Source organism: Candidatus Woesearchaeota archaeon (assembly GCA_021735165.1).
GTDB lineage: Archaea > Nanobdellota > Nanobdellia > Woesearchaeales > 21-14-0-10-32-9 > JAIPET01.
Window position 1 is genome coordinate 1 of the sequence record JAIPHP010000007.1, and the last position, 57671, is coordinate 57671.

Genomic DNA, 57671 nt, shown 5'->3' on the forward strand with positions numbered 1-57671 from the left:
AACGTACTAGTCCTGTAAGTTGGTATACTGTAAACGAAGTAGAAACTGGAGATACTGAGAATGGGGATGTACTTAACGCTGCAATTCTTGTTGCTTGTGCAGGAAAATTTGGTGAGGCGCCAGGAGGTGAATTATCGACATCAACTATACGTGCTTTGGAATTCAACTATGACATTGGACCTACTTATTGCGGTAGCGAACCTGATGGAACTCTTTGTGATGATGCTACTAATGGTATCTGTTATGCTGGCGAGTGTGTAGCCTGTGATGAACCTGTAACCTGTAACGATCCAAGCATATGGTATGGTGATTGCCAAAGATTTGCATATTCTGCTTGCATAACAGGTGGCGGATCTGAAGTTATATATACTCTTGAGTGTGACCGTGGTCCAATAACCGGGGACTCTTGCAATCTTCCTTCTGGCATGCCCGGAATTTGTGTTGGATTTGAGGGTTATTACGGTGGTTCTTGTATTGAACAAGTAAAAGCCGCAGATGCTTTTGGCATGTTTTATATTTCAGAAAATGCTTTTTTTAATGGATTAGATACTAATTCTCCGACGTCTGTACAAAATCAATTTGGGAGTGTTAAGGTAAAAGAGCAAAGTAGGGATATGCTAAAAAGTATTACAACACCTAATAACAATCATTATCGTGCGGAATATTCTGTCGATAATTGGAAAACAAGTAGTGTTGATTCTATGATTGGAGAATCCCCCTTTCCGAGTTTTTATCAAGACACAAATTATGGAGGGGGCATTAAAGTCGATGAATTGTGGAAATGTAATAGTTTTAATGATTGCACTGTAAATAGGTTTGACTATAAAGGAGGCGTGGGTAGACTCGAAAATACTACGTCAGGAACTTTAAGTTTGGTTCCTCTTAAACCTAGAGGATACGAAAGTAGTGAGGACCCTGAAAGAGACTTAAGAAGAAACAGTCATAAATCTACAGATTACGTTTCAGGAGGAGTTCTTTACAATAAAGTCACCACAACATTTGGCGCACATAAATATATAGGTGAATACCCTGATATGTTGCCTGGCAAAATTGTTAATTATTACACTACAGTTGACACTAATGAAAACAATCTTCCTGGAATTGTTGAAGGAAACTTGTTAAATGATTTTGTTGGTGTCGGTTTAAATGCAAATTTAGCTTGTGAATGGGGCTCTGAACTATATATGGATGAAAGGTGTAAAGATTTAATTAGAAAAAGATATGATATTGGTGAGACAATAGAATTATTAACTGCAGCATTAACTAAGTTCCCTGAGTGTAACGAAAATGCTGATTTAACAAGTTCATCAACTCATTCTTCATTTCATGCATGCAGAGTAGAATTTAAAGATATACCTAATAATAAACCAGGTAAATCGTGGTTGATTTTTCCTACGGACGATCATCCTGATGGTTTTATTCCTCCATTACTTTCTTTAGATCCTTTTAAGCCTAAAATTGTTTCTGAAAATGCCGATCAGACAGTCAAATTAGTGTATGACTTTGATAGAAACGATGAAGATTTAATGCAACAATTTTTAGAATCTAGCAGAGCAATTCAAGGAGGGGATAAAAGATGGACTAGAGGTCTTAACTTTAGACAAGAAATTATAACACCTGAACATAATAAGACAGTTGTTGCATATCCTATTGTAAACGAATTAATAAATTGGACTTTTGGAAATGTAATTTTAAATAGTGATCCGCAGACACCATCAAATGAGGCTCTGATATTTCCCAACCGAGATTTAAATACTATTTCAGCAGGTAGGATATTAACCAAATCTATAACTCTTTCTGTTTATCCTAATATTTCAGAATCGGAAAGCTATGAAGTAAAAAAAATTTACGAAGATTATAATGAACTTGATCCTGTACCCCAAACAACAAAAACAATTCTTAAAAATTTAGATGGAGATGTTCAAATTTTAAAAAAAATGTATCATCTTACAGACGACGAAACAAATCCTCTTTATAGTATTTTTAGTTATGATAATTTGCATCTGACAGGCAAGGTTTCAGGAACGGAAAAGTACTACGGTAATTCTTTGATATCTAAAACAATTATGAATTATAAAGCAATAAAACCTGATTTTTATAAATTAGCAAATACAACAGAAAAATTAAATGATGGTTTTTATACAGAAGCAAACATGTATTACGATAACAACGGAAATGTTATTAGAATAGAAAGATCCAGTGGATTTTCAGATTATTTTGCATATGATTCACGTGGAAGAAAAATCAAAGAATGGGACTCTGAAATTGGATCTCAATCAAATCCTAAGATTGAATATTTTTATAACGATAGAGGAATTTTATTTAAAGAAGTTTATTTAGAAGGTCATGTTGTTGAATATGACTATGATGCTTTCGGAAGAAAAATAAATGAAACACTAACATATCCAACGTATTCTTCAAATTATCCATGGAAAACTATAAATGTAGAGTATTCATACGAAAAACTTGATACTGCCAAAGTTTTTTTGAAGAAAAAAACGTTTGTAAACGTCGATGGACAAAATAAGGGAGTACAAATAGACTTTTTTGACAGTGTTGGTAATGTAATCCAATCTCAAACCAAAATAAAAGACGACACATATTTGATTAAAGCATATGATTTTGACATGTTTGGCAATATTGTAAAGTCATATTATCCTTTTAGATTAGAGTCTAGTGGAAATTTTGTGCCTAAGAATGATTACGAGTCACAACCTTGGCAAGTTAAGAATCATTATGAAAATAGTATTGCTCCCAGATTAACTTCTATTGAGTATCCTGATGGTGGAACTTTGACTTATGATTATAAAGCAGAGAATGGTTTGCCCGTTATTTTAGTTACAGATCAGAACGGTAATGCCAAGAAATTAATCTTTGATACTATGGGCAATGTTCTTAAGTTATATGAAGGAGAATCTTTTGAAATAATTACTGAGTTTATATATGATTCAGAAGGCAGACTCACCAAGATTATTGATCCACTTGGTAGAGATTTTATTTCAAATAAATATGATGATTATGGATTAATAGAAACAGTTGGTTTAAATTCGGAAGTCAGTGAGAATTATTACGACTCAGAAAAAAGATTATTGTCTAAAATTGATTCACAAATCAATGTTACTTATAGTTATGATGCTAGAGATAGAATTTCGTCTGTTTTATATGATTACACGAGTTAAAAATGGTTAGGAAAATTAAAAATTCAATATTTGCATTTTTGTTTTTGTTAGTTTTAGTTATGAATGCTTTTTCAGTTGCTGCGGTTATTCAGGAAAGAAACATTTTTGATATTAATTGTGACGAAGATTTTTTCCCTAATACTTATTTAGGAAAGATTTGTAAGAGTTATTTTGAAGCAGGAGATAATATATTTGAATTTTACCCTGATGGTAAAACTGCAAGGATAATTACTACGGATTATTTTTTTAATATGATTACTAATCCTGGTTTTGAAGTTACTGATGGCAATGCTGCACATTTTTGGAGTCCGTATAATGATGTTTCTTCTTTTGAGATTAGTTCTTCAGAAGCTTTGTCTGGAGAGTATTCGTTGAAGTTTGCAAGGTCATCTCCTTCGTCTTCTTATGCAGGTATTGAAACTATGCCGATGTATCTTGATGCTGGTCAAGAATATGTTTTGAAAGCTTTTTTTAAGGGTTCTGTTTCTGGAAATGCTAGATTCTCTTTGCATTGTGTTGCAGGCGGTAATAATTTTGCTTATTCAGTTGTAGAGGAAAACAGAGTTATGTCTGGAGATTTGAATTCTTGGACTGAGAAAAGTTTAGTTTTTATTCCTGACGCAGATGCAGAATATTGTAAGCCCTTGGTTTATTTTAATCCTGATAGTAGTGGAGAATTATATGTTGATAATGTTAGGTTGGGATGGAATAATCTTTCCCACATTAATATGAAGAACACTTTTGTTGTTGATTTTACTTATGATATTAATGGTTTATTAACCAGGGTCGTTGATCCTAATTCTAATGTTATTTCTTATACTTCTGATTCCTTGTTTCAAGTGTCGGATTTGTCTGTTAATAATTTTATTTTGAATTCTAATTTCGACGAATATATCGATAGTGCCAAAGCAATGTATTGGTATTTAGAAGGTGCTGCTTCTATTGATAGATCTTCTGATCCTTTTGTTGTTATGCCTGTTGATTCTGCAATTTCTCAGTTTGATATTCCTGTACGTTCTGGAACATACTATGATTTGAGTTTAAATGCGAAGGGTAATTTACTTTTAGAACTTGAATGGCAGGACTTTTATCGTAATAGATTAAGTGCTGATTATGAAAATTTAATTTCCGCAAATCTTCAGGATTACTCATTTGAAATTTCGCCGCCTAAAGGAGCTAGATTTTTGAAGATTAGCTTGTTTGCTAATGATGTTAGTGATGTGTATTTTGTCAGTATGTTAAAAAAAGATGGTTTAAATTATAGTTTAAGTGCAGAGTATACAGATAATGGTAAGATAAAGAGTATTGATTACGGATTGGTTTATTCTGAGTTTGAGTATAATATTAATAATTTATTGTCAAAGTCTATAACGAAGAAAAAAGCAGATTTATCTGTTTTGTTTGATGAACGTTATGATTATGATTCAACAGGGAATCTTATTGGAATAAATGCTCCTGATATTGGCTCTGCTACGTTTAGTTACGATTATTTACATAGACTTAAAGATGTTAATAAAAATGGTTTGTTTTTTCCAAATCTCACCGATTTTTTCTCTTTTGAGTATGACTATATGGGAAACATACTTTCTAATAAAGGTCAAGATTATCAATATTATGAGGGAACTGACAGATTAAAAGATGACGGTTTGTATACTTATGAATATAATTCTAAAGGTCAAATAACTAGAAAAATATCTAAAGCAACTGGTTTTTCTGTTGATTATTATTATAATGAAAAAGGGTTATTTGATAAGGTCGTAAATAAGATAGAAGACACTTCTGTTGATTATTATTATTCAGGTTCTTTTATGCAGAGAAAAATTGTTAATTATCCTGATTATTCTGAAATTACTATTTACATTTATTATAATGGAGATTTGCTTTATTCATATAAAGATGAATTTAGTTATGATGCTACTGGATCTTGCACAATAAACAACTGGAATCCTTCTGGCAGGCATTTTGTGATTAAGGGTTCTTCGGGAAGTGTTGTTGGTATTGCAGATGATAGAGGTAATATGAAGCTCGCAGGTAGTATAACTGAAAGTGGCGATGCTTCTTCTTCTAGTGGTAGATCTTTTAAAATTAAGGGTGATTCAGGAGTTGTTGCTGCGTTTGATGCTTCTGGAAATCTTATCTTAAATGGCGTGTTGAATTATTATCAGGATGTGGTCAGTCCTACTTCTGGAAGAGATTTTGTTATTAAGGGTTCTGATGGTCCTGTTCTTATGATTACGTCTAATGGAGATTTATTTGCTAAAGGCTGTGTTAGTGGTGGAGAAGTTATTTAGAAATTAGCTGTTTTTTTACATTATTTTTTCAGTAAGTTTTTTCGTTTATTTTTTTATTAGGTTTAGTCCTTGAAGTGCTATTGCTGAAAATACCAACATTATGCTTAAAGCTATTATCGGTTCAAAGAGGAATAACATTATTATCAGGAGTGCTGCAGTTGAGAATCTTCCTAAATTCAGGTATACTTCTCTGAAGTATATGTGTTCTGCTTTTTTTTCTTTTTTTGCTTTATTGTAATATAAATTATGAAAGGGTATTACAAAGAATGGTCCTGAGAATCCTCCAAAGCTTTGTATTGCGAATGCTGCACCTATTGTTTTTACAAATATTCTTGCAACTAATGATGCGCCGTGCATTATTGTTCCAAAAAGAAGCAATTTGAATCTGTTCTTTTCAGTAAGATGAAAACTCACAAAGTACATTACTGCTGCGTGCAAGAAGTTTGATGCCATGTATAGCCCGCCCATTTTGGGAAGACTTGTGAATAGGAAGAAAAGCATTATTGGCCAGAAGAATGATGTTGCAGGATTATATAGCCCTTCTGCAAAGTAAGGAAGAACATAATCTTTTAGACGTTTTGTTGTGAGTTTTTGAATTTTGAATTCGAATGGTTCGTGATCGTCTTTTGAGAATATCATTGGAATGAATGCAATTATTAATAATGTTGCTACTGTTGCAAATACTAAGGGATATGAAAATTGAGCTATTGTTACTGCACCTATTAAGGGCGCTGCTATTCCTGCCATAACTGAGAAGACTTGTGTAAGTCCTAATTGCTTTGCACCTTTCTTTTTGCTTGAGAACTTTGTGAATTCTATGTGGTATGACATCCAATATATTGAACTGTTCAAGGCTTGTAGTGTTGCTATTATGAGTATTGTGAATAGAGTTCCTAAAATGATTTGAATTTGCAGAAGATAATTTAAGGATATGATAAATAAGAGCGATATTGGAAGACTTACCCAAAATGCTTTTTTTATGCCTGTTTTTGCTGCTAGTTTCATACCTATGTATGAAGAGGGTATCAATAAGAGATAAAAACTAGCTATATACCAGCCTACTTCAAATATTGAGAATCCTTGTTGCAAAAAATATATTGGGATGAATATCGACACTAATGAAAATGCAAAATTACGTACTGTGTGCATTATGTATAGATCTGTAATGTTTTTCTGGAATAATCGATGTAAATAATGGTTCATTTGATGCATATTTCTGGTTTTATCAAAAATATTTATAAATAATGCGGTTTATCTGTATCTTCATGGCAAGAGTAAAAACGTTAAAATTGAAGTTCGGATTTTATTGTGTTAGTTGTATTTCTATTAATCTTACTAATAATAATTGTTAATTCTTTGGGTAATTTTAAATAAATTGCTCTGATAGAACGTTTATATCAAAACTTTTTTAATTATCAAAGAAAAAACTAAAATAAACAAAAGGTGATTATTAATGGAAGAAAAAAAATCAGAATTTGTATCGATTAAAGAATCAATGGAGAAAGGCGAAGGAAAAGTCAGTGTTCGTGGCTGGGTTTATCGTGAGCGAGGAAGTAAAAAGCTTAAGTTCATAGTGCTCAGAGATAGCTCGGACATTATTCAATGCGTTATTGAAAAGGATAAGTTTGATGAAGAAAAGTTCGAGGCAGTTTCAAAAGTTCAGGTAGAAGCGTCCATGGAAATTCATGGAACTATAAAGAAGGATGATAGAGCTCCATCTGGTTATGAGATTGCTGTTGAAGACTTTAAGATAGTTGGTGAAAGCGATACTTTTCCAATAACTAAGGATCAGAGTCCTGAATTCTTGGCTGACAAGAGGCATCTTTGGCTTAGGAGTAGGAAGATGGTTGCTATTATGAAGATAAGGAGCACTTATGTTCAGGCTAGGGAAAAATTCTTTGAAAAAGAGGGTTTTTGGAGGTTTGATCCTCCTATTTTGCAACCAATGCAAAGCGAAGGAGGAAGCACAGTTTTTCCGGTTAAGTTTTATGATAAGGAAACTTATCTTGCACAGACGTGGCAACTTTACGGAGAAGCTGCAATTTTTGCTTTGGAAAAGGTCTATGACACTGCGCCTACGTTTAGAGCTGAAAAATCTAAGACTTCAAGACATTTATCTGAGTTTTGGATGGTGGAAATGGAAGCTGCTTGGATGAAGCTACCTGAAGTAACTGAGTTTGCTAAGAAGGAACTTAAGTATTGTATAAAAGCAGTTCTTGACAAGCATGAAGAAGAGCTTAAAATTCTTGAGCAGGATCCTAAAGAGCTCCGCGCTATAGTTGGTAAGGAATGGCCTACAATTAAATACAGACAAGCTCTTAAGATTTTGAAAGAAAAAGCAGGCATGGAAGTTCCTTTTGGAAAAGATTTGAGGACAATTGAGGAAGAGAAACTTATGGAATATTTTGATACGCCTATTGTTGTGACGCATTACCCTGTTGTTGCTATGGGTTTTTATAAGCCAAGGGATCCAGAGTTCCCTGATGAGGCGCTTTGCTTTGATATGCTTGCGCCAAAAGGTTTTGGTGAAATTGTTGGCGGAAGTCAGAGAAGTCTTGACATAGAGGACATGTCTGAGAGATTAAAAGAAGATGGCGAGGAAGATCTTTCTGCTTACGAGTTTTATTTTGACTTAAGAAAGTATGGTAGTGTTCCTCATTCAGGCTACGGCGTGGGTCTTGAAAGGGTTATAAGATGGATTTGTGGTCTTGACTCAATTAAGGATGCTATTCCGTTCCCAAGAACAATGCTAAGATGGACTCCTTAATTATTTTTATTTTATTTTTTTATTAGTTTTCTTAATTTCTTGTCGTTTGTCCAGATGGGGATTTTTAGTTTTAATGCAAGTGCAAAGTATTGCCAGTCGTCTTTGTCAAGGGTGATGTTTCTTGCTTTGGAAAAATAAGGAAATAATTCATATTCGTTTATTATTGTTATTTTGTTTATAATAAAATTTGTTATATGTTCTATGTCTTTTTCATTTAAATTTGTTTTCTCTTTTAGGATGTGTTTATATTTTTTAATTTCTTTTAGAATATAGTCTGGTGCTAATAATTCATTTTCTTTTTCAAGAATTAGTTCTCTAGTTTTGCTATTTTTTATTAGTGCTGCCAGTAGTATGTTTGCGTCTATTATTAATTTCATCAATTAATTGCTTATTTGCACTTCTATTTATTTGTCGCCCTATTTGTATCGCATCTTTTTCGGTAAGTTTTGATTTTTTTACGATGTTTTCTATTTTTTCGAGATCTTTCATCATTTCTACTCGTTCTAATTGTTTTTTTATTGCTTCTCTTGCTATTTCGCTCCAGTTCATGAATTTATTTTCGTCCATTCTTTTCTTTAATTCTTCTGGTACTGATAATGTTATTGTTGGCATTTTTATCACTTATATTTAATACACATAATTCTGTGTAAATATTTAATTTATTTAAATTTTGTGGATTTTTTTAGTTTCTCTGTTTCAGCAAATTATTTATATTAGTTATATTTATATATAATTAAAATATAATTTAATTTTCCGGATTTTTAGCGGAAATGTATTTTAAGGTGATGGCATTGGTAAAAGTAAAAATACGAAAGTGGGGAAGTTCGTTGGGAGTAATAATACCTAAAGAAATTGTAGAAAAAAAGAACTTAGAATGCGGGGATGAGATAGATGTGGAGCTTGTTAAGCCCTGTGATTTGAGAAAAGTTTTTGGTACTCACAAATTCAAGAGAAGTGCTCAGGAAATTAAGGATGAGATGAAGAAAGGATGGGAGAAATAACTTATTTTTTAGATACTTATGCGTTCATAGGTTTACTTGAAGGAAAAAAAGCTTATGATAAATTCAAGGGTGTAGTTTCAGTCATTACGACAAAAATGAATCTTTTGGAGCTTTATTATTATCTTATAAGAACTGGTAATTCAAAGAAAGCAGATTTTTATTTTGATTTCTTTTCTTCATATTGTATTGATGTTTCTGATAGTGTTTTTAAAGAAGCTGCAAAATTTAAGTTTAAGAATAAATCAAAGAATATTTCTTATGTTGATGCTATAGGTTATGTTCTTGCAAGGTCTAAAGGATTGATGTTTGTTACTGGAGATAAAGAGTTTAAAGATTTAGATGGAGTGAATTTTTTAAGGTAATTTTTTGTTCTGTTCGATTAGTTTTTTGCTTCCTAGTAAAAGTATTGTAAATATTATTATTGCAATTCCTGATAATGTCTTTATTATTTTGAAATCAAGCAAGCCATATTTTATTAAGTAAATTAACAGTATTGTTGTTCCGAATATTGTCAGCTTCATTTCTTTGTGCTTTATTTTTATTTTTTGTTTTATCTTGTTTTTTGACCAAAATGGCAGCATTATTGTTCCTATTATTATTCCTATAACTATTGTTACTATTGTAAATACTATATCCTTGAAGAATGAGTAAGATAGTATTAGCATCAGCACAGTTATTAGAATTAATCCAATTATTGTTTTTTTTATTTTTTCTTGTTGCATATTTTATCCTCATTTATTTTTATTGAGATTCTAGTGTTTGATCTATGTCTTTTTGTATTCTTTTTTCGTAGTCGCTTTGTTTTTCTGCTTCATTTTTTTCTTGGCTTAATACTTGTATTAGTGTTTTTGTTAGTTTTTCTTCGTCTTGAAAATCATTTTCTGTTTGGTTTAGATGCTCTTTTATTAATTTGTTCTCTATTTGTTCTTGATGGTGTTCTTCTATTTTTATTTCTTTGAATTCTTGTGTTTTTAATTTATTTGTATTTTTCATTACAAAGTATGCGCCTTTTTGGTATAGTTCTTGTATTATTTCTTTCATTTCGATTTGATCTGTTGTTCCTGTGCTTAATTGTCCTTCTATTCTTAGGAGTATTATTTTATTTTGCACATCTTGGTTTTTTAGTGAATTTTTTATTTTTGTTGTTGCTTGTTCTGGATTTTCGTTTTCTATCAATACTTTTTCTATTATTGTTTCTTTTATTTTGAGTGTTTTTCTTTCTAGCTTTCCTTCGTCGTATATGTAAAATCCTCCTGTGTTTAATTTTTCGAGTTCTGAGAAGTTTGCTGGAAAGGTAGGACCTGGATAGATAACGTTTTGATATCTGGGTTTAGAGTTTTGATTGTCTGTGTTTTGTGCTTCAGTTTTTTTTGTTAGATTTTGTTCATTGTATTCTGCTACTATATGCACATGTCCTCCTGCGTAGTAATCAAATCCTTTTGGTAAGAAGCTTATAGGATTTGATTCCATTTCTTGTAGTTCTTTTGGTTTTAATTCGTCTATTGATGTATGAAACATGAATATTTTGAATCCGTTTTCTTGCTCTAGATTTGTTGTATCTAATGCTTCGTAGTATTTTCTTTCCAGCATGCCTCTTCTTCCTATCAATCCTGTTATTTTTGCTCCTGTTTTAGGATCTTCTGTGAATTGTAGTTGTAGTTTTCCTTGTTCATTTATTTTGCCTTTTGTTACATTTATTCCTAGTTTTGCTTCTTCTATTATGTCAAGCATTGTTTTTCCTGATGGTGAGTAGTCATGGCTTCCTGCGATGTAGTAAACGGGTATGTTTTTTTCTTTTAGTTCTTGTAATTTTTTTATTGCTAATTTTATTTGGTCTATTCCAGGTATTGCTGTGTTAAATAAGTCTCCTGCTATTAATAAGAAATCTACTTTTTCTTGTATTGATATATCTATTGCTTTGATAAATGATTCTTCAGCTAGTATTTTCATTTTAGGATCTCTCCAAGAGCCTATGTGCACGTCTGCTATGTGTGAGAATTTCATGTGTTAAGAAATACGTTGTAGTTTATATTTGTTTAGTTTGTTTTAGGTAAATTTTATGGTAATGTTATTTTCTAATTGGTATGTGTTTTTTGTTTTGTTTGTTGGTATTGCTTTTTTTGTTTTTGTTATGTATTCGTATATTTGTAGCGTGGTTTCTAGTTGTTCTTCTAGGTTTTCTTTTTGTTTTTGGTTGTGTATCATAGTTATTTTGTTTTCGTGTATTTTTTCTATTATTGTTTCGTAGTTAGGGTTTCCTGGTGCATAGTCATATATTAGAGGATTTGAAACGAATTCTTTTTGTTTTGTTGTTAGTTTTTCGTAGTCGTGTTGTTTTCCATATCTTTTTATTAGTTCTTCTGTTTTTTTTATTATCATGTTTTGTGTGGAATTGTCTTTAATATTTATATCTTTGCGTAGATATCAAGCATCTTTGCTAAATATTTTATTTTTTTGTTGTTGTCGTAATGGCTTAGTATGCTAGAACCTAGTTTTGAAACGTTTTTTTTGTTTATTTGGTTTATATCTGTTTTTTCAAAGAATTTTACTATTTCAAATGCTGCTCTTATGTTTTTTGAGTTTTTTATGTTTAGTTTTTTTCTTATTCCTTGTAACCATAGTTCTTCTTTTAGTACTTCGTCCATCCATTTTATTGGTCTGTTGTCGTTTAATTTTTTGGGGTTTATTTTTTCGAATCGAAATCCTTGTCCTGGTTTTATTTGGTATTCGTAGAAGTGTAGTTGTTGTTTTTTATAGTATGGTTTTAGTTGATCATATATTTGTTTTTTTATCATTGGTGCTAAGAAGTATATTTGTCCGTTTTTGGGTTCCATGAAATTTATGTATTTTGTTAGTTGTCCTATTGCGTAGCTTGTGTTGTAGTTTAATGCTTTTAGTTCTATTCCTATAGGCGTTGTTTTACGCCAGTTTTTTTTGTGACATAATATGTCTATTCTTCCTCCTGTTATTTTGTATTCTTCTTCTAGAAGTGTTAGAGTTTTGTCTATTTTTTTTAGTTCTTGACCTTGGTTTTTTATTAGATATGATTGGATTATTTTTTCTATTGGTTTTTTTGTCATTATTTGTTGTTCAGGTTTGGTTTATTTTTAGTTTGCCTCAGAATTTTCGTAAGTTTTTTGGTGTTTATTGTGATTTTTACGGTTTTTGGACTATTGCTTCTATTGAATGAATTGTTATTTCTTTGTTTTCTTTTGTATAATGTGGTCTTTTTGTTTCTTTTATTTTTATCATCGAATAATTTTTTAATAGTTCTTCCATGTATTGTAGAGTGAATAAACGCATTTGCTTTCCTTGGTATTCGTAGAAATTTTCTTCTAATAATGTTCCTTTTTTGTATGCTGTGTTTTGTGTTGATTTGCATCTTATAAATAGCAGTCCATTTTTGTTTAAGGCAGTTTTTATTTTTGTTATTATCAATTTTGTTGTTGTGTCGTTGAAATAATGAATGCTTAATTCGGAGTATATTGCGTCGTATTTTCCAGTTATTCTTTTTTTTGTTATATCTAGTATTTTTGTTTCTATGTTTTGTATGTTTTCTTTTTGTATTTGTTGTCTTAGTTTTAATAGTGCGTTTGTTGAAAGGTCTATCGCGGTTACTTTATAACCTTTTTTCGCGAAGTATATTGTTTCTTGGCCTGCTCCGCATCCTATGTCTAACATAGTTTTTATGCTGTGTTGTTTCATTATTTGATTTGCTTCTTTTGCAAATTCTGATATTTCTTTTTTTGGGGGCAGTTTTTGTTTCCAGAAGTTGTTCCAGTATGCTTGTTGATTCATTTCAAACCTATCATGTTTATTTTTGTTTCTGATTTTGTTTCTTTTTGTTTTTGTATTTCTGTTTTTGCTCTTTTGTCAAAGAAAGGTATGTTTATTGGTAGTGCAAATTTTGTAAATGTGCTTGTTATTAGTGCTTCTCCTTGATCTAGACTCGCTATATTTCGGTTATCCTTTGTTAGATCTTGACTTGCGCTTTCTATTATTGCGGTTCTTTCTGTGTTCATTTCAGTTCCAAGTATTATTTTTGTGTTCATATTTGCTAGTATTTCTTTTGGTATTAGACTGGGTAGTTGCGTTAGTGCGCAAAGGCCTATTTTGAATTTTCTTCCTTCTCTTGCTATTGTTGAAAATATGTTTGGTCCTTTTTCAAGTGCTTCTTTACCTATAACTCTGGGTGCTTCCTCTAATACTATTGTTATTGTTGGTTTTTCGTTTAGTTGTCCTTTTGTGTTGTAATATTGGTATTTTTCTAGTATTTCTGTTGTTATTATATTTGCTATTAATAGTTCTTTTTGACCTGAGAAGTTGCTTGTGTCTATTATTACCGTTTTTCCTTGTTCTAGTTCTTTTTGTATTTCTGTCGTTGTAATTTGTCCAGCTTCTTTGCTGAATATTCCTGTTTCTGTTAGTTTTTGTTGTTGAGAATCCAAGTCCAGTATTATTTTTATTTTTCTTCTTAGTACTGCAAGGCTTAATTCATTTATTTCTTTATTTTGTGTTTCTTGAGTTATGTCGCTTGTTATTATTTGTTCTATCCAGTTTTCTTTGAATTTTTTGTAGTATATGTACATTATTTGTTTCTGAGGATTTGTCAGTTCTATTATGTCTAAGTGATGAGGCTTTATTTTTTTTATATTTAGTCTTAATGTTTTTTGTCCTTGCGATGTTTCTTTTGGCGTATAATATTTTATTTTGTCTTTTTCTGGATGATCTTTTAGTCCTATGTTATTTCTTCCATAGTATTCGTCGTGGGGATCAAATATTAGTTGCGCAGTTTTTTCGTTTGGGATGTTACTCCACAAAAGATTTTTCATAAGTACACTTTTTCCTCTTCCAGTAGTTCCTGTTATCAGTATATGGTGGCTTAATGTTTTTTCGGCGTTTAAATTTATGTGTATAGGTAGTTTTTTAGTGCCACTTCTTAGGTTTCCTATGAATAATGTGTTTTCTTTATTAGCCAGAAATTTTAGGTCTTGTTCTGTTGGTTCTCTTAATTTGTTGAATATCTCAGGCAAATTTTTTGTTGGCTCTGCTTTTTCATTAATAATGTTTACTAATGCTTTACATAAGGCAAGTTTATAGTTTCTTGTGTTTTTGTTAAAAAATTTTGATTGTATATTTTCTTCTAGTTCCATTCCGGATATTCTTTCTAAATTTTGTTGGCTGATTTGTGAACTAAAGAACATATCATATATTTGATATAGGGTTTTTGTTTGGTTTTTGTTGTCTGATATTAGAAGTTCTCCTATTTCTATTTCTTTGTCTGATTTTTGTCTAATTAATATCTCTCCAAATCTTCCACCTATTATTTGTGCTTTTTCCATAACTTTGTGGAGTTTGAATTCATATTTATAATTACTGGTAATGAATAATTATTTTTAGATAGTGAAGTGAAAGAATCATACGTATCTAAAGCTTTTAAAAAAACACATTCTAAGTCAAAATACTCTTGAAAAAAGTTCTTTTACTACTGATAAATAATAATCTTTCGAAAGATTTAAAAAAACAGATAAATTCTAAAAAATAAAATGAACGCAACAACTCAAAAAATAATAACTCAAAAAATAAAACCAAAAAAACCATATAAAAATATCAACTTGCAATTAGCAGGAATAGACTCGGAATTCCCAGAAGGCATAGAAAAATACATAATAAGAATTGAACATAAAGGAAAAACAATACAACACAAAACCCACTTCATATTCTCATCATTGATATACAACAATCTAGAATTGAATTTTGCAGTACACGAAAACCTAAATGGAAAAGCACATAACTACCAAACCGCAGAAGAACAAATAACAGAACTAGATGCCATAATAATTGGAGAAACTGTTTTAGTTCCAAAAACAGAACTAAGTTTAAACACAATAAAAGACTCAATAAAAATAACGAACTTACCCTTAATAAAATACTTGGCGATAGAAGACAAAATAGCGTCAACAGCATTAAAAACACTAGGAAAAAGAATACTACGAAAAACAATAGAACAAATAGCAATAGACGAAAAAGGAATATATTTAGCACTATTTCAAAATAAAGAAGAGAAATTAATAGCTGCTTATGGAACAAGCGAACAAATGCAAAAAACAATAGCACAATACAGCTTAGCAAACATAAACATAAAAACGTTATATACAAACATAGAAACAGAAAAAATAGAAAGAAACATAGATGAAATAAACAAAGTGATAAAAGAAAACACACTGCAAAGATCAAAATATCTAATAAAAACAATTTTCAAGTACAAATAATGAAAATCGCTCCTCTAAGTCCGCTAAGAAACTAGAACTTTCTGGCACAACAAAAATGAACGAACATTTACCCAAGACGAAGCTAAGAAGTGCTTAAGGGATTTGTAATGAATTATGAAATAAAATTTAGCAAAGTATTTAAAAAATCAATGAAAAAATTAAAAAAGAAAAATCCTGTACTGTTCAGACAAATCACTAAAAAACTTTTTTACATAATAGACCATCATGAAGATACATTAAATACAACTTAGTCTTTTTTCTAGATTACTCGTAGTTATTAAAGGCCCAATCATCAACTTAAACTTTTCTTTAAATGTTTGTCAAGTTTATTCAAATGCCCTAAAAACCTTTTTATTTGGTTTTCTGTGATCCCTGTTTCTGGTTCTGTGTAATCAATTTTTTGATAATCTGAAAATCTTTCTACCGGATTTAATTTTATAATTGATCCTCCGAATGAATTATGTCCATCATCATTTTTGACGATTTGATAATTTTTGGATTCGAAAAAATCCTTTATTATATTATCTCCATCCGGAGTATAGATTTTATTCAGATTGATGCCCGCAATGAAACCAGCGCACATACCAACAGGATTTAATTCTGTTATTCTTTTTAATGTCGGAAGTATAAATTCAAACGAAACATTATTATCATTCTTTTCAATTGAATATTTAAGTGAAATCCCAGGTAAAGCCATGTAACTTGAAGACAATGATCCTGAATAACCATCAACCTTTTTGTCAGTCTGAATATCTAGATTTTCCAGTTTATCATCTATTTTATTTTCAAAACTTTTGTAAGATTCAAATATTAAATTTGTTAATGATGAACGATTAGTTAATATTTGTTCTTTTTCATTGTCAAACTTAAATTTGACATGTATTTTTTCTGGTTCTGAAAAAAAATATTCTTTTTTCTCAGTTTCGACATCGAAAGTTTTATTTTTGTATTTATCTATGAATTGCTTTTCTGATAAACCAGATTTTTTTAATTCTTCTAGTAATAAGTAATTCTCAAAATTTTCATATTCATCTGTTTTATTTTGTAATTTGTTTGCTATTTCTCTTATTTTAATGTAATTTTCTCCGAATACCATCGTATCAATTGATTTACTTTTTCTTTTATTCATTTTTTTCACCTTTTTAATAAAAAGAGAAAAGGATTTCTCCTTTCCTCTTAACTTTCTTTGACACCTACAATCATACAATCCTATACGATCCATTATCAACTTCTTTTGCTATTCCAAGATACTCTCTTTGTTGTAAATCAAAGGCATATCTCCAGCACCCAGGACCTTTCTGGTTGTCGTACTTGTTTAGAGCTTTTGCATCAGCAGCAATTATTTTTTGACCGTTAACTGGAACTAAATGTAATCTGTATTTTCCATTGCTGAAAGTATTTTCTCTGATTAGGTCTGATATTTCTCTTATTTCACTTTCAACTTTTTTTCCTAACTCTTTGTATTTCCTGAATTTTTTGGGAATCATAAGACTCACCTCTTTTTATCACTATGTAGTACTAACATAATTATAAATACTGGTAGTAGTATTAAACTACTAATGAAAATAGAAGATTTAGAGAAACTAGGACTTTCTAAGACAGAAAGCACCCTATACTTAGCCATGTTAAAGCTTGGAAGTGCTGATGTAAAGACTCTAGTCTACGAAACTGGCTTTTTCAAAGCAAATACATATGATGCAATGGAAAAACTATGCGAAAAAGGACTAATTTCCAAAATAATTCAAAATAATGTAAGAACATACAACCTTGAAGACCCAGACACATTAATAGAATACATAGAAACAAAAAAATCAGAACTGGATGATAAAAAAAGACTTGCAAAGAAGCTGTCAGAGCAAGTAAAATTGTCAAAAGACAACATCCATAGCTCAGAAACCGCAGTAGTACTAAGAGGCATAACAGGAGTAAAGAAGATGCACAGAGACATGCTTGACGAAGGCAAAGATTATGTAAGTTTTGGAGCGCCAGAAGAATCAGACAAATTAATACCAGAATACTACTGGAGAAACATGCATAAAAGACAAGTAGAAAAAGGAATAAAAGCAAAATTGCTATTCAACAAATCATTAGAATACTGGAAAGACGCAATACCTCACAAAGAAATAGAATTAAGGTTCTTTGAAAAAGAATTCGAACCACTAACAGAGACAACGATATACGGAGATAAAGTAGCAATAACTGTTTACACAGAAAAACCAGTCGTTACATTAATCAAGAACAAACACATGGCAAACTCATACAGAGGAATATTTGAAATCTTATGGAAACAAAGTAAAAAATAAACACATATTTTTCATCAATATATAAATAATCTAACTTAATTATATTAAATTATTTAACTTTGGCATAAGATAAATCATCATAATATCTGCCATCCTTTTTGGTGCACTTTTTTCTAATTCCTTCTAATTCAAAACCGTTTTTTTCCAATACTTTTTTTGAAGCAATATTATATGCTCTTAAACCTGCTTCTATTCTTACTAATTTATACTTTTTAAACGCGTAATTAGTAATCAATTTAACCGCTTCAGAAACAATACCTCTACCTCGATATTTCTTATCGAGATTATAAGTAATAGCACATTTATGATTAGGAACAATGTGATGAATCGATATAGATCCTGCAAATTCTCCATCCACTTCTATGGCAAAATTTTCCGAGGTTTTATTTTTCTTTCTATTTTCTTTTATTGCAGACTCAATTTCCTCTATTGCTTGTTTTAAAGTTTCAGGATGACTTCTAAAATTCATAGCAGTTTCTTTATCTTGTTGAACTTCAAAATTACGTTTTGCATCTGATAATTTAGGATATCTTAAAATAAATTGTTTCGCTTTAATAATCATAGTTTTCACCAAATAAATTTTAAGCAAAATTATTTTTAAATATTACTAAAAAAAAGAAATAAAAAAAGTTATGCTACAACCGTGATCCGACTGCTGACAGTTCACTTTATATAGCCGCCTTTCTGAAGGTTCCAAAGTTTTTTGTACAATCCTTCCTGCTCTATTAAATCGTTATGAGTTCCTTTTTGTACCACTCTTCCTTTATCAAGCACAACAATCATGTCCGCTTTCATAATTGTTGAAAGCCTATGCGCAATAACTATGCTGGTTCTTCCTTCCATCAGATTCTCTAGGTCTTTTTGTATCTCATGTTCTGTTCCAGAATCAAGAGCAGATGTTGCTTCATCTAAGACAATTATTTTTTTATCTGCTAATATAGCTCTTGCTATGGATACACGTTGCTTTTCTCCTCCTGAAAGTTTAACGCCTCTTTCTCCAACAATCGTTTGTTCTTTGTTAGGAAAACCCGAAACTACTTTATCAAGCTGAGCAAACTTCATCGCCTTTAATATTTGCTTCTTATTCATGTTTCCATTACTAAATCCTATATTGTTCAAAATAGTGTCATCAAACAATACAGCTTCTTGAGGAACGATTGAAAGTTCTCCACGCAAAGATTCCTGTTTCACTTTACTTATATCGTATCCATCGACAAAAATAGTTCCCTTATTAATGTCATAAAGACGATAAAGTAATTTAATAAGAGTGCTTTTCCCAGAACCTGAAGGTCCAACTAAAGCAATCTTTTTGTTTGCAGGAATTTCCAAACTAAAGTCTCTTAAAACATATCTGTTCTTGTATTTGAAACATACATTCTTGAAACTGATGGTTCCCTTTTTGACCTTTAATTGCTTAGCATTATTAACATCCACAACAGTTTTCTGAGCCTTATAGTACTTAAACAAACTTTCAAAGTCAGCCATACTTCTATAAAAACCACGAAGACCATGATCAAAACCAAATAAATGACCAATCATAGTTTCAAACGAAGCATAAATAAATACCAAAGTGCCTATTGTTAAAGTTCCTGCAAGCATCTTTTGAATAGGGAAGTACAATAAGAAAAAAGTACCCAATCCTAATATCAAAGTATGACCTGCAGAGAGCCATCTAAAATAATTCCAATGCGCAAGCATTGTTTTTCTAGTAAGATCTCCGTACTTTAAATACCTTGATTTTATTTTTTCTTCTTTGCCAAAGTACTTAATACTTTCAATATTCGTAAGGAAATCACTAACCATTGCTTTTTCTAAATCCTCAGCATCATTAGCAGCCATATTAGCTGGTTGTTGCTTTTTGTTTATGTAAAAACTAAAAACTATGAATACCAATATTGTTAGCACCACTACTAAAGCCGAAAAAGGATCAAACAACATAATAGTTCCGCCGACAACAATAGTTTGGAAAAGCAAAGGTACGAAATTGAAAACGATTACATCTGTAAGTCTTTCAATTGCATTACCTCCCCTTATCAATCTGCTGATAAGAGAACCGGTTTTATTGCTTGTATGAAACTCATGATCCAAATGAACAACATGATTAAACATTTTTTTCTTTATATCAAGCATCATCTTTGTTTCAAAAATGTTAATTGTGTTCATCCAAATCCATCTAAAACCAGTCTGCAATAGTTTCAAACCAGCATAAACTAAAGCGAGAATCCCTAAAGTTCTGAGGAATTCACTTTGCACAATTTCTTTTGCTATAAATTTCGCTCCTTCATCAGTTAGAACTTTGAAAAGATAACTTTGCGCTGAATATGATGATTGAAAAAACAAAATCATCATTAACAATCCAAAAGCCATCCATTTGTAATTTCGAACTAACTGCCAATACATCTTCAAATTATATTTGAAATCAATTGGTTTATGCACTTCATTTTTTGAATTTTTTTTGTTTTTGTTTTTCATGGGAATCCCCCATTCACATTTGTCTATCGTTGAGCCATCTTATGCCTAGTTAAACCTAGGAGGCGTTCAAAAAATACAGAAAAAAGGTACACCTACCAAGCTTAATAACAAAGCATTCTTATCATTGCAAGTTTTGTAGGTGTCATTTTACCACTACAGGAATACAAATTATTTAAAAAGTTTTCGCAAAGTAAACAAAAAAACTTCTGTAATTTCCGGAAATATTACGAAAATAGCAATACAAAACGCAAAAATAATAAAAGAGAACAAAATTAACAAAAAATTATGAACACATGGGAAAAAGAATTTCTTGAAGAACAAAGAAAAAAATATCCAGGAATGAAAACATGGAAAAAAACAGTTTTAATAGGACTTCTTGCAACAGAAATATTTTTACTTGGAAACATTGAATGGAACCCATACAAAAAATTAAGAGAACAATTAAGAGAGATAAAACAAGAACTTCCAGATTTCAAAAACTACAATCCTCAAAAAACAGCCCTTGAACTAAACATAAAAGAAGCTAAAAACATTGCAGAGAACTCATATGAACTCTTAGAAGAAAAAATAGAAGGATGGATAAACTTAGCAAAAGTAGACGATAATATCAGAGTTGTTTTTGATAAGAATAATCTTTCAATAGTTGATACTGTGGAGGACTCCAGAAAAGCAAGAAAAAAGTACTTCGACTCACTTCCCGACTCAATAAGAAAAAATAGACTAACATATCTTGGAAGAAAAAGCAAACACGACAAAGCATACTATAAACTCGACAAATATAAATTAATATTTGAAACAATACTCTCAGACAATAAACTATCAGTCCTATACAAAAACATACCAAAAATAGAAACACTAGTAGCTGTTGCAACATCTAGCGTTTATGCACAAGGGTACTGGCAAATAATGAAAAGCGCTAAAGGAAACCTAGAAATAGACCGGATAGAAGATCAAAGAAATTCTCTTTACTTTTCTACAAAAAGAGCTTCTGAAATACTAAAAAGCAATGAAGCAGCATTTGAACACGAATCATTATCTGTAACCGCATACATAAGAGGGCAATATGGAGAAGCAAAAGAATTAGAAGAAGTATTAGGACTTGAAAAAGAAGGAAAAATATTTGCAGGATATTCAGAAATAATATTATTTCATCAACCAAACGATCTAAAAATATATTCAAAAGAGGAATTTGAAAAAAAATTCAAGAGAACAAACAAACTATGGGTTGAAGAAATAAAAGAAAATCATTACAAAATAACAAAGAATGATTCTTTACTTAACAAGTCATATCAAAAATACTTAGAAGATGTAAAAGAATTTCCTACAGATAAATACATAAAATCATTTTTTACATTCCACAATTTAGAAAGAGACTATATGAATATTTATATGAAATACCACGAATACTTAATGAACAAAAATTTCTTTTCAACAGCAAATTATTTTCCAAGACTTTTAGCATCACACTTTGAGCATGAAAGAGATTACAACAGAAAAATAGAACCGATATCTTATATGGAAGTAAAAATGAGAGGAAAACAACTCAAAGAAGCACTGAAAAATTCGGAAAATAGAGAATTAAACAGACACGTTAGAAAAAATATTGCAGAAACAGGAAACACACCAAGAGAGCTCACATTAATATTGCCCGGAGAATAATCAACTCTTATTCTGCCGATAATAAATATCTTCGACTTCTTTAAGAGTTATTATACCCCTGCATATAATTTACAAAATTTTAAATAAAACTGCCCCCTTCTAAAACGTTATGTTTGATAATCAGATCATAATGCATAAAGAAGCAAAAACAATTGACCAAAGACTAGAATTAGCAAAACAAACAATGAATACTTGATTTGGACTCTTGACGAACTTAATGATAGCATAATAAGCTTCAAGAATCATGTCACGAGAACAAAAGATAAACCAGATTATTTCTTCATATATGCAAATGAATTTAACGCATCAGGATTACTTTATCCACAAATAACTTACCAGACATGGATCTCAGATAAACCAAAAAACTCAATACCCGCAACAATACTACTTACACAATACGCAAGAGAGCTGATGCTTAATGAAAAATCAATAGTTATAGTAAAAGAAAAAGAGTTATTTGATGAGAACGAATCACTAATAGGTGTTTGGAAAGTTAATGAAAAACTCTTAAATGAGACCTACATAACTGCAAGCATTTCCTCAAAAAGAAACAAGGAGAAACTATCAATAGTAGAAGGAAACATATTTGCATACTTAAATGCACTTCAAAGAATAACAGCACAAAAAGAAAGCGACCTAAAAAAACTCACTAAAAAAATAACAGAACATCATTTTTCAAATAACAACTACAATAAAGATTTTGAAAGAAAAAAAATAGTTACCTCAAAGAACAACACATCTATAAAAACCAATTATAAAAATGTGATGTTTGAAAACTTTGGAAAAATAATTAGACAAGAATACAAAAAAGCAACCTGAAAATAATCAAGATTTCTTTTTCTTCTGCCGATAATATCTTCGACTTTTAAATCTTAAAAATAAATTTCTGTAATTGAATAATCTTTCATAGGAATATATTTCCAATCAAGACATTTAGGAATTGCTTTTTCAACAACATGCTTTGGCATAAGACCTGTTTCTATGAAAAGCTTAGGATGCCAACTCTTTTTCTGAATAGACTCGAATAATTCTTCATAAGCAACCATATCTCCATCAGGATGATAAACTGCAATTTGTGGCATGTGTTTTAGTTCATCATTATCGATTGATTTTAAGGTATAATCACTCTTCGAATCGCCATGACCCCACGGCAAATCAGATATTATGTAATTGGGTTCTACAGGCACATCATCTACATAGTTGCTAACAAAAAAATCTGCTATCTCTGTATTATGCTTCTTTGCATTTTGCTTTGCGATTTCAAGTGCTTTCTCACTAATATCCGATGCATAAATGCTTACGTTATCAACCTTGCGCTTAAGAGAAATAGCTATATTGCCGCAACCAGTACCCACGTCAAGTACTCTTTTTCCATCCAAGTTTTCATTTTGAATTAAATATTCAACTAATAATTCCGTTTCCTTGTTTGGCACATACGTATTTTTGGTTACTTTGAATTTTCTGCCCAAAAAATTTGCTTTTTCAAGCAAATATTCCATAGGTTCATTTCTACTTCGCCTTTTAAGGCAATCAACAAATTCTAAGTCATCTCCAAACCTTTTCCTTAACCTAGAAAAATCATCTTTACTCACAAAAGGATATTGTATTTGCAATTGTCTGTTGATAGTTTCATCTACAGTACTTTTCTTTAACTTCTCAATATTCTTGCTAACTTTATCGTTCAATTCATTAAATATTTCTAGTATATAATCATCAATTGTAATCTTTCTAAGCAGGCTGGCTGTAATTCCTAAAGCATAACTAATGCCTCCGCCAAGATACTGTAATGCGTGAGAACCTTCAACTGAAGCAGTATTCACTATCAATGCTAAGCCAACCATCTTCAAAGAGCCCTCAAAGAACCCTGGAATTTGTAAATAAATGCGCTCGTTTATTTTTTCTTTACGTGTCATTAAAAAATAGTAACTGCAAATAAATAATAAATATTTACTACAACTATTTTTGTAGCAAAAGGTTTAAATATTAAGACAATTATTCTCTATTAATGATAGAATTTTCGATACCGCAAAAAGGAGAAGAAACAAGAAATCTGAAAGACCTAGTATTCACATTACTAACCGAAGAGCACTCCTTAACAATAATGCAAATATATAATAAAATAAGAAAAAACTACAACATATCAATAACATACCAAGGAGTAAGAAAAGCTGTCGAATACCTACAAGAAAAAACAATTCTGGAAAAAACCAACAAAAAATACTCATTAAATCAAAAATGGATTATTAAATACAAATCATTTTTTGACAAACTAGCAACCAAAGAAGGAAAAAACATACATGAATTTAGCAGAGACATTGTAAAAGAAAATTATTCCATTTACACATTAAACAACTTGTTAGAATTAGACATGTTCTGGGGAGACATACTCACATATTTACCAAAACACTTAGAAAAAGATGAACCAAAAGTGGCAATAATGAAACCTAACTACTGTTGGTGGATGCTAATAAACCTTGGAAGAGAAACAAAAATATATGAAAATTACAAAAAACTGAAAACAAAATGGATTCTAACAAAAAACAATCCTTTAAATAAATGGGCAGCAAAAATATATGAAGATACAGGAGCAAAAATAAAATTCATAAAAGATGACAAAAGCAACTCAGACATAAACATAGTGGGAGACACAATAATAAAAGTCGATTACACAAAACAAATAATAAAAAAAATAGAAGAATTCTTCAAAAAATACAAAACAGTTCAAGAAATGAGCATGAAAGAAATAACAGAAATAGCTCATAAAAAATGCGAAATAAAACTAACAATATACAAAGATAAAGTATTCGCAGAAAACTTCAGGAAACTCTACTACTGAATCATTTCTTTTGACTATAGAACAAATCTTCGACTTCTTCCAAAGTCGCGATTTCTTCAGGTCTTCTATCAGATCTTAATAATTTCACACGAGGAAACCTTAAGGCATATCCTGAACTATAACCAGGACTCTTTTGTATTTCTTCATACTCAACGCTAATAACAACACCTGGTTTAACAGTAACTTCTCTTCCTTTCTCTTTGATAATATTTGGTTTTAGTAGTTCTGTGATTTCTCCAAAGCTTAAACCTTCTTCAGGTTTTTCTTTTAATCCAGTCCCTACATGTCCAATTTCTAAGAAGCCATCATCACTTTGAACACCTATTGTAAGAGATGTTATCCATCCGCTTCTTTTTCCTTTACCCCACTCACCCCCGAGAATCACTACCTCAAGAGGATCTTGGGCGCTCTTAAGCTTTATCATATATCCAACTCTTGAACCTGGTTTATAAATGCCATTAAGATTTTTAAACATCAACCCTTCATTACCTTGTTTTATAGATTCATCAAAAAATTCTTGAGCTTTCTCTTCAGAATCAGTTATTAATTTCTTTGAAAGAACTATTTTTTTCTTTTCCTGTGTTACAATCTTTTCTAATAGCTCTCTTCTCTCATTGAATGGTTTTGATAATAAATCTTCCCCATCAAAATAAATAATATCAAAAATGTTTAATTCAACAGGAAAATCCTTTGACATTTTTTCAATATCGTATTTTCTCTTAATTCTTTGGCTAATGCTCTGAAAAGGAGTATATTTACCCGTCTTAGAATCATAACCTGCTGCTTCGCAGTCTAAAATACAGGATTCTGCATCAACATTTTTCAAAACAAAATTTTTTACTTCGGGAAACTGCTTTGTTACTTCTTCCAATCTTCTAGTGAATATTGTGACAGAATTATTTTTCTTATGAATCTGCATCCTAAATCCATCGTATTTAAATTCTATAGCTGCAGGTTTACCCACAGTTTCAAATGCTTCACTTACAGTATTGACTTTCTGTGCAAGCATAACTTTCAATGGTTTTCCAACAATGATTTTTATTTTCTCTAATTCTTTTAATCCTTTCTTTGCAGCGACTGCAACTTTAGAAAAATCATTAATTTTATTCAGAGCTGACTGAACAGATTCCAACTGTTTATTGTATTCTTCTCTGTTTTCAGGAGTTATAGCATTTGTTTCTTCATCATAACCAGGGTTTATATTTGGAAGATACGCCCAAGCAATTGCATCTCTTAGTGTTCCTTCAGCAACACCAACTCTTAAATCCTGAAGAACAGTTCTTACAACATATTTTGCTTCTAAAGGTTTAGCACTAGTAAGAACTTTTGATATCAATTTTACTTTTTGATCAACACTACCCATACCTTCAAGTGATGCTAGTTTCTGTAAGTTGTTGAAAACTTCTTCAACTTCTAAATCCTGAGAAAATAATGTGTTTTGAGTTTTCTTTCCGCATAATTTTTCTGCTACTTCCCCCAAATCCCCTATTTTTTTCCACAAATCCTCTATATCTGAAACAGAATATCCTGTAGATACAGCTATCGCTTTTAAAACAAGCTTTGCAGCAACACCTATCTCCCTATCATCAGCATCAGTAAAAACTCTTCCTTGTAAGAGCATAATCACATACTCAAGTTCATTTTCAGAAGTTTCTTTTAATAAATTGGAGATTATATATGTCTTGTGAAGTCTTTTTGACGTATTTTCAAGCTTAGAATAAGCTTTTGAAAGTTCCACGTATTTCATAACATCAGGTCATTCTAATAGTTTATATATTTAATGAGAAATATTTATTTACTATATAGAACATAATATTGAAAAATTAACGAAAAAAAGATAACAAACTTTTTATAAAAACAAAAACTCAAACAAAATAGGTGAACATATGGGACTATTTGACGATACACTAAAACCAAACCAAAACCTAATAAAAAACTTTGACGCGCTAGAATACGACTACGTACCCGGAGAATTACCATTTAGAGAAAACGAACAACAATACCTAGCAAACTCTCTAAAACCTCTATTTCACAAAAGATCCGGAAGAAACATCCTAATACACGGAGCACCAGGAATAGGAAAAACAGCAGCAACAAAATTCATACTAAGAGAACTAGAAAAAGAAACAGACGAAATAGAACCAATATACATAAACTGCTGGAAACACAACACAACATACAAAGTACTACTAGAAATATGCAACATAATCGGCTACAAATTCACACAAAACAAGAAAACATTTGACCTATATGATGTAATCTCAAGAATGTTGAACAAAAAAGCAGCTGCATTTGTATTTGACGAAATAGACAAAGCGGACGAACTAGATTTCATATATTTTGTGTTAGAAGACATACACTACAAATCAATATTTCTACTAACAAACTACAAATCATGGCTAGTTAATTTAGATGAAAGAATAAAATCAAGACTACTTCCAGAATTATTTGAATTCAGAAGATACACATTAAAAGAAACACTAAGCATAATGAAACTAAGAAAGGAAATAGCACTACACCTAGGAGCAATAGAACAAGAAGCTTTCGACAAAATAGCCGAAAAAACATTCCAACTAAAAGACATAAGATCGGGGCTGTACCTACTAAAAGAATCAGCACTAAACGCAGAAAACCAAAGCAAAAACAAAATCACAAAAGAACACGTACAAAAAGCAATAAACAAACTAGATGATTTCACAATAAAAAACTCAGAAGAATTAGAAAGTGATTCAAAATTAATATATGATGTAGTAAAAGAAAATTCAGGCAAAAAAATAGGCGATTTATACAAAATATACCAAAAAAAAGAAGGTGCAGCATCCTACAAAACATTTCAAAGAAAAATAGCGATGCTAGAAGATGGAAACTACATAAAAACAAAAAAACTAACAGGAGCAGGTGGAAACACCACAATAGTAGAAAAAAAACTCACAGATTTCTAAAAAGACTTAATCAAACCACTAACAACAGCACCCAAATTATCCAAAGAAACAAGAATTTCCTCCTTCTTCTCATTGACAACAGCTTCACTAAAAATTTTAAAACCCTTATTCAAATTAGAAACACTATTCTTCAATTCGTCACTATCAAAATACTGTGCCTGAAGAAAAACATCAAGAATTAAATTAACTTTATCCCTTAAGGAAACAAACAAAAGATGCCTAGTGTTTTTGGGAATACTAAAATAAGCATCTTTAGACACCAATTCTTCAATGGACTTAAAACCCGCCTTTAATTCTATAAAAACAGAACCAAGTTCTTTTTTTAAACTGTCGACATCCATAAAAAAAAATATAAACACACAAATATAAAACTTTCTAAAAAAAGAACTAAATAAGCTTCTCAAGCTCAGCAATATTCCTTTTCATATCTTCTAATATCCTTAGAATCTCATCACGCTTAGATTCATCATGTAAAAATAAATCTCTAAGACCTAAAACATTCTTGCCCAAAGGAGAAACAGCAGACCTTATACTATGAGAATTTTCATGCTCAAAATAATGAGCAAAATCAGCTAAAAACTTCACATTATCAACCAACCTACCATATAACAATTTACGAACATTATGAGGCGTACTAAAATGCACACCCTTAGAAACCAATTCATGCCAAGCCCCAGTCCCAGCCTTAATATCAGAAAGGTGAGATCTGACCTCCAAAATAATATTATCCGCCATACAACAACAAAACTACATAACGCCATATATAAATGTTTCTCAAAAAGCACTGGACAAGTGCTGACGCGGACTATATAAACAAGCAAAAAAATAACAAAATAGAGGTGAAAAAAAATGACTCAAACACAATACACACAATACATCAACCAACTATTTTTTGAACAAATAAAAGACATGACACAAAAGAGGTGAAAAAATGAAAATAAGAACATACACACAAAAATTAATACCCATACTGTTAGAACAAGAACTAATAACAAAAGAAGACGAACAAACAATGACAGACTACTTAAACAACACTTATGGAGGCGAAGAATATGCTTAAAAATCTAATAAACATATTTGACAAAAGAGAATACATGTCATGGCAAGAATATCATGAAAAAATGATATTTTTAGAAAATTTCTATTGGCAACAAACCGTAAGAAAAAAATCAGCGAGAAACGCCATTTAAAAATAAATCAATTAACTATATAAATAAACATACATTTACAGACAATAATGATAATAACTAAAGACGAGTTCATAAACAACAAAAGAAAATTCTTAAAACAGATGACAAAAGAAATATTCATATACCCAACAGATACAATATATGGATTAGGATGCGATGCAACAAACACACAACTCGTCAATAAATTAAGAGAAATAAAAGGAAGCAGCATACAACCATTCTCAATAATTGCTCCAAACAAAAAATGGGTTTATGACAATTGTGAAGTAGGTGAAAAAGAAAAAGAATTCGTAGAAAAACTAGGAACATACATAGAAATAAAAGGAAAACAACACAGATTCACAATAATACTAAAACTAAAAAAAGACTCAGCACTATCAAAAGCAGTAAATCCTGGAAAAAACACAATAGGAATAAGAATACCGAATAACTGGTTTTCAAAAATAGTAGAAGAACTAGGAAAACCAATAATAACAACATCTGCCAACAAAACAGGATCAGACTTCATGACAAACACAGAAGACTTAAACTCAACAATAAAAAACAAAGTAGCATTCATAATATACGAAGGAGAAAAAAAAGGAAGACCATCCACAATAATAAACCTCGTAGACCAACCACAAATTCTAAGATAAAATGAAAATCCTCGGAGCCGCAGACCTACACGGAGACTTAGACGTAGCAAAACGATTAGCAAAAAAAGCAGAACAAAATAAAGTAGACTTAATACTACTATGCGGAGATATACAAAATGAAGACTCCTTAGAGAACATACTAAAGCCTTTCAAAGACAAAAATCAAAAATTGCTTCTAATATCAGGAAACCATGAAAGCATCTCCACAGCAGAATTCCTAGCAAAAATAAACAATGCAAAACACTTGCACGGCTACTCAGTCAGATATGAAGACATAGGAATCTTTGGATGCGGATCAGCAAACATAGGAATACACGGAATAACAGAAAAAAAAATTTTTGAGACTCTAAAACAAGGATTTGAAAAAATAGCATATCTACCAAAAAAAATAATGATGACACATGTACACCCAACAGGAAGCAAAATAGAAAAATTCTCAAACTTCGTAAAAGGAAGCCACGGCGTCCTAAAAGCAATCAAAGAACTACAACCAGACATACTACTATGCAGTCACGTACACGAAGCAGAAGGACTAGAAGAACAACTAGAAAAAACAAAAGTTATAAACGTAGGAGCCGAAGGAAAAATCATAGAACTGTAAAAATGGACAACAAAATATTCTACTCACAAAAAGTTCTAGGACAATACCAAATACCATTTCAAAAAATAAAAATAAGAACTATGATAAAAGGAGCAGACTCTCAGTTCGAACAATTAGCACTAACAAAAACAATAACAGGAAATGGAAAAATAAAAAATGATCCAAGAATCACACCACTAGGAAAATACCTACGCTTGCTTCATATCGACGAGATGCCGCAAATATACAACATTTTTCTAAATCAAATGACTCTGGTAGGAATAAGACCAAGAACACAACATGACTGGAAACTTATGGGTTATGAACACAAAAAAACAGCACTAAGACACAAACCAGGCTTATTTGGAGTAAACTACTACTATGAAAACCTAAGAGACCTACAAGACTTGATTAATTGCGAAATAGAATACCTAAAAGAAAAAGAAAAAAAACCAATACAAACCGACATAAAATACTTCAAAGGAATAATAACTAACAGAACAAAACAAATAAATCAAGGACTTCAAAAAATAATACTAAAAAAAAATTACGAACTAATAATGTAAGAACCTAAAAAAAACTCTTAAAGATGCTCTTTAGCTTTCTCAATCAAAGGCAAAATAGTTACAACCTCATCTTTAGTAAGCCTACCCATCTTAGCCCACTTCCACGAACCATCCTCAGTATTAAGAACCTCTCTACTAATCTGAAGCTTTGGCTGACCATCATTATAGGAAAATACTGAAACTCTTAGTTTTGTTGTCTCAAACTCTGCTGATTCACCAAATAATTCCTTGTCTAAACTTTTATCAAATGCCATTTTATCTACCTCTAAAAAACACAGATTTTCGAATGTTTTAAATATCTTTTGATACAATATACAAATATGAAAAGAACAATAATATTGCTAGGAATAATAACGCTATTAGTAATAACTGCGTGCCAAAATGAAAAAATAACCACTTTTGAAGAATGCATAAATGCAGGAAACCCAGTAATGGAAAGCTATCCAAGACAATGCACAACAGAAAAAGGACAAACATTCATAGAAATAATAGATAAAGGACCAATTCCTCCAGAAGAACAAACACAACAACCGATATGCATCAATAAATGTGGAGATGGAAAATGCGCAGAAATAGTCTGCCAAGGAGAAGGATGCCCATGCGCAGAAACACCTCAAAACTGCCCAGAAGACTGCAAATAACAGCCCAAAAAACTAATAACAATATAGGCTACAAAGAACAAAACAACCACACCCAAAAAAAACCAACACGCAATAATCAATGCTTCTTGAAATTATTCTTAACATAATCAACCAATTTACTGCCAAAAATCTTAATACTACTAGGACCAAAACGAACATAAAATTCCTCTGAACCCATATAATTCAAAAAAACAGGCTTATTACTTCTTGAAACCTCAACTTTACAAACTAACAAAGAATTAACACTTACAAAGTCCACCCTAATCAACGAAAAAACACTACGACCAATAAACTTCTCAATCAAATTAGTAAAATGCAAAGAAAACTTATCAGAACTCCTAAAACCATCAGCATCAATGCCCAAAATAGTTCCTTCATCAGAAACACCAATTAACAAAACACCGCCAAAACTATTAAGAAAAGCAACAATGGTCTTAAGAACACTATGTTCAATACGCTTATCATGCTCCCCTGTAAAAAGATTAGTACGAAGAGCAGACTTAAACTCAACAGTAGAACTCTCACCAGAACTAATTAACACATTTAACTGATCAACAGGATCAACAATACCCCTAAACAAAGAAGGATTCTTCTTCAACAAAGAAAAAACAAACTTCTTAACAAAGGAATACTTAAAAAAACGCATATGAATAAACCCCATACTAGCCGCAAAAAAAGAACCAAGCAAAAAAACAACGACATTCCAAAACTCCCTAAAAACACTACCTGAAAAAAACACAAAATCAAAATTAAACTGCAAAAACAACTTCAAAATTTCCCACAATAAAGCAGAAGTAGAAGCAAAACTAAAACAAAACAAAGAAATAAAAAACGGACTCAACCTTAAATTATCATGATTTCCCACATTCAAAATAAAAATAATCATAAACGCAACTAAAACAGTTATAATACCAAGAACAAAACGAATAAACAAATCCCACCAAGAAAATAAACTAATAAAAAAATCCAAATTCCCAACATAAATAGTGACAAACAAAAACAACAAAGTAAAAAACTCCAAACCGCCAAAAACTCTCTTCTTATTAAAAAAAACAGGCAAAGACAAAATCAAAATCAAAAAACTCAAAATAATATTAACCCAATTCCTAGTCAAAAAAGAATACAATAAAGCAACAGGCAATAAAAAAGCAAAAACCCAAAAAGAAACACTAAATTTATTGTAAGTCTCGCTCATAAAAATCCCCGCATAACAAAATAACGATAAACTTATATATTTAATAGTTTCGCTATTTTATAATAGTGACCAAAGGGGTTTTGAAAAATCAATCTAACAGAAATACTGGAAAGAGAAAATACAAAATACGAGAAAATTCTTCAGGAATTAAAAAAAGCAGCACACACATTATATGAAAGACTGGCAAATTACGAATACAGAAACATAAACATAGTAAGCCACCTAGCTGATGCTGACGGTCTGGGATCATTAATTCTTGAACCAGGGCTTAAAATAATTGTAGAAACACTAGGAAAAACAGAAATACCTAAAGGAGAAAAACCTCAAGCACACAATTACAACATACAATCAGAAAGACACATGACTATTTCTGACAATGAAGAAGACGAAAACAGCATAACAAAAATAAAAGAAAGAAGGGGAAATGGAACCTACATATTCTCAGACCTCTCTGTTATGAACCCGGAAAGACTAAAACAACTAGAAGAAGCAATAATTTTAGATCACCACAAACCCCTAAAATTTGAAGGAAAACACCAATACATAAACCCCTGCAATTACAAAATAGACGGGGCAAAAGAACTATCAGGATCCCTGCTTTCAGGGATTCTTCTTCATTACATAAAAGACGAACTTATAAAAGATGAAAACGTAAAACTAGATAAAAAAATAAAAAAAGAACTAAACGAAAAAATAGACTACCTTACAATGTTTGCACTGGCAGGATCAAAAGCAGACCAGCAAAAAGACGAAGGAATAAACAAAACAATTTACGAATATTACATTAACAACCAAAAACTACAAAAAGAAGACAGCCCATTCTTCGGTTACTTCACAAAAACAATCTCTTATGCCATAGCAGAATCTCAAATCCCATTAAACCTAAAATACGATGTCGCAAACAACGAACAAAGAAAAAAATTCCTATTTTCACAAGGATACAAAAAAATAGGAGAATCCACAGAAAAAATAAGAAATGAACTAGAATTATTATTCGTGATAGATATAAACAAAAAACAAACAGGAATAAATAAAATAATTCTTGACACAATAAGTGAAGAAAAAATAGAAAAAATAAACAAAGAATTCCGAGAACAATACAACAAAAACCTCATAGAAATTGCAGAAAACGGAGAAAGACTCATAACTAATGCGAACGGCGAATACATAGACCCAATAATAGAAGACTACAAAGACGATGAAAAAAGACATAAACAAAGAATACAACTTGCGGACAGATTGCTTTTCGAACTGGGAATAACTGAAGAACATATGAATGATTTGAAAGGAACTACAAGATACAAAAGATATACACTTCTAGGACAACTCGAAAAAAGATTAATCGCATTCTCAGATCCAAGAAAAAGAAAAGAAAATCATGAATTATTCAAAGAACACCAACACATAATAACAGACCAAAAAAGTAAACTCCTCAAGAATAAATCAATAGCAGAGATCGCAAACGAGATGACTGCCTATTCAAAAATGGGTGAGATTGATGAAGAACTACAAATAAACAACAAAACAATAAAAACATACGGACAATTATTCATGGAAGCAATTGTAATAGAACTAGAAGGAAAATATGATCCTGACGATGAAAAACAGCAAATAGTATTCAAAAAACTTATAGATATAAAAAAACAATACAATCAAACAATTCATGATGGAATGGAACTAATAGAAAAATGGATTTTAAACAACGACCTAAAAAAACTAGAACAAGAAACATTAACAGAAACATACTCAAACACAGAAAACAGAAGCAGACTAATAGAAATAGGAAAAAGAGCATATCTAATACAACTAGACAACCTTGAAACAGAGCTTGAAAAAAATATAGAATTCCTAAGAGTTATGACTGGCGTCTTTGGAGGAATAACAGCAAAATCAAGAATACTACCAGAAGACTACGGAGTGCTATTCACATCACTAGAAACAAAAGAAGGACTTTACAAAATAAGTGCGAGAACAAACAAAGCGCCCGGACAAGAAATTCATTTAGGAGAATTCTATGAAAAAATGACAAAACTCAAAGTGACGGAAAGCGGAGGAGGGCACCCGGAAGCAGCAAGCTGCTATATCAAAAAAGAAAATCTTGATAAACTAGGAGAACAAATAAAAAAAGAATACGTACTTAACGAGAAATAAAAATGTTATTAGGACCACACACAAAACTTGACACATACGAAGAAACAATAATAGAAATACTTCTAAAACAAAATAAAGAATTATATTTTCCAGTATTTGATACAAAACTTCTTGGAACATTTAATAGAAAACTTAAAGAAAATAGCCCTGACTACAGTTCAGAAATATTCTTTCTTTCAGGAGGAATAATAATACCTTTAGATCTTTTAGATTTAAAAAAACACAAAACATTTACAAAAAAAGGGTTTGTAGAAAAAAATAATAAATTCATATCAACATTTGATGTGCTATTTTTATACGAACAAGAAAATGCAATAATAGCACACCCACTAGACTTCAAATCAGGAGGTGCGCCAGATATAGACTCTAAAAATGACAAACACAGCTCCGTACTAAACCAAATAAGCAGCTATAATGCAGCATACCTAATATCGCAAACGCCCTTCCTTAGAGAAATAATGAAAAAAATAGAAGAAGAAACAAATAAAAAAATCATAATAGACAGCGGTTATTTCATATTAGGAAAAAATAAATCCAACAACTATAAATCCGAACAAAATAAAATAGAAGAAGAACTCAAAAAGTCTCTAAAACTAAAAAATATATACGGAGCACTCAACATAACAATAAATCCTAATAACAAAAAGGCACTTGACATTTCTATAAAAAAAAATGAAGATGAACCAATCAAAGCTAGCAACGAATATCATCTTTCAAAAACAACCTATGATGATATGAAAAATGAATTGAGGTTTCTAAAAAACAGAATAAAATACAGAGGCTTCTACGGCAACACAACAATAGCAGTGGGAGCAAACAGAAAAGGGGAACTCGTAAAACAGCTAGAATACTTTCCCGCAACAAGCATAAAGACATATACGCCAAGAACTGAAAAACTCGAATACTACCTTGGAGAACTAGAACGAAACGAAGATGAATTTACAAAAAAGCAAGAAAGCATAGATCAAAAAATCAGAGAACTAGAAACGCAAACACCAAACGAGTTAAAATACGAACTTTTCAACAAAGAATACAACGCAATATATGAAAAACTTTACAGACAAGGAGAAGCGCAAATAAATGAAAGAAAAAAAAGAATAGAAGAATCAACAAAAAGAAAAATCCTAGAAATAGATAAAAAAGTTGAAATAATACTAAAACAAAAAGAACTAACACAACAAAAAATAGAAGAAACAACACAACAAATAAAAAATTCAAAATCAAATTATGAAAACGCAATAAACGAGTTAAAATATCTAAATGAAAATAAACCAAACAGATTCAAAAAGAAAAAAAGAAGAATCTCATCAAGAATAACTAAAACTGAAGAAGAAATACAAAAAAAAGAAAAAGAGAGAAACGATCTTAAAAATTATAAAAACACATCAATAAGAGACTGTAAAAAAGAGGCAGAAAACAAAACAAAAACCGAAAACAACACAAGAAAATTAATTCTGCACCTTGAACAGGAAAAACTGGAACTAAAAAATTTTTATAAAAAAATACAACGCGATCTTGAAGAAAATAAACAAAGAGAAATAGACATAGAATTAGAAACATTACAAAAAGTTCAAGAAGTTATGATAAATAAAAAACCAAAAAATGAGAAAAAAAGACTAGAAAAAACAAATTACCTCATAAAACTTACAAAAATGGTGACAAACAAAACAACAAAGTATAACACTCTAAAATCTGAAATATTCGAAGCGAGAGAAAAACTATACAATGAACTTCAAAAATTGAATTGGTTTACAGAAGAAGGATTTAATATATTACAAAACTATAGAACTCAAAAAATTGAAAACTATAAAAATCAAAAAGAAGAATGGAAACAAACATATAAATTAATGAAAAGAAAAATACAAAACAACATATACAAAGAGCAAGAAATTGTAAAAAAGCAAAAATTAGACGATAAATTAGAAGATGAAAAATTAACAAAGGAAATAAAAAAATTTCATAGGAATATTCCTTACAAAACATCAAAAAATTCAAATATAAAAGACAATCCTTTGATACTATATATCAATCTTAACAACACAACAGTATATAAAGCACAATTTTATAATAAAATATCATAAGAAAAAACTAATTATTACCCTTACCTTTTCTTCCACGTTCACCCTTCCAATTAATAACAGGTTTTAAATGCTTAACAATCCTAACAGAATCTTTTTGTTTATCCATAACATGAAACACATTTTTATAAGCCATAGGTGCCTCATCAAGAGTTCCCTGCGTAACAGTTCCTTTAATACCAATCATCGCATTCTTAAAATCATCCATAGAAAATTCTTCTTTAGCATTCTTCCTACTATATTTCCTTCCGGCACCATGACTTGAGCTTTCAATGAAATCTTCATTACCAAACCCCTCAACCAAGAAACAACCATCCCTCATATTTCCTGGAATGACTCCTCGCTCTCCTTTTTTAGCAGGAGTAGCTCCTTTCCTATGAATAAAAAAACCATTTTCAAAAATAGCATGATTATGATTCTTATTAGTCCAAAGTTCGAATTCGACAGTTTCTTCAAGAACATCTTCCAATCCCTTAATAGTTCTCTCAATCAATTCCAATCTGTTTCTTAAGGCAAATTTCAAACCAAAATCCAGAATATTCAAATACTCCTTTCCAACTTCAGAATCTTTATGAATGGGATGCGTCGCCTCATACACATTATCTGCACCTGCAACTTTTTTCATATACTTTTCAGCAACCTTAAATCCAACTCCTCTGGAACCAGAGTGAACTACAATCCAAGCATCTCCATCTTCATCTTCACTAATTTCAATAAAATGATTACCATCACCTAAGCTTCCTATATGCCTAATTGCTTTGCCCTCCAAAAATTGCAAAATTTCCTTATTATAAGCGCCATTCTTAAACTCATTAATAAGTTCAACATAATCTTCTTTAGTTTTCCTTGTGACTTGTGTAACAGAATTAATCTCGCCCTTACCCATAGGGATTCTTTTCTTAACTGCTTCAAATATAGCATCCTGATGTTCTCTAATTTTTTTAATCATATCCTTTCCTTTAATATGAACTGCAGTCATACCGCAACCAATATCATAGCCAACCCACGATGGAACAACAAAATCTTTAGTTACAAGAACACTACCTATAGGTGCAACATAGCCAAGATGTGCATCAGGCATCAAAGCCCCTTTAATGACAAAATTAAAACCCATGCAGTCTTCAAACTGCTTTAAAGTTTCACTATCTAAATCATCAGCATAAATAAATTTCTTCTTCTCTTTAGACATAAAAGTGAAGAATGAAGCGCCTTTTTTAAATTTTAAGTAATAAATTAGTAAAATACTCAAAAATCTATGAATTGTATTCTAGGAATCTCTTTTTTATCTTCTTTTTCTTCTTCCTCTATTTGAGAATTTGAAGAAGAACTATTAGCATCATCAAAAATATTAAATGCGCCAGGAGAAGGATTAGAAATTTCAGAATTTTGAGAACTATATTCTGAACTCTGAACACCATAATCTGCGCTTTGACCTACGTATGCTTGAAGCATCCTTATAGCTTTCATTATTTCCGCATCAGAATCTTTCTTAGTATCAATATGAATCTCCATATAAACTTAAAAGAAAAAACAACTATAAAAATATTGTCCTTTAGCAAAAAAACATATTTTCTATAAATAAGTGCTTTAAAGACGCATCAATTATCAAAAAAAGAAGTAAACTCAAGCTAAAAACTCTCTTACAAACCACTCTTAGGAATAGATGCCAAATCAAAAAATGCAATGCAATCTTGCTTCATCTGAGAAATAGGACCATCAAACAAAATCATCAAATTACTTTTAGTATACTTCACAGACTCATTTAAATGAGAGAGATTCGAATCAATTAATGTAGCGTAAGATTCCACATGACCAGAATTTAAACACAGACTCAAATTGTGATAAAATAACTCTTTTAATCCTTTCTTTTTTACAACACCCTCAAGACTGAGAGTTTCTGCGTTAGAACAAATTTCTAAATTCCCTTTTGCACTTATAGTACCTAATTGAACAAGTTTATTAAGTTCATTTGAAATGCTTAGATCTAAAATTAAAGAATCAACATAATTGTAAACATTATTGAAATCTTCAAAAAAACCTTTTGAAACCACATAGTCATCATTTTTAAAAAAACAGTCATCAGCATTTGAAATATTAACTTTGAACAAACCAAACTGTTTTAACTTAGAACTGTTAATAGAGCCATTAAACTCTTTTAATAATTTAGCATAATCCCCTAAGTTGTTAGACATTTCAAAATGAAACGATTCAGATAATATAAGCGTTTCTCTAAAAAAACAACTTACAAAAATAATTTCTGATAATTCATAAATATATTATTTGCAACTTCCTCTTCTTCTAAACCTTTTATTTCTGCAATTTTCTTTACTGCTAGCGTTACATTTCTGCTGTCATTCCTCTCACCAGGAACAGGTGCAAGATAAGGAGCATCAGTTTCTGTCAACAATTGAGTTATACTAGTATACGCAACCATTTCCTGAAGTTGCTGAAGCTTTTCCACTATTGGACTAATTGATAAATTCCAACCATTGTCAGCAATCCTTTGCATTAACTTCTTTTTACCCATAAAACAATGCATGAGAGGATTCTTAAGTTTTGAAGATTCAAGCATTTCAATAACTTCTAATTCTGCTTTTCTACTATGAATTATTAATGGCTTTTTTATCTTTTCCGAAAGAACAATAAATTTTTCGAACGCTTCTCTTTGAACCAATTTGTGCTTGTCGCCAAAAGGATTATCATCTCCTACTTTAAAGTCCATACCCACTTCTCCAATTGCAACAAATTTATCTTTATTTTTTTTCATGAAATCAATTTCATCTTCTACCAAATCAATTCCATCTTCAACCACGTGCACTGGGTAATATCCAAGAGCAGGCTTTATTATTGAAAATTTTTCTGCGTGACCCAATATTTTTCTATTGCTTTTGGGATGAACGCCATTTTCAATTATTGCTTTAATACCATTCTTTGCACAAGAATCTAAAACTTCATGAATATCATTATCAAAATCACCTAAATCATAATGTGCATGAACATCAACATATCGCATAATTATAAAATAAAGTAGATAGTTAAAAGTTTTGTTGTTTTTCAGAAAACAAAGACAATACATCTTTCTTTGCAGTCCACAAATATACATCTTTAGAGTCTTTATATTTTGGACCAAATCTCTTCTCTTCAGGGATATCAGAATAGTCATAAATAACTGGTTGAAATCTATAATTTACAAGTTTTTCTTCTAAATTTTTAGATTCAGGTTGATAATATATTATTCCTCCCTGAAGCGTCAATGTTTTTTCAGGAGGGGTTAATCTTATCATTTTTTGAAAATCGGCATCAGAATAATTTTTTAAAGATAAACCTTTATCTTGCTTATATTTTATGCCACCAAATTTCGGATTAAAAACAGATCTAAAATAATTTATTCCGTCCTTAATAGGTATTGATATGATTCGATCATATTTTGTTTCTGAATTATGTATGGCTGAAATAACATCTCTAAATGAATTTTTAGTATAAGACCTATTTAATAAAAATATGATGTCTGAACTATTTTTTATAAAATGAGAATTTTTATCATCGACGACTTTTCCAACTGTGTGCTCAAAGCCTTTATTTTCAGGAACTAAGCCCATAATGTATTCGGCCATTTGTTCTCCCATTTTATCAGATCTTGAAACCATAGACATAACATAAACTTGTTCATTTATAAAGTTTTTGGTTTGTTGTTACATTAAAGTAGTGAAATAATCGAAACATTTAAATATATGTGCTACTACTAAGTAGTAGAGGTGAAAAAATGGCTGAAGATGGATTGTCCACACTCATTTCAAATTACGAAAAAAACGAAAAAAATAACGAATCATACCAAACAGCAAAAAAAGAAGCATCAATATTAACATACAGACACGACAACACATAACACTCAAAAAAAATCACGCTTAAGATAATCGGAGAGGCGAGAATAATCTTACGAAACACCTCTCACCCTTCAAACCCCTCCACCCTCTATTGAAGGCTTCTCCGATTATCTTTCTATTCTAAAAAAATTAAGAAATCACAAAATAGAATCTAGCTTTAATTTTACATCAGCATAAACATCATCAATAGATCGTTCGCCATTAATTCTAAAAATAGGCGCTTTACCTTCAAAAAAACTGATTACAGGCTCAGTCTTCTCCTTATAGATTTGCAATCTTTTCTTAATAGCGTCAGGCTTATCATCATCTCTTTGAATAATTTCACCACCCGCAGCCTTGCACTCCTCAACATCTTCCTTAGTTATTTTATCAGAAATAAATATTTTCTTTGACGCAGTGCAAATTCTTCTTTTCTCTAACCTTCTGACAGTCTCCTCTTCAGAAAGCTCTAGAACCAAAACAAAATCAACTTTAAAATGCTCATCAATCCACTCAGCCTGCTTCAAGTTCCTAGGAATACCATCTAACAAAACATCACCTATTTGAGACATTCTTTTTTTAAACAAATCATAAGTAATATCTTCAGGAACTAAATTGCCATTATCAATCAACGCTTTAATTTTCAAACCAAGCTCGGAACACCTAGCAACCTCTTCTCTTAACAAATCACCCATAGAAACTTGAACAAACCCATAATCTCTCTCTATCAACTCAGCTTGCGTGCCTTTCCCGCTACCTTGCGGACCCATAATCAACCCTATCATCCAAAATACCCCCTATCTTCCTTAATTTCAGACTCTTTAGTCCAAGTATCTCTCAACTTTTCAAAAATTAATTCAATATCAACCTTTAGAACTTGCCACTGGGCAAACAAATAATTAATCTTATTTGCAAACTTACTTTCATCATAATTAAGAAATTCAATAGAAATCTCTCTGGATAAAAATCTTAACTTAGCAAATAAATGTTTTATTTTCTTCCTATCAACAACAGATAAAAAACTTGCTTCGTGCATAGTAGAAAGGGCAGAATCTGGTTGCAATAAAGTCTCAAATTGATCAGAAAAATAGTCAAATCTTGATAACATCTTCTTCATAATTTCCTTAAGAACATTATCTTCATCATCAATCAAATCGATATCGAAATTCTTCAATAAATCTTCATAAGAAGGCAAACCGTACTTTTCAACCAACTTAACATATTTGTCTTTCATAATAAAAAGAAACAACACCTGTTTTTAAGAGTTTTGAATTTTACAAAAAATTTTAGAAATCCCCCAACTTTTTCTCCTGCTCAGGACCTTTAACACCAAAAAAATTTCTTATCATAGAACTATACAAAAGAGTGACTTTAAGATTCCAATCCTTAGGAAAACACCTCATATACTTATCCCAAGAATACCGCTCATCTAAAAAAACAACAACACCCCTATCAGTCTCACTTCTTATACAACGTCCAGCTGATTGAAGAGTTTTATTGAAAGCAGGAAATACATAACCATAATCCCACCCCTTACCGAATTTTCTATCATAATAATTAATTAATGCTTTAGTCTCAAGACCAGGCCTATTAAGAGGAAGCCCCACAACTATAACACATTTCAAATAATCGCCAGGCAAATCGATACCTTCTCCAAAACTTCCGGAAGTAACCCCCATCAACACAGCACCCGTATTTTTATATCCTTTAAAATTCTCAATAAACTCTTCTTTCTCCTGTTTTGTAAGACCCGGCCTTTCCGTAAAAATAGTTTTTTCACACTCATCCATAAATTTATAGACTTCATCTCTTAAATAATAACTAGGCAAAAACACCGCCGAATTACCCGGAACAACATTAACTATTTCGGTAATTATACGAGCAATTTCCTTGTACTGTGCATCATTCCTAGTAGTATATTTTGTAGAAGTTTTCGGAATTATTATATTAAGTTTATTTTCATGCGGAAAAGGACTCTCTAAAGTTAACTCCTTCGTGTTTTCTTCTTCAAACCCCAATATTTCTCTATACATATAAGTAGGAGTAAGAGTTCCAGACATCATAATAGTACTATGTGCTTCTTCAATGACACCTCTACTAATAACTCCTGGATCAAGACATTCATAATTTAAAACTAAATATTCCTCCTGTAAACCTTTACTCTTAGAAAATATTCTTGTAAACCCATCATCTGTACCAACCCAAGAAACCAAAAAAGAAGCAATAGAACCAACATAAGAATACTTTTGTTCCTCCCTAATCTCATCGCCGGCATCCTCTAATAATTGAATGAACTCATAATAATCAAAAAATTCAGATATCTTGTCAACAAAATCCTCTTTTTTGATATAAGACTCTTCAACATCTTCTTCCCTATAATTTTCAATAACATTCAATAACGAATTCAAAGGCTTCAATAATTCACCTTTATTATATTTTTCAGCCTCACTAATTGCGCGTTTAATCATCAAATTAGATAATTTTTCACTAGCCAAATCCTTTATTCTATTAGGAAGATTGTGAGCTTCGTCAACAATAATAATAGCATTACCTAAATCTTTCTCAATCTTATTCAAAAACGCATCCCTTATTCGAGTGTTAAACAAATAATAATAATCAGTAACAATAACTTTAGATTCTTTCCCTAAAATCATCCCAATTTCATAAGGACAAATCTGATGCTTAGAAGAAATATCTATCATTTCCTCAGTCATCACAGGACTTATTTCTTTAATTTCTGAAACTGCTGCTTTTGTATCAAAAGAATATTCTTCTCCTTTTTTCAGATTATTATAATAATCACATTTTTTATCTTCACGAACAGCCTTGCAATACTCCGAAAAATCTTTTGGTCCAAGAAGACTAACTCCTGGCTGTAAACACAGATGTTTTTTTCCAATTATGTCAACAGCAACCAATTTAACGCCATGTTTTTTCTTAATGTCCTTAACAGTCTCAATGGCAATCTTGTGTTGCGTGTGCATACTTGTGAGAAAAAAAATAGTCTTGTCTGTTTTGATAACGTTAGAAAGAGCCGCAGCTATACTCGCAGCAGTCTTACCAAGACCTGTAGGTGCGTGAGCGATAAGATCGGTGCCTGATTCAACAGCTTTATGAATCGCCTCGACTAAATCAGTCTGAATATCTCTAACATCATCATAAGGAAAAAGAGTGGTGCTCATGAAAGCAAAGAATGCTTTGTTTTTTATATGCTTTCCTAATCTTCATCCAAATTTTCACGATTTTTAGCTTTATTAAGAACCGATTTTGCGCCAGAAACAATTTTCTTCGTAGATTCAGAAAGTTTTTTGAAAACATCATCCACAGCAGGATCTGACAATTTAACTATTTTTTCAATTTCTTTATTATATTCTCTTACCAACAAATTCATATTTTCTACAGGTACTCCAAACTTGTTAAATGAAACTAAAGAATCCAATTCACAACTTTCTTTATCTAAAGGAGAATCAGCTGCATACCCTACAGTTATGACTGCTTGAGGTCTTTTACCTTCAGGAATTCCTAACTTATCAGCAATGTATCCCTCATCAAAACTACCCACCCAACAAGCACCTAAACCCATATCATGAGCAGCAAGCAAAATATTTTGTATAGCTGCAGCGCAATCTTGAACTGCATAAAGTCTTTGTCCTCTTAAACCATAATAAGATTCTGTTCTTTCAACATCAGCAACAACAACAATCAATATAGGCGCCATACCAATCCAGAATTGTTCAGTACAATGATCCGCAACACCTTTAATCACTTTTTTATCAGTAATAACAATAAACCTATAACTTTGCAAATTTCCAGCACTAGGCGCCATAGAACCCGCTTTTAAAAGCATAGTTAATTTATCAAATTCGACAGGTTTTCTCAAATAAGAACGAATACTCCTTCTGTTCATAATTGCGTGTAAAACATCCATAAATTAAATAGATAATTATTATTATAAAAATTTATCGCAACTTAGACCCACAATTATAGCAAAATGCCATATTATCACTTATTTTAGAACTACAAAAAGGACAAAACGCAGAACTTTTGACTTGATTTTTTTGAGAAATATTTTGATTTTGTAATTTGTCATGAACAAATTTTTCCCTCATTTTGGAATTCATTTTTATCTGTTCTTGTATCTTTCTCTTTTCAGTTTCTAAATTGGCGTCTAGCTTAACTTTGGCAAGGTCATTTCCTAAAAAATTAAAGAATTTACCCTTATCCTTAACAACAGTCTTTTCAACAGTCGATTCAATATTAGATTCATTGTTTGGCTTGCGTTCATGCTTAGGTTTTGTTATAAAACCAACCAATACCTTAAAGATGCCTATGACAATAAACAAAAATCCTAAATACCTAAAAATAATTAAATTAGATTCCGAATTAAGGTGTTCAACATACATTGAAAAACCTGACACTATCAGCCCTATGATGAGCCAAACCCAACCATTTAATTTCATAAACATCAAATTCTAAAAATGACTATATATACTTTACGGAAATCAAATGATGAAAATTGCCACTCCGAGTCTGCTAAAAAAATAAAAATTTCTTGCACGCAGAAATCAAAACTGATTTCTTTGCGAATCTCCATACTAAATTGCGCGTTTTTGCCTTGTCTTTTCACTATAAAGAGAAAAAAAAGCTTTGAAAGAATCCATAACAAGATCTTTCAATCGCAAGGTTTAAATATTACGATTAACAAAGAATATCGATAATGAACATAAACGATTCAAATCTACCAGTTGTTTGTAGAAGCTGTTTAAGAACAGTGACCATGAGTCAAATAAAATTTGATGAAGTAACAAAACAATATGTGTGCACATCCTGTTATAATGCTACAAAAAACAAAAAACAACATTTAACAAACACTAAAAACGATGAAACCCACACAATATCGGCCTCTAAAAAAATAAATTATCAATGTCCTAAATGTAAATATAAGTTTTCAAGACCGAAAGAGAAACCTGCAAAAGAATGTCCTTATTGCGGAAATAAGATTCTGGAAACCAGAAACAATACTGCAAGCAGACTAATAGATGAAGCGGAAGAATGGTAAAAAAAATCAGAAAATATTAAGCCTTGTCATCTTTTCAAATAATTTCTTTCCCAAACATGTAAGGCCTTAGAACTTTAGGTATTGTTATGGATCCATCTTTATTCTGATAATTCTCCACTATTGCTACAAGAATTCTCGATGTTGCTATAGCCGTATTATTTAGTGTGTGTATTGTTTCTCTTTCATTATTTTTTCTAAGAACTTTAATGTTTAAATCTAAAGCTTGGTAATCATAGCAATTACTTAAACTAGCAACTTCACCGTAATTTTTTGTTGTAGGTCTCCAAACCTCTACATCGTAAGATTTGTTTTTCCAAATTGACAAATCCCCTGAACAAATTTCTATTACTCTATAGGGCAATTCTAAAAGATTCATTAGTTGTTCCGTATTTTCTAATAATTCTTCAAACATAGAATGTGACTCTTCAGGCTTGCTAAAGATAAATTGTTCTATTTTATTAAATTGGTGTGTTCTCCAAAGACCCTTTTCATTTATACCGTGACTTCCAATTTCCTGTCTAAAACACATAGTGTACGAAAAATATTTTTTTGGCAAATCCTGTTCAGGAACAACTTTATTTTCATACATCCCTAATAATGCGTGCTCACTAGTCCCTATCATGTTAAGATCGTCATCTCCTTGAATTTTATAGATAGTTTCATTAAAAGCTTCTGTATCCATTGCAGCATCCAAAACTCTTTTATGTATCATTAATGGAGGCTCTATGTAAATATATTTTTTTCTTTGCATAAAATCAAGGGTGAATCTAATTAAAGCTTGATTTAGCATAGCAAAATCTCCCTTTAACAAATAAAAACCATTGCCTGAAAGATTAGCAGCAGTTTCAAAATCTGCAAATCCTTTCTCTTCAAGCAAATCAACGTGATTTTTAACTTCAAAATCAAAATCTTTCTTTTTACCGACTTGTTTTAATTCAACATTTTCAGAGTCATCTTTGCCATTTGGAACTGTTTTATGAGAAAGAGTTGGCAATTTTCGTAAAATTTTTTCTATTTCCTCTTTGAGAATTTTTCTCTTTTCTTCTAATTCCGAAATTTTTTTTGGAACAAGCTTTACTTCCTCTATTACGGATAATGCGTCTTCTCCTTTTTTCTTTAGCTCATTGACTTTCTGGCTTAATTCATTTCTTTTTTTTCTAAGTGAATCTTCTTCATACTTTATTTTTCTCCAATCATCATCTTTTGTTAAACATAAATCTATTAATTCAAGCCTATCATCTAGATATCTTTTCTTTAATTCTTCTTTGTATGCGTCAGGATTTTCTCTCAATAATTTTATGTCTAACATTTTAATCTTCACATATCCTATTTATTTTAAAAAACTTTTGGTAAAATAATGAAAATCGCTGCTCCGAGTCTGCTAAGAAACTAAAAGTTTCTTGCACACAGAAATCAAAAATGATTTCTTCGTGTATCTCCGCCCTAAATGCACAGAAACAAAGTTTCTAACACAACAAAAATGAATGAGCATTTTTGAGCAGGTCAGGATACGACAAAAGCAAAGCTTTTGTGTACAATAAATGCAAAGCATTTATTTGTATTAAACCCCTCGCGCTAACGCGCAATAATGAAAACGTAAAAAAAATTGCTGAAACAAGCCATCCTCATCTTAAAAGGTAGAGCTTTAACGATTATTACTTAATCGCAAATTTTTGAACATATAAAGCAAGACGCCATTCACAAACATCTTAAAAAGTGGACCTTTGGTTTTCGTATGTAAAAAAATATTTTTTTAGCTTTTTTTACATTGGTTTCTTTTGTAGTTGTGTGTTTTGAGCTTTAAAAAACAATTTAGAAAAGAATTTCTCAAAAGCATTAGCCATCCTAAAATTTGTTCATCCTAACAAATGTTTCAGAATTGTTTCAGAACTAATTGTTCGTGTTTCAAAAAACATTATTTTCAATATAGAAACTAAATGACTTATTTGTTGTTTTTTACTACTGAAGAAAAAACACAAAAAACATAGTTATTCGACGAGAAACACAGAAAGTTTTATATACTAGTTATAATTCTCCAATATACGCATATCTATACTAGGTGATAACACTGAAACAACTCATAATACGAAATCAACATTTCTCAAGAACCCTATCAAACAGGTTCAATAATTACAGATTAAAAGCAAAAACAAAAACATACACCTTTGATATCCGGTGCGAATCAAACTACATCGCCGCGTAAACAAACACTTCTAAATATAAAAACAAACAAATAAACAAATTAATAACATACGAAATAAAGCAAACAACACAATAAGTTCTAACTCTAAAAAATAACAAGTAAGCCAAATAAAAAGAAAATAAAACCCCGAAAACAGAAACTAAGAAAGCAACCAAATAAAAACTAAAAAAAGACATAACAAAAATAAACGAATAAAAAAACAATCCAACAACATAATTTTTAACGCCAAACAAAGAACCATAACTACTCAAAAAAACATTAGAACAAGAAATATTATAAGAAAAATCGCAAAACGGCTTAAAACCAAAATCGTTCTTTCTAAAATCAAAATAAGCGACATATAAAGAAATCAAAATTCCAAAACAAAGCAAAACAAAAACAATTAACATCACAAACCACCAACAAAATTGTTAACATACACCCCAACAAAATTAAAAAACATCAAGATAGACTCAAAAAAATTAGAATCCACTCTAGAACTCAAAACATCCTCAACAACAAATTCTTTATTTAATAAATCATGATAAGTCACTTTAATAAGAAACTCATTTTCACCAACTTTCAAATTTTTAGCGGGCACTAAATAAGAAAACTGATGAATAGACTCCAAAGAATCAAAATTCCAAGTTTCAGAAAAAAAATCATGAACTAATTCAACACTAACGTTAAAAGCATCTCCAGAAACCTCAATTAGAGAAAAAGAAACATTCAACAAATCGTCATAATCTACAACATCAGGAACTGACAAAAAACCAAAATCTACCCTGATATCATCAACAACATTAACACTAACAAAACTTTGCTCAACAAACGGAAGTTTCTTAGCCTCGACAACAAAAGTCCTAAATCCGGGTTCATTAAAAGAATAATTTAATACAACAAAATCATACATATCAGGCGTAGCAACAACACAATCTCTTTGATCCACACAAACCCTCACATTCTCATTTCGATCATTATTAATAGTACAATGAACCTCTAAAGACTCATTAACATAAACTGATTTCTTATCAGGAATGCACCTAAAATTTATATTAGAATCAATTTGAGAAACAGAATTAACCGCAAAAACTTGAGCAGCTTCAAAGGAAAATTTTTGAGAACTCTTCTTAGATGAAAAACTCCTAGAAACATTAAACCCACCAGCCGTATAAACAAACATAGGAAATTCATAAATATAATTATCTAAATGATTGTCATCAACCCTCAAAATCCAAGAAACTTCCGTTTCATCTCCGGGAAGCAATAATAAATCCTTAGTGAACTCATCCAAAACATCAACCCCTTTCATAGACGCTACAGTCAAAGGAAAAGCAACATAATAATCATTTAAATTTCTAACATTAGCCTTAAGAACATTATAAGAACCAAACCCAACATCATCAGATAAATACTCTAAATCGACAACAACATTTTCTTTTAAAACAACTCCTTTTTCTAAAATGAAATTATCCATAGAATGCTTGCCAGGCACCAAATCAACTCCAGAACCCCTCCAAGAATAACCTGTGTTAAAACGCTCACTATCCAAACCTTGATCTAACTTAATATGAGACGCGTCAACAAACCCCAACTGATTGTAAGTAGGATCAAAAGGAACCCAACCATAATCTGGAAAATAAACTTCTGCCCAACCATGAGGCCCCCAACGATCAATAAACAAATCACTATCTGTATAAGCCACACCTGTAACAACCCTTGCAGGAATACCTAAAGAACGAACCATAGAAACAAATAAGTTAGACATCTCATCACAAACACCCCTCCTATTTTCTAAAACCCAACTAGAAGGTAAACTAGCATCGGCAGTCACACTACTCAAATTATAATCAATATTAGTATTTACCCAATCTGCAATCTTAAAAACCACAACAAACAAATCATCCTCCTCATTAGCCAATTTAGAAGCCAAATCTCTAATATCATCATTAATATCTATTAACTCAGTCTCAGAAGTATAATAAACAAAATCATAATCTAAATCATTCAAAGGAAAATCTACTTTTTTATCAATTCTTAAAGGAGATGCATACGTCTTAGTAGAAAAATCAATAACAAAATCAAAATCTTGCAATACATCGGTTGAATAATACGCAGAATCTCCTCTTATAAGAGAACTTGGACTGCTAGAGACACTCAAAACTTCCTGCCTATAATCCTCAACAGGCAACCAACTATAATTAATACTAGCCTGTTCTAGAAAAGAATTAGAATTCTTCTTAACAAAAGAAATAGGAATAGTAATAGATGTATCAACCACCAAATACTCAACAGAATTAACATCGCTTTCCAAAGCAAACACAGGAAAAGAAAATAAAACTACAAAAAACAAATACACAAATAAAACAAACTTAAAGCTCATACAAATCTAAATAAAATAAAGATTTATAAAATTTCTTAAAGAAAAGGACATATCGCGCACATCAGCATTACACCAGAGTTCAATTTAGAGAAACACAATTTGGAACACGTTAAAGATCTATGTTTCTTCGATAAAAAACTTAGACTGCAAAGCAACTAACAACACTCCATAACACGAAAAAGAAAGACTTAGAGCACTCCCTAAAGAAAAAACAAGTTTAAATGCATAAAACAAAAAAAAGATAAAAAAAATTTAATTTGTGCTTATAACAGAAAACCAAGGTTTTTTAGAACTAACAGAGCCAGTATCTATGTCAACACTCACCTCAGATTTTCCAGTTATAGGAATAAATCCTAAAACATTGTATTTCTTTTCAGATTTTGAAACATACTTAACTTCATTTCCAACTTCCTTAAGCTCTAAATCTGAATACTTAGCTCCAAGAACCTCTTTTGCTTTCTCACTCGCAACAGAAGGCAAAACTTTAACAAGTTTCTTCCCGGAATCAGTCTCTAAAGAAATACCTTCATTATCAGTTACAACAGCATTTCTAGTCTTAACAGCATAACCTTCAACATCTAAAATTGTTTCAAGCTTCTTAGAATCCGTCGAAATCTTAACTTGCTTTTCAACATCCTTGAATTTCACAGGAATTTCAACATCCTCACTTAAGGGAATCCGTTTACTTTCCTTCTTGTCATTTAGAGTTATCATAGATTTACTACCAGGCATGATTCTTATTTCATCAACAGAAAAATCATCTTCTGAACCAGAAACTACAAATCCATTAATTGTCTTTCTAATTTTTATCTTGGGACAAAGACAACCATCCTCAACTTCGACACAACCAGGCTGACAAACATATACAAAATTTTCATCTGAATCAGATACTTCAATAGGTATAGATTCCTCTAATGATTTTCCATCCTTAGAAACAGAAATCGTCACAAAATCAGGATTCACAGCTTTCAAATAAATATAATAGTATGAATCACCTAAAACAAATTGCTGTTTACCATATTTCTTAAGGTTAAGAGTTGCATCATTTCCACTATTGTAAACATGGAATTTAAAATAAGCAACACTAGGCTCTTCATCAGACGTATAATCTGAAACTCCATCATACTGCAATTTTAAACCATCTTCAAAATAAACATAAGCTCCCTCTTCAACTCTTGAATAAGCGCCGAACTGCGCCTTATTACCATTTAAAGGAACTATTTCCTCATCACTGCTATCTGAATCACTCTCATATAATCTAATCTTAGCTTTTGTTAAAGAAGAACTTTCCTTACTATCCTCAAATCCAAGCAAAGTGAACTTATGGCCTTTGAATAAATCTATAGTCTCTCCAACCTTAACTGTAACAATTTTAGAGTCCACAACCTCATTTTCAGAAGCTGAAACATATTTCAAAAACTTAACTTTAAATCTAGCATACGGATCCATACATTTTTTCTCTGAAACTGCAGATCTCTGAACACATCTTATCTCTTCTAAAAAAACCTGAGGCTCAAAAGATACATAATCAAAACCTTCAAAATTCTTTCCTTTGTAAAAAACTTTCTGATAATCTTCATACACAACAGCATAGTTACCTACATATGTATTAACATCCTCAAAAAATTCTCCAGAATACTTAAGACTAAACAAAGGCAAATCTCTACCCACGGAATTCTTAACAAAAATTTTAAAATCGTTAAAACCAAGAGAGCTATCTTCTTGAACTCTAAATCTCCTAAAAATTATTGAATCTCCATCCTCATAATCTTCAGCACTTGAAAGAGAAATCCAAGCATTCATTTTACCATCAGCATCGACATAATAATCATCTAATCTGAAAAGCAAAACATCACCTACCAAATACCATGAATCCTTCTTAAAAGAAAGCCAGTCCTCAAATGTAGGATCTTGGTTAGGTATAGGAATCTCAGTTATACTACCAGGATTTGTATCTGTACCACCAACATCATATTCAGGAGGAAGTCTTTCTTCACTTCTTGAAATAACAAGAGTGGCAATCTCATTTTCAGGAACATACTCATCTGCAACAACAACATAAGTACCAATAGTTTGAGCATAATCATAATTATCAGAAACCTTCAAATAATAAACATTCGGATCAAACGAACCATCAAAATCAACGATACCCATTTTAACTACAACAATAAAATTGCTGTCACAAACAATTCCTATAGGACATTCGCTTAACTCAACATCTGTAAATTCAATCATCAAATCTCCAACTGTCATTGTATCTCCAAGACCTATTTCTATCTTTTCTTCAGAACTAGTAGAAACCAATTCTTGAGCAAACACTGTAGAAGACAACAAAGTTACAACCACAATGAATACCATAAACAAATTCATAAATTTCTTCATTTTATACCTCCGACAAAAAATTGTCATGAAATAAGTAAAGTAAAACAAATACTTAAACTTTGACCGGACCAACATCAATAAAAAAAGACTAAAAACAGTCAAAGATTAAAAATGAAGCTTTAAAAAAGTCCAAATCGTGAAAATAAGCTAATTCAAGCTTAAAAACCATTTTGTGAGGTAAATACGCTTGCTTTTACCAAATTTTTCAACCAAAACTATCTTCTTAGATTCCAAACCATCAAGAACTCTCATCAAAGAAGTCTTAGCAATACCAGCACCATGAACAATATCGGCCTGAGAAACAAAACCAGCCTCAGAACCAATAGAATCAACTAAGAAATTAACAACCAAACGCTCCTTAACAGAAAGAACTTTCAAAATATCTTCCCTACTAGAATTACCACTAACCACAACAGACTCAGACAAATCTCTTTTAGTACCATAACGAACAACTAAAAAAACTAAAACAGCAAAAACAACAATACCAACAAAAACAAAATAAATAAATGAAAAACCACCACGATCAACAGGAACTTCAACAACCAAAGACAACAAATCACCCTCCACAACACTAAACTCAGAAGAATCAACAAAATCCTCAAACGCAAAACGAGCAACACAACGACCAAGAGGCAAAAAATCAACAGAAACCAAACCAAAATCGTCAGAAGAAAAATAACCCTGCAACCCATAAGGACGCCTACAATCAACCTTAACAAGAACATCAGATACCTGACGGCCAGATAAATCAACAAACTCTAACTCCAAAGAACCAACAGGCAAAAAATACAACAAAAACTCACTATCCGAACCATCAAAAACAAACTGAGACTCCGCAAAAAAATCAAAACCATCAGAACTAAAATCATCAAAAGCAAACAAAACAGAATGAACCCCTACAGGAACAGACAACAAAACAGAACCCTCACTATCCAAAGAAACAAAACCTTCCAAAGAACCATTATCAACATCCACTAAATAATACAAAGAACCATTACTAAAATCAACAGACCCCTCAAAAACATCAAAATAAAACCTAACATCAACATTCTCAGCAGAAACTAAAAAAGAACAAAATACAAACAAAAAAACAACAACCAATAAAAACCGTAAAAATCTCATAAAAACAAAATAGAAACACGCATATAAAAAGTTTTTCAAACACAAAACACTAAACATAAACAACCACACAAAATCCAAAACAAATTTCTCAAAAAACACACATAATAAACTCCAAAAAGACGTAAACCAAACACCGACAACAAAAACTGGAAACCTTTAAAAACAAAGAACGATTCTAAAACCCAAAACACAACATATGCCCAGGTCGCATAGCCTGGTATTGCGCAGGATTGCTAAGCACAAAAAAAAACGTGTTTCAGAAAACCTACAATACCGCAAACATCCTGTCCCTCTGGGATCGTGGGTTCAAATCCCACCCTGGGCGTCCTAATCTAAAAAAAAGGAAACAACAGTGAACAAAAAAATAATAAATGCAGCAACACTAAGCACAATAAGCCTAGCAACAATAACACTAACACCAATAAGCCTAACAGCGAGCATACTATCACTAATCTACAGCTATAAAGGAACCAAACAAGGAAAAAAAGAAAACTGCAAAAAAAGCATCACGACAGGAATAATAACTCTACTAATAGCATCAACAATCCTAACAATACACCTACAACACCTAACACACACCTCACTACAAATAGCAAACATGCTCTAAACAACAAACAACATCTAAAAAAATATGCAAGAAATAAAGAAAATAGCTCTCTAATTCTACTTAAAAACACAAAGACAAATCATCACACCAAGACACAAAAAGTGTCAACCCCTCAGCCACACAGCAAATACAAAAAAACAATAGTTTCTAGCATGCCAAAAATCAAAGATTTTGTGTAAGTCAGGGCATTAAACCCTATCTTCGGCACACAATAATTAACCGACCAACAACACATTGACAAAGTTTATAAAGAACCATTAATTCATCTGCCCTACTACGCATAGCGGAGTAGGGCAGTCAGGAGTGCCCGCAGGGCTCATAACCCTGAGGTCGGTAGTTCAAATCTACCCTCCGCTATTTTCTAAAAAATAGTGTGTGATTAAAAAAAACAAAAATTACAAGTAAACTACAAATATTTACCATACAGACAATACAAGCAGACACTAATAACTATAAAAATTAAAAAAAACAATAAAAAAACAAAACAACAATATTTTTATGAAAAAAACATCAAAAAACACAGAATTCTCCGAAAAAACAAGCAACAAACCAATAAAGGACGAGCAACAGTCAAAAACATGATAAAAAACCTAAAAAACGACTATCAATTAAGAGGTAGAGCTTTTGAACACATAGCAAGAACACTACTTCGAAGAGAAAGAAAAAACAATTTCATATTTGACACAAAACAATTTGATTCTTTTGAAGAAATAAAAACAAAATACAGACTAAAAATAACTAAAGACCTAAAAGATATAGAAACATATTTTAAAACAAATCAAATAAAAACAGATCTAATAGAATTTATATTAAACAATAAAACGGATAGGATAATAGAAAAAATAAATTTCTACGAGGTAAAAACCAGAAAACACGACTCAAAAAGAAAATACTACGAAACATGCCTTTCAAACCATGAATTCATAGAAACAATGCAAAATAAGAACTACGAATGTTTCATAATAAGCATAATACTATTTGAAAACTGGACTTTTAGCTTCAAATTACACCAATACAACGAAGTACTTCTAAGAATATATGATTCGACAATAAAGAAAACCATTGGATTCACAAAGAACAACAAACTAATTAAAAAAACTTAGAAAAAATATGCTACACTATAAAAAACAAGAATAAAAAAAATTAACCTCTAGTCCTAGATCGTTTATCACTCATTCTTCTTTCAACAATCTCAGGTGCAGGCTTATTCCTATTAAACCTTAAGAACTTCTCGACTTTCTCTTCATCAATCTTCTTCTGTTTTTGCTGCTCATCATCCAAATCAGGAAAATTAATATCTAAAGCACCTGGCTTTTCCCTATGAAACTTAGCATATTTCTCTTTTTTTGCACTTACCTTCTTAACTTTCTTTTTCTTACCGCTCATAATAACAACCTCTTGAACGTTTAATAACTTAACAATAATGGAAAAATAGCACCCTTTAAAAGAATTATGCTTTTAACAACGCCAAAAAAAACAAAAAACAACACATTCTCAAACATTTTAAAAACAACAAAAAAACAACAAAATCTTAAACTTACAATTAACAAATGAAAGAAAAACAGAAAGAAAGACAAAAAAATAAAAAGAAGAACCTAAAAAAAAATAAAAAAAATAATATCTAAATACTTAATTCCATGACCCGTCAACAGAACCGGAATGAGTAATTGTTTGACCAGTCTGATTATTCACATAATTAAATTTCAAAGTTCCTTTAAACTGATCACCAGCAGTCATATTTTCATCACAATCCCATGTCAAAATGAAATTTTCTCCATTACTGATCTCAGACTTATCTGAAGTAAAGTTTCCAAGCGTACAATCAGAACCAGTTTCAGGATCTACACCCGCATTTGAGGAACCATCAGCAATGTTTATCTTTACACCTTTATTATTCTTAAAGGCAATTTCAATTTCTCCACCATCTGCTCTTAACTGTGCAGTATCAAGATTTGGTAGCGGCGCCGGAAACACCGTTCTTTCGGGAAGTATCGTCTGTGGGCTAAGCACTCCGAAATATGCTAAAGCTCCAATAGCTAACAAAACAACTAATATTGCCCAACCATAAGTCATTAAAAACTCCATGGCTGCTTGTCCTTTATTTTTCATATTATTCACCTCTCATTTATCATAAAATGAAGTAATACAAATAATGACATCAATCATTTATAAATATTTCTATTTATCCGGGAAAAAGTATATTAGTATCATAAAAAGAACAAAAAAACAAAAAAAACAAAAAAGACAAGAAAGTTGCAAAAGTTTAAATACAAAAGAATAAGAAAAAAAGACGAGAGGTGGGATTAAATCAATTCTAAAAAAAAGGTACCAAAAACTAAAAAGACAAGAAAAGGTCAAATAGCAATGGAATACTTAGCAGTATTCTCAATAACAATACTACTAACAATACCCATGGTAATAATATTCATGACACAAACAAATAACCTAAAACTGCAAGTAATAAACTCCCAAATAGACAAAGCAACAACAGAGATATCAGACACAGCAGAAGAAGTATCCTATATGGGATACCCCGCACAAAAAACAATAAGAGTGAGCTTCCCAGAAGGAATACAAAGCATAACTCTAAACAACAAAACAATAAAAATAAACGTAACAACAGCAGAACTAAACTACGAATACACAAAAGAAACAACACCAACAATAACAGGAACCATAGAAACATACAAAGGCCCCCACATTCTAAAAATAAAAGCAGAAAACAACTACATAAACATAACAGAAACAACATAAAAACCAAAAAAATGAAAAACCAAAAAAAAGCACAAATAGCACTCGAATTCATACTCCTAAGCATACTAGGATTTTTCATACTATTCACAACAATAATAGCACTAGGATCATTCTCAGCACAAAAAACACAAGAAAAAATAATGATAGAAGCAGAAGACCTAGGAAGAAGCATACAACAAGAACTACTAATCGCAGCAGATCTACAAGACGGGTACCAAAGAACAATAAACATACCTGAACAAATAGAAGACAAAAAAATACAAATAACAACAGGCACAACAACAATAGACACAGGATACTTCACATTCACACTAGACCAAATAGAACTATACTACGAAACACCAAAAATAACAGGAACACTAAAAACCGGAGATAACCAAATAACCAAAACAAACAACACAATAACCATAACAAACTAAAAAAAACAATGAAAAACAAACCCAATAAAAAAGCACAAGCCCTAACAACAGACTTCATAATAGGACTACTAATGTTCATCTTCCTACTAATAACCGCAATAACAATAATAGTAGAACTAACACCAAACTCAAACTACGAAAC

61 protein-coding genes and 2 tRNA genes (1 of these 63 running past the window's edge) are annotated in these 57671 nt (G+C 31.1%); 27 read left to right on the plus strand and 36 right to left on the minus strand.

From position 1 onward, the window contains the following. Nucleotides 1–3179: hypothetical protein (locus K9L97_02490; protein MCF7871879.1), on the plus strand; the 3179-nt coding region annotated here is incomplete at its 5' end. Nucleotides 3180–3181: 2 nt separating this feature from the next. Then, on the plus strand, nucleotides 3182–5470 hold the full coding sequence (locus K9L97_02495; protein ID MCF7871880.1) for a hypothetical protein: 2289 nt from the start codon (nucleotides 3182–3184) through the stop codon (nucleotides 5468–5470). 45 nt (nucleotides 5471–5515) lie between these two features. On the opposite strand, the gene K9L97_02500 is transcribed toward K9L97_02495, so the two are convergent. Continuing rightward, nucleotides 5516–6682, minus strand: a complete 1167-nt coding sequence (locus K9L97_02500) for an MFS transporter (protein MCF7871881.1) — start codon at nucleotides 6680–6682, stop codon at nucleotides 5516–5518. Between the two features lie 241 nt (nucleotides 6683–6923). On the opposite strand from K9L97_02500, the gene asnS reads away from it, so the two are divergent. Beyond that, a complete protein-coding gene (gene asnS, locus K9L97_02505) occupies nucleotides 6924–8237 on the plus strand; it encodes an asparagine--tRNA ligase (protein MCF7871882.1) in 1314 nt (437 codons plus the stop codon). Nucleotides 8238–8248: 11 nt separating this feature from the next. On the opposite strand, the gene K9L97_02510 is transcribed toward asnS, so the two are convergent. Together K9L97_02510 and K9L97_02515 are read right to left on the minus strand one after the other, a co-directional pair. Continuing rightward, on the minus strand, nucleotides 8249–8614 hold the full coding sequence (locus K9L97_02510; GenBank protein MCF7871883.1) for a hypothetical protein: 366 nt from the start codon (nucleotides 8612–8614) through the stop codon (nucleotides 8249–8251). Next, nucleotides 8562–8849 carry a ribbon-helix-helix domain-containing protein gene (locus K9L97_02515; protein ID MCF7871884.1) on the minus strand — a complete coding sequence of 96 codons (288 nt, stop codon included), beginning with the start codon at nucleotides 8847–8849 and terminating at the stop codon, nucleotides 8562–8564. The genes K9L97_02510 and K9L97_02515 overlap by 53 nt, the downstream gene beginning before the upstream one ends. Nucleotides 8850–9022: 173 nt before the next feature. Between K9L97_02515 and K9L97_02520 the strand changes: the two genes are divergently transcribed. Both K9L97_02520 and K9L97_02525 read left to right on the plus strand, forming a co-directional pair. Continuing rightward, nucleotides 9023–9238 carry an AbrB/MazE/SpoVT family DNA-binding domain-containing protein gene (locus K9L97_02520; protein ID MCF7871885.1) on the plus strand — a complete coding sequence of 72 codons (216 nt, stop codon included), beginning with the start codon at nucleotides 9023–9025 and terminating at the stop codon, nucleotides 9236–9238. Beyond that, entirely contained in the window at nucleotides 9226–9600 is a 375-nt protein-coding gene (locus K9L97_02525; GenBank protein ID MCF7871886.1) for a PIN domain-containing protein, read from the plus strand. Before K9L97_02520 ends, K9L97_02525 begins: the two co-directional genes overlap by 13 nt. On the opposite strand, the gene K9L97_02530 is transcribed toward K9L97_02525, so the two are convergent. The 6 genes from K9L97_02530 to K9L97_02555 form a co-directional block, all read right to left on the minus strand. Then, nucleotides 9592–9960, minus strand: coding sequence for a hypothetical protein (locus K9L97_02530; protein ID MCF7871887.1), 369 nt, complete (start codon nucleotides 9958–9960; stop codon nucleotides 9592–9594). The two genes, K9L97_02525 and K9L97_02530, sit on opposite strands and share 9 nt — an antisense overlap. Before the next feature lie 19 nt (nucleotides 9961–9979). Then, nucleotides 9980–11242 (minus strand): exonuclease SbcCD subunit D, encoded by a 1263-nt coding sequence (locus K9L97_02535; protein MCF7871888.1) that lies wholly within the window; start codon nucleotides 11240–11242, stop codon nucleotides 9980–9982. 42 nt (nucleotides 11243–11284) lie between these two features. Further along, nucleotides 11285–11617, minus strand: a complete 333-nt coding sequence (locus tag K9L97_02540; GenBank protein MCF7871889.1) for a hypothetical protein — start codon at nucleotides 11615–11617, stop codon at nucleotides 11285–11287. Nucleotides 11618–11643: 26 nt separating this feature from the next. Next, nucleotides 11644–12318: an endonuclease NucS gene (locus K9L97_02545; protein MCF7871890.1), complete on the minus strand. Its 675-nt coding sequence runs from the start codon at nucleotides 12316–12318 to the stop codon at nucleotides 11644–11646. A gap of 76 nt (nucleotides 12319–12394) precedes the next feature. Beyond that, nucleotides 12395–13036 carry a class I SAM-dependent methyltransferase gene (locus K9L97_02550; protein ID MCF7871891.1) on the minus strand — a complete coding sequence of 214 codons (642 nt, stop codon included), beginning with the start codon at nucleotides 13034–13036 and terminating at the stop codon, nucleotides 12395–12397. Next, nucleotides 13033–14580: an ATP-binding protein gene (locus K9L97_02555; protein ID MCF7871892.1), complete on the minus strand. Its 1548-nt coding sequence runs from the start codon at nucleotides 14578–14580 to the stop codon at nucleotides 13033–13035. Before K9L97_02555 ends, K9L97_02550 begins: the two co-directional genes overlap by 4 nt. A 204-nt stretch (nucleotides 14581–14784) precedes the next feature. On the opposite strand from K9L97_02555, the gene K9L97_02560 reads away from it, so the two are divergent. Beyond that, entirely contained in the window at nucleotides 14785–15510 is a 726-nt protein-coding gene (locus K9L97_02560) for a hypothetical protein (protein ID MCF7871893.1), read from the plus strand. A 107-nt stretch (nucleotides 15511–15617) separates the two neighbouring features. Next, nucleotides 15618–15761, plus strand: a complete 144-nt coding sequence (locus K9L97_02565) for a hypothetical protein (GenBank protein MCF7871894.1) — start codon at nucleotides 15618–15620, stop codon at nucleotides 15759–15761. Between the two features lie 41 nt (nucleotides 15762–15802). On the opposite strand, the gene K9L97_02570 is transcribed toward K9L97_02565, so the two are convergent. After that, on the minus strand, nucleotides 15803–16639 hold the full coding sequence (locus K9L97_02570; GenBank protein MCF7871895.1) for a hypothetical protein: 837 nt from the start codon (nucleotides 16637–16639) through the stop codon (nucleotides 15803–15805). 70 nt (nucleotides 16640–16709) lie between these two features. Further along, complete coding sequence (locus K9L97_02575) at nucleotides 16710–16997, minus strand: hypothetical protein (protein MCF7871896.1); 288 nt, start codon at nucleotides 16995–16997, stop codon at nucleotides 16710–16712. A 72-nt stretch (nucleotides 16998–17069) separates the two neighbouring features. Here K9L97_02575 and K9L97_02580 point away from each other — a divergent pair, with 72 nt between their 5' ends. Next, on the plus strand, nucleotides 17070–17813 hold the full coding sequence (locus K9L97_02580; protein MCF7871897.1) for a hypothetical protein: 744 nt from the start codon (nucleotides 17070–17072) through the stop codon (nucleotides 17811–17813). A 49-nt stretch (nucleotides 17814–17862) separates the two neighbouring features. Here the strand turns inward: K9L97_02580 and K9L97_02585 are convergent, their stop codons facing one another. Further along, nucleotides 17863–18375 (minus strand): GNAT family N-acetyltransferase, encoded by a 513-nt coding sequence (locus K9L97_02585; protein MCF7871898.1) that lies wholly within the window; start codon nucleotides 18373–18375, stop codon nucleotides 17863–17865. A gap of 101 nt (nucleotides 18376–18476) precedes the next feature. Continuing rightward, entirely contained in the window at nucleotides 18477–20285 is a 1809-nt protein-coding gene (locus tag K9L97_02590; GenBank protein ID MCF7871899.1) for an ABC transporter ATP-binding protein/permease, read from the minus strand. 285 nt (nucleotides 20286–20570) lie between these two features. Between K9L97_02590 and K9L97_02595 the strand changes: the two genes are divergently transcribed. Beyond that, entirely contained in the window at nucleotides 20571–21944 is a 1374-nt protein-coding gene (locus K9L97_02595; protein ID MCF7871900.1) for a hypothetical protein, read from the plus strand. A gap of 192 nt (nucleotides 21945–22136) precedes the next feature. After that, nucleotides 22137–22763 (plus strand): hypothetical protein, encoded by a 627-nt coding sequence (locus K9L97_02600; protein ID MCF7871901.1) that lies wholly within the window; start codon nucleotides 22137–22139, stop codon nucleotides 22761–22763. A 53-nt stretch (nucleotides 22764–22816) separates the two neighbouring features. Here the strand turns inward: K9L97_02600 and K9L97_02605 are convergent, their stop codons facing one another. Then, nucleotides 22817–23857 carry a class I SAM-dependent methyltransferase gene (locus K9L97_02605; GenBank protein MCF7871902.1) on the minus strand — a complete coding sequence of 347 codons (1041 nt, stop codon included), beginning with the start codon at nucleotides 23855–23857 and terminating at the stop codon, nucleotides 22817–22819. 92 nt (nucleotides 23858–23949) lie between these two features. Here K9L97_02605 and K9L97_02610 point away from each other — a divergent pair, with 92 nt between their 5' ends. Further along, the gene (locus K9L97_02610) at nucleotides 23950–24780 is read left to right on the plus strand and encodes a hypothetical protein (GenBank protein MCF7871903.1); all 831 of its coding nucleotides are present in this window, start codon (nucleotides 23950–23952) and stop codon (nucleotides 24778–24780) included. Between the two features lies 1 nt (nucleotide 24781). Here the strand turns inward: K9L97_02610 and K9L97_02615 are convergent, their stop codons facing one another. After that, the gene (locus K9L97_02615; GenBank protein MCF7871904.1) at nucleotides 24782–26527 is read right to left on the minus strand and encodes an ATP-dependent DNA ligase; all 1746 of its coding nucleotides are present in this window, start codon (nucleotides 26525–26527) and stop codon (nucleotides 24782–24784) included. 139 nt (nucleotides 26528–26666) lie between these two features. On the opposite strand from K9L97_02615, the gene K9L97_02620 reads away from it, so the two are divergent. Further along, on the plus strand, nucleotides 26667–27722 hold the full coding sequence (locus K9L97_02620; protein MCF7871905.1) for an AAA family ATPase: 1056 nt from the start codon (nucleotides 26667–26669) through the stop codon (nucleotides 27720–27722). Here the strand turns inward: K9L97_02620 and K9L97_02625 are convergent. Both K9L97_02625 and K9L97_02630 read right to left on the minus strand, forming a co-directional pair. Continuing rightward, complete coding sequence (locus K9L97_02625; protein MCF7871906.1) at nucleotides 27719–28063, minus strand: hypothetical protein; 345 nt, start codon at nucleotides 28061–28063, stop codon at nucleotides 27719–27721. The genes K9L97_02620 and K9L97_02625 overlap by 4 nt on opposite strands. 46 nt (nucleotides 28064–28109) lie before the next feature. Then, nucleotides 28110–28457 carry a hypothetical protein gene (locus tag K9L97_02630; protein ID MCF7871907.1) on the minus strand — a complete coding sequence of 116 codons (348 nt, stop codon included), beginning with the start codon at nucleotides 28455–28457 and terminating at the stop codon, nucleotides 28110–28112. Between the two features lie 317 nt (nucleotides 28458–28774). Here K9L97_02630 and K9L97_02635 point away from each other — a divergent pair, with 317 nt between their 5' ends. From K9L97_02635 to K9L97_02650, 4 genes are read left to right on the plus strand one after another with little or no spacing between them, the layout of a single operon-like run. Continuing rightward, on the plus strand, nucleotides 28775–28912 hold the full coding sequence (locus K9L97_02635) for a hypothetical protein (protein MCF7871908.1): 138 nt from the start codon (nucleotides 28775–28777) through the stop codon (nucleotides 28910–28912). Between the two features lie 47 nt (nucleotides 28913–28959). After that, the gene (locus K9L97_02640) at nucleotides 28960–29547 is read left to right on the plus strand and encodes a Sua5/YciO/YrdC/YwlC family protein (GenBank protein ID MCF7871909.1); all 588 of its coding nucleotides are present in this window, start codon (nucleotides 28960–28962) and stop codon (nucleotides 29545–29547) included. Nucleotide 29548: 1 nt separating this feature from the next. After that, the gene (locus K9L97_02645; protein MCF7871910.1) at nucleotides 29549–30148 is read left to right on the plus strand and encodes a metallophosphoesterase; all 600 of its coding nucleotides are present in this window, start codon (nucleotides 29549–29551) and stop codon (nucleotides 30146–30148) included. Between the two features lie 2 nt (nucleotides 30149–30150). Continuing rightward, nucleotides 30151–30693, plus strand: coding sequence for a sugar transferase (locus tag K9L97_02650; protein ID MCF7871911.1), 543 nt, complete (start codon nucleotides 30151–30153; stop codon nucleotides 30691–30693). Between the two features lie 17 nt (nucleotides 30694–30710). Here the strand turns inward: K9L97_02650 and K9L97_02655 are convergent, their stop codons facing one another. Continuing rightward, nucleotides 30711–30947: a hypothetical protein gene (locus K9L97_02655; GenBank protein ID MCF7871912.1), complete on the minus strand. Its 237-nt coding sequence runs from the start codon at nucleotides 30945–30947 to the stop codon at nucleotides 30711–30713. Between the two features lie 66 nt (nucleotides 30948–31013). Here K9L97_02655 and K9L97_02660 point away from each other — a divergent pair, with 66 nt between their 5' ends. Beyond that, a complete protein-coding gene (locus K9L97_02660) occupies nucleotides 31014–31334 on the plus strand; it encodes a hypothetical protein (protein MCF7871913.1) in 321 nt (106 codons plus the stop codon). Between the two features lie 76 nt (nucleotides 31335–31410). On the opposite strand, the gene K9L97_02665 is transcribed toward K9L97_02660, so the two are convergent. Next, nucleotides 31411–32529 (minus strand): ATP-binding protein, encoded by a 1119-nt coding sequence (locus tag K9L97_02665; protein MCF7871914.1) that lies wholly within the window; start codon nucleotides 32527–32529, stop codon nucleotides 31411–31413. Between the two features lie 360 nt (nucleotides 32530–32889). On the opposite strand from K9L97_02665, the gene K9L97_02670 reads away from it, so the two are divergent. After that, nucleotides 32890–34680: a hypothetical protein gene (locus K9L97_02670; GenBank protein ID MCF7871915.1), complete on the plus strand. Its 1791-nt coding sequence runs from the start codon at nucleotides 32890–32892 to the stop codon at nucleotides 34678–34680. Nucleotides 34681–34682: 2 nt separating this feature from the next. Next, on the plus strand, nucleotides 34683–36761 hold the full coding sequence (locus K9L97_02675) for a hypothetical protein (GenBank protein ID MCF7871916.1): 2079 nt from the start codon (nucleotides 34683–34685) through the stop codon (nucleotides 36759–36761). 7 nt (nucleotides 36762–36768) lie between these two features. Here K9L97_02675 and K9L97_02680 read toward each other — a convergent pair whose 3' ends face one another. The 10 genes from K9L97_02680 to K9L97_02725 all read right to left on the minus strand — a co-directional run bounded on the left by K9L97_02680 (nucleotide 36769) and on the right by K9L97_02725 (nucleotide 45081). Then, entirely contained in the window at nucleotides 36769–37947 is a 1179-nt protein-coding gene (locus tag K9L97_02680; protein MCF7871917.1) for an RtcB family protein, read from the minus strand. Nucleotides 37948–38003: 56 nt separating this feature from the next. Beyond that, entirely contained in the window at nucleotides 38004–38270 is a 267-nt protein-coding gene (locus K9L97_02685) for a hypothetical protein (protein ID MCF7871918.1), read from the minus strand. A 128-nt stretch (nucleotides 38271–38398) separates the two neighbouring features. Next, nucleotides 38399–38950: a hypothetical protein gene (locus tag K9L97_02690; GenBank protein ID MCF7871919.1), complete on the minus strand. Its 552-nt coding sequence runs from the start codon at nucleotides 38948–38950 to the stop codon at nucleotides 38399–38401. Between the two features lie 50 nt (nucleotides 38951–39000). Continuing rightward, the gene (locus K9L97_02695; protein ID MCF7871920.1) at nucleotides 39001–39771 is read right to left on the minus strand and encodes a TatD family hydrolase; all 771 of its coding nucleotides are present in this window, start codon (nucleotides 39769–39771) and stop codon (nucleotides 39001–39003) included. A 22-nt stretch (nucleotides 39772–39793) separates the two neighbouring features. After that, the gene (locus K9L97_02700; GenBank protein MCF7871921.1) at nucleotides 39794–40405 is read right to left on the minus strand and encodes a hypothetical protein; all 612 of its coding nucleotides are present in this window, start codon (nucleotides 40403–40405) and stop codon (nucleotides 39794–39796) included. A gap of 374 nt (nucleotides 40406–40779) precedes the next feature. Then, entirely contained in the window at nucleotides 40780–41391 is a 612-nt protein-coding gene (locus K9L97_02705; GenBank protein ID MCF7871922.1) for a nucleoside monophosphate kinase, read from the minus strand. A gap of 11 nt (nucleotides 41392–41402) precedes the next feature. Further along, on the minus strand, nucleotides 41403–41855 hold the full coding sequence (locus K9L97_02710; protein ID MCF7871923.1) for a hypothetical protein: 453 nt from the start codon (nucleotides 41853–41855) through the stop codon (nucleotides 41403–41405). A 52-nt stretch (nucleotides 41856–41907) separates the two neighbouring features. Then, nucleotides 41908–43803: an ATP-dependent DNA helicase gene (locus K9L97_02715; GenBank protein MCF7871924.1), complete on the minus strand. Its 1896-nt coding sequence runs from the start codon at nucleotides 43801–43803 to the stop codon at nucleotides 41908–41910. A gap of 35 nt (nucleotides 43804–43838) precedes the next feature. Beyond that, nucleotides 43839–44549, minus strand: a complete 711-nt coding sequence (locus K9L97_02720) for a nitroreductase family protein (protein ID MCF7871925.1) — start codon at nucleotides 44547–44549, stop codon at nucleotides 43839–43841. Nucleotides 44550–44580: 31 nt separating this feature from the next. After that, entirely contained in the window at nucleotides 44581–45081 is a 501-nt protein-coding gene (locus K9L97_02725; GenBank protein ID MCF7871926.1) for a zinc ribbon domain-containing protein, read from the minus strand. Nucleotides 45082–45338: 257 nt separating this feature from the next. On the opposite strand from K9L97_02725, the gene K9L97_02730 reads away from it, so the two are divergent. After that, nucleotides 45339–45680 (plus strand): hypothetical protein, encoded by a 342-nt coding sequence (locus K9L97_02730; protein MCF7871927.1) that lies wholly within the window; start codon nucleotides 45339–45341, stop codon nucleotides 45678–45680. A 34-nt stretch (nucleotides 45681–45714) separates the two neighbouring features. Here K9L97_02730 and serS read toward each other — a convergent pair whose 3' ends face one another. From serS to K9L97_02755, 5 genes are all read right to left on the minus strand, one after another. Continuing rightward, nucleotides 45715–46989 (minus strand): serine--tRNA ligase, encoded by a 1275-nt coding sequence (gene serS, locus K9L97_02735; protein ID MCF7871928.1) that lies wholly within the window; start codon nucleotides 46987–46989, stop codon nucleotides 45715–45717. An 878-nt stretch (nucleotides 46990–47867) separates the two neighbouring features. Beyond that, nucleotides 47868–48272 (minus strand): hypothetical protein, encoded by a 405-nt coding sequence (locus tag K9L97_02740; GenBank protein MCF7871929.1) that lies wholly within the window; start codon nucleotides 48270–48272, stop codon nucleotides 47868–47870. Then, nucleotides 48272–50245: a transglutaminase-like domain-containing protein gene (locus tag K9L97_02745; GenBank protein ID MCF7871930.1), complete on the minus strand. Its 1974-nt coding sequence runs from the start codon at nucleotides 50243–50245 to the stop codon at nucleotides 48272–48274. The genes K9L97_02740 and K9L97_02745 overlap by 1 nt, the downstream gene beginning before the upstream one ends. Before the next feature lie 252 nt (nucleotides 50246–50497). Next, the gene (locus K9L97_02750; protein MCF7871931.1) at nucleotides 50498–52627 is read right to left on the minus strand and encodes a hypothetical protein; all 2130 of its coding nucleotides are present in this window, start codon (nucleotides 52625–52627) and stop codon (nucleotides 50498–50500) included. A gap of 147 nt (nucleotides 52628–52774) precedes the next feature. Continuing rightward, complete coding sequence (locus K9L97_02755) at nucleotides 52775–53749, minus strand: hypothetical protein (GenBank protein ID MCF7871932.1); 975 nt, start codon at nucleotides 53747–53749, stop codon at nucleotides 52775–52777. Nucleotides 53750–53947: 198 nt separating this feature from the next. On the opposite strand from K9L97_02755, the gene K9L97_02760 reads away from it, so the two are divergent. From K9L97_02760 to K9L97_02775, 4 genes are all read left to right on the plus strand, one after another. Further along, a tRNA-Ser gene (locus K9L97_02760) sits at nucleotides 53948–54074 on the plus strand. Between the two features lie 27 nt (nucleotides 54075–54101). Beyond that, nucleotides 54102–54356: a hypothetical protein gene (locus K9L97_02765; GenBank protein MCF7871933.1), complete on the plus strand. Its 255-nt coding sequence runs from the start codon at nucleotides 54102–54104 to the stop codon at nucleotides 54354–54356. Between the two features lie 282 nt (nucleotides 54357–54638). Beyond that, nucleotides 54639–54713, plus strand: a tRNA-Met gene (locus K9L97_02770). Between the two features lie 221 nt (nucleotides 54714–54934). After that, nucleotides 54935–55459 (plus strand): hypothetical protein, encoded by a 525-nt coding sequence (locus K9L97_02775; GenBank protein ID MCF7871934.1) that lies wholly within the window; start codon nucleotides 54935–54937, stop codon nucleotides 55457–55459. Between the two features lie 40 nt (nucleotides 55460–55499). On the opposite strand, the gene K9L97_02780 is transcribed toward K9L97_02775, so the two are convergent. Together K9L97_02780 and K9L97_02785 are read right to left on the minus strand one after the other, a co-directional pair. Further along, entirely contained in the window at nucleotides 55500–55742 is a 243-nt protein-coding gene (locus K9L97_02780; GenBank protein ID MCF7871935.1) for a hypothetical protein, read from the minus strand. Nucleotides 55743–55985: 243 nt separating this feature from the next. Then, the gene (locus K9L97_02785; GenBank protein ID MCF7871936.1) at nucleotides 55986–56429 is read right to left on the minus strand and encodes a hypothetical protein; all 444 of its coding nucleotides are present in this window, start codon (nucleotides 56427–56429) and stop codon (nucleotides 55986–55988) included. A gap of 291 nt (nucleotides 56430–56720) precedes the next feature. On the opposite strand from K9L97_02785, the gene K9L97_02790 reads away from it, so the two are divergent. The 3 genes in view from K9L97_02790 to K9L97_02800 are tightly spaced (at most 11 nt apart) and all read left to right on the plus strand, a layout consistent with a single transcriptional unit that may run on beyond the window. Beyond that, nucleotides 56721–57110, plus strand: coding sequence for a hypothetical protein (locus K9L97_02790; protein ID MCF7871937.1), 390 nt, complete (start codon nucleotides 56721–56723; stop codon nucleotides 57108–57110). Nucleotides 57111–57121: 11 nt separating this feature from the next. Then, nucleotides 57122–57529 (plus strand): hypothetical protein, encoded by a 408-nt coding sequence (locus K9L97_02795; GenBank protein ID MCF7871938.1) that lies wholly within the window; start codon nucleotides 57122–57124, stop codon nucleotides 57527–57529. Nucleotides 57530–57537: 8 nt separating this feature from the next. Continuing rightward, nucleotides 57538–57671, plus strand: partial view of a hypothetical protein gene (locus K9L97_02800; protein MCF7871939.1) — the 5' end (the start) only. The gene runs 382 nt beyond the window's last position; 134 of the gene's 516 nt are visible here — the first part of the coding sequence; it begins with the start codon at nucleotides 57538–57540; the stop codon falls past the right edge of the window.

Coding starts and splice junctions, on each gene's coding strand:
- K9L97_02495 (MCF7871880.1), top strand. CDS start 3,182: ATGGTTAGGAAAATTAAAAATTCAATATTTGCATTTTTGTTTTTGTTA.
- K9L97_02500 (MCF7871881.1), bottom strand. CDS start 6,682: ATGCATCAAATGAACCATTATTTACATCGATTATTCCAGAAAAACATT.
- asnS (MCF7871882.1), top strand. CDS start 6,924: ATGGAAGAAAAAAAATCAGAATTTGTATCGATTAAAGAATCAATGGAG.
- K9L97_02510 (MCF7871883.1), bottom strand. CDS start 8,614: ATGAAATTAATAATAGACGCAAACATACTACTGGCAGCACTAATAAAA.
- K9L97_02515 (MCF7871884.1), bottom strand. CDS start 8,849: ATGCCAACAATAACATTATCAGTACCAGAAGAATTAAAGAAAAGAATG.
- K9L97_02520 (MCF7871885.1), top strand. CDS start 9,023: ATGGCATTGGTAAAAGTAAAAATACGAAAGTGGGGAAGTTCGTTGGGA.
- K9L97_02525 (MCF7871886.1), top strand. CDS start 9,226: ATGGGAGAAATAACTTATTTTTTAGATACTTATGCGTTCATAGGTTTA.
- K9L97_02530 (MCF7871887.1), bottom strand. CDS start 9,960: ATGCAACAAGAAAAAATAAAAAAAACAATAATTGGATTAATTCTAATA.
- K9L97_02535 (MCF7871888.1), bottom strand. CDS start 11,242: ATGAAATTCTCACACATAGCAGACGTGCACATAGGCTCTTGGAGAGAT.
- K9L97_02540 (MCF7871889.1), bottom strand. CDS start 11,617: ATGATAATAAAAAAAACAGAAGAACTAATAAAAAGATATGGAAAACAA.
- K9L97_02545 (MCF7871890.1), bottom strand. CDS start 12,318: ATGACAAAAAAACCAATAGAAAAAATAATCCAATCATATCTAATAAAA.
- K9L97_02550 (MCF7871891.1), bottom strand. CDS start 13,036: ATGAATCAACAAGCATACTGGAACAACTTCTGGAAACAAAAACTGCCC.
- K9L97_02555 (MCF7871892.1), bottom strand. CDS start 14,580: ATGGAAAAAGCACAAATAATAGGTGGAAGATTTGGAGAGATATTAATT.
- K9L97_02560 (MCF7871893.1), top strand. CDS start 14,785: ATGAACGCAACAACTCAAAAAATAATAACTCAAAAAATAAAACCAAAA.
- K9L97_02565 (MCF7871894.1), top strand. CDS start 15,618: ATGAATTATGAAATAAAATTTAGCAAAGTATTTAAAAAATCAATGAAA.
- K9L97_02570 (MCF7871895.1), bottom strand. CDS start 16,639: ATGAATAAAAGAAAAAGTAAATCAATTGATACGATGGTATTCGGAGAA.
- K9L97_02575 (MCF7871896.1), bottom strand. CDS start 16,997: ATGATTCCCAAAAAATTCAGGAAATACAAAGAGTTAGGAAAAAAAGTT.
- K9L97_02580 (MCF7871897.1), top strand. CDS start 17,070: ATGAAAATAGAAGATTTAGAGAAACTAGGACTTTCTAAGACAGAAAGC.
- K9L97_02585 (MCF7871898.1), bottom strand. CDS start 18,375: ATGATTATTAAAGCGAAACAATTTATTTTAAGATATCCTAAATTATCA.
- K9L97_02590 (MCF7871899.1), bottom strand. CDS start 20,285: ATGAAAAACAAAAACAAAAAAAATTCAAAAAATGAAGTGCATAAACCA.
- K9L97_02595 (MCF7871900.1), top strand. CDS start 20,571: ATGAACACATGGGAAAAAGAATTTCTTGAAGAACAAAGAAAAAAATAT.
- K9L97_02605 (MCF7871902.1), bottom strand. CDS start 23,857: ATGACACGTAAAGAAAAAATAAACGAGCGCATTTATTTACAAATTCCA.
- K9L97_02610 (MCF7871903.1), top strand. CDS start 23,950: ATGATAGAATTTTCGATACCGCAAAAAGGAGAAGAAACAAGAAATCTG.
- K9L97_02615 (MCF7871904.1), bottom strand. CDS start 26,527: ATGAAATACGTGGAACTTTCAAAAGCTTATTCTAAGCTTGAAAATACG.
- K9L97_02620 (MCF7871905.1), top strand. CDS start 26,667: ATGGGACTATTTGACGATACACTAAAACCAAACCAAAACCTAATAAAA.
- K9L97_02625 (MCF7871906.1), bottom strand. CDS start 28,063: ATGGATGTCGACAGTTTAAAAAAAGAACTTGGTTCTGTTTTTATAGAA.
- K9L97_02630 (MCF7871907.1), bottom strand. CDS start 28,457: ATGGCGGATAATATTATTTTGGAGGTCAGATCTCACCTTTCTGATATT.
- K9L97_02635 (MCF7871908.1), top strand. CDS start 28,775: ATGCTTAAAAATCTAATAAACATATTTGACAAAAGAGAATACATGTCA.
- K9L97_02640 (MCF7871909.1), top strand. CDS start 28,960: ATGATAATAACTAAAGACGAGTTCATAAACAACAAAAGAAAATTCTTA.
- K9L97_02645 (MCF7871910.1), top strand. CDS start 29,549: ATGAAAATCCTCGGAGCCGCAGACCTACACGGAGACTTAGACGTAGCA.
- K9L97_02650 (MCF7871911.1), top strand. CDS start 30,151: ATGGACAACAAAATATTCTACTCACAAAAAGTTCTAGGACAATACCAA.
- K9L97_02655 (MCF7871912.1), bottom strand. CDS start 30,947: ATGGCATTTGATAAAAGTTTAGACAAGGAATTATTTGGTGAATCAGCA.
- K9L97_02660 (MCF7871913.1), top strand. CDS start 31,014: ATGAAAAGAACAATAATATTGCTAGGAATAATAACGCTATTAGTAATA.
- K9L97_02665 (MCF7871914.1), bottom strand. CDS start 32,529: ATGAGCGAGACTTACAATAAATTTAGTGTTTCTTTTTGGGTTTTTGCT.
- K9L97_02670 (MCF7871915.1), top strand. CDS start 32,890: ATGACTATTTCTGACAATGAAGAAGACGAAAACAGCATAACAAAAATA.
- K9L97_02675 (MCF7871916.1), top strand. CDS start 34,683: ATGTTATTAGGACCACACACAAAACTTGACACATACGAAGAAACAATA.
- K9L97_02680 (MCF7871917.1), bottom strand. CDS start 37,947: ATGTCTAAAGAGAAGAAGAAATTTATTTATGCTGATGATTTAGATAGT.
- K9L97_02685 (MCF7871918.1), bottom strand. CDS start 38,270: ATGGAGATTCATATTGATACTAAGAAAGATTCTGATGCGGAAATAATG.
- K9L97_02690 (MCF7871919.1), bottom strand. CDS start 38,950: ATGTCTAACAACTTAGGGGATTATGCTAAATTATTAAAAGAGTTTAAT.
- K9L97_02695 (MCF7871920.1), bottom strand. CDS start 39,771: ATGCGATATGTTGATGTTCATGCACATTATGATTTAGGTGATTTTGAT.
- K9L97_02700 (MCF7871921.1), bottom strand. CDS start 40,405: ATGGTTTCAAGATCTGATAAAATGGGAGAACAAATGGCCGAATACATT.
- K9L97_02705 (MCF7871922.1), bottom strand. CDS start 41,391: ATGGGTCCGCAAGGTAGCGGGAAAGGCACGCAAGCTGAGTTGATAGAG.
- K9L97_02710 (MCF7871923.1), bottom strand. CDS start 41,855: ATGAAAGACAAATATGTTAAGTTGGTTGAAAAGTACGGTTTGCCTTCT.
- K9L97_02715 (MCF7871924.1), bottom strand. CDS start 43,803: ATGAGCACCACTCTTTTTCCTTATGATGATGTTAGAGATATTCAGACT.
- K9L97_02720 (MCF7871925.1), bottom strand. CDS start 44,549: ATGGATGTTTTACACGCAATTATGAACAGAAGGAGTATTCGTTCTTAT.
- K9L97_02725 (MCF7871926.1), bottom strand. CDS start 45,081: ATGAAATTAAATGGTTGGGTTTGGCTCATCATAGGGCTGATAGTGTCA.
- K9L97_02730 (MCF7871927.1), top strand. CDS start 45,339: ATGAACATAAACGATTCAAATCTACCAGTTGTTTGTAGAAGCTGTTTA.
- serS (MCF7871928.1), bottom strand. CDS start 46,989: ATGTTAGACATAAAATTATTGAGAGAAAATCCTGACGCATACAAAGAA.
- K9L97_02740 (MCF7871929.1), bottom strand. CDS start 48,272: ATGTTAATTGTTTTTGTTTTGCTTTGTTTTGGAATTTTGATTTCTTTA.
- K9L97_02745 (MCF7871930.1), bottom strand. CDS start 50,245: ATGAGCTTTAAGTTTGTTTTATTTGTGTATTTGTTTTTTGTAGTTTTA.
- K9L97_02750 (MCF7871931.1), bottom strand. CDS start 52,627: ATGAAGAAATTTATGAATTTGTTTATGGTATTCATTGTGGTTGTAACT.
- K9L97_02755 (MCF7871932.1), bottom strand. CDS start 53,749: ATGAGATTTTTACGGTTTTTATTGGTTGTTGTTTTTTTGTTTGTATTT.
- K9L97_02775 (MCF7871934.1), top strand. CDS start 54,935: ATGATAAAAAACCTAAAAAACGACTATCAATTAAGAGGTAGAGCTTTT.
- K9L97_02780 (MCF7871935.1), bottom strand. CDS start 55,742: ATGAGCGGTAAGAAAAAGAAAGTTAAGAAGGTAAGTGCAAAAAAAGAG.
- K9L97_02785 (MCF7871936.1), bottom strand. CDS start 56,429: ATGACTTATGGTTGGGCAATATTAGTTGTTTTGTTAGCTATTGGAGCT.
- K9L97_02790 (MCF7871937.1), top strand. CDS start 56,721: ATGGAATACTTAGCAGTATTCTCAATAACAATACTACTAACAATACCC.
- K9L97_02795 (MCF7871938.1), top strand. CDS start 57,122: ATGAAAAACCAAAAAAAAGCACAAATAGCACTCGAATTCATACTCCTA.